The 57,671-nt window shown below is 60.7% G+C and carries 46 protein-coding genes, 1 tRNA gene and 3 pseudogenes (2 of these 50 cut by a window edge); 20 read left to right on the forward strand and 30 right to left on the reverse strand.

The window, feature by feature from the left end:
• From IPK59_22280 to IPK59_22310, 7 genes are all read right to left on the reverse strand, one after another.
• A protein-coding gene (locus IPK59_22280; protein ID MBK8161360.1) for a calcium-binding protein crosses the window boundary here: on the reverse strand, nt 1–21 show its 5' portion. 2,064 nt of this gene lie to the left of the window's left edge; 21 of the gene's 2,085 nt are visible here — the first part of the coding sequence; its start codon is at nt 19–21; its stop codon lies off the left edge, out of view.
• 303 nt (nt 22–324) lie between these two features.
• Nucleotides 325–1,035: a hypothetical protein gene (locus IPK59_22285; protein ID MBK8161361.1), complete on the reverse strand. Its 711-nt coding sequence runs from the start codon at nt 1,033–1,035 to the stop codon at nt 325–327.
• Nucleotides 1,036–1,044: 9 nt separating this feature from the next.
• A complete protein-coding gene (locus IPK59_22290; protein ID MBK8161362.1) occupies nt 1,045–1,491 on the reverse strand; it encodes a hypothetical protein in 447 nt (148 codons plus the stop codon).
• A gap of 16 nt (nt 1,492–1,507) precedes the next feature.
• The gene (locus IPK59_22295) at nt 1,508–1,999 is read right to left on the reverse strand and encodes a hypothetical protein (protein MBK8161363.1); all 492 of its coding nucleotides are present in this window, start codon (nt 1,997–1,999) and stop codon (nt 1,508–1,510) included.
• A 209-nt stretch (nt 2,000–2,208) separates the two neighbouring features.
• Entirely contained in the window at nt 2,209–2,508 is a 300-nt protein-coding gene (locus tag IPK59_22300; protein ID MBK8161364.1) for a hypothetical protein, read from the reverse strand.
• Nucleotides 2,509–2,788: 280 nt separating this feature from the next.
• Entirely contained in the window at nt 2,789–3,097 is a 309-nt protein-coding gene (locus IPK59_22305; GenBank protein MBK8161365.1) for a hypothetical protein, read from the reverse strand.
• A 249-nt stretch (nt 3,098–3,346) separates the two neighbouring features.
• Nucleotides 3,347–4,807: a S8 family serine peptidase gene (locus IPK59_22310; GenBank protein MBK8161366.1), complete on the reverse strand. Its 1,461-nt coding sequence runs from the start codon at nt 4,805–4,807 to the stop codon at nt 3,347–3,349.
• A 446-nt stretch (nt 4,808–5,253) separates the two neighbouring features.
• On the opposite strand from IPK59_22310, the gene IPK59_22315 reads away from it, so the two are divergent.
• Nucleotides 5,254–5,850, forward strand: a complete 597-nt coding sequence (locus tag IPK59_22315) for a sigma-70 family RNA polymerase sigma factor (protein MBK8161367.1) — start codon at nt 5,254–5,256, stop codon at nt 5,848–5,850.
• Nucleotides 5,847–6,548, forward strand: coding sequence for a hypothetical protein (locus IPK59_22320; GenBank protein ID MBK8161368.1), 702 nt, complete (start codon nt 5,847–5,849; stop codon nt 6,546–6,548). The genes IPK59_22315 and IPK59_22320 overlap by 4 nt, the downstream gene beginning before the upstream one ends.
• Nucleotides 6,549–6,631: 83 nt before the next feature.
• On the opposite strand, the gene IPK59_22325 is transcribed toward IPK59_22320, so the two are convergent.
• Together IPK59_22325 and IPK59_22330 are read right to left on the reverse strand one after the other, a co-directional pair.
• Nucleotides 6,632–7,447: a FecR domain-containing protein gene (locus IPK59_22325; GenBank protein ID MBK8161369.1), complete on the reverse strand. Its 816-nt coding sequence runs from the start codon at nt 7,445–7,447 to the stop codon at nt 6,632–6,634.
• 344 nt (nt 7,448–7,791) lie between these two features.
• Complete coding sequence (locus tag IPK59_22330) at nt 7,792–7,938, reverse strand: hypothetical protein (protein ID MBK8161370.1); 147 nt, start codon at nt 7,936–7,938, stop codon at nt 7,792–7,794.
• A 442-nt stretch (nt 7,939–8,380) separates the two neighbouring features.
• On the opposite strand from IPK59_22330, the gene IPK59_22335 reads away from it, so the two are divergent.
• Both IPK59_22335 and IPK59_22340 read left to right on the forward strand, forming a co-directional pair.
• Complete coding sequence (locus tag IPK59_22335; GenBank protein ID MBK8161371.1) at nt 8,381–8,551, forward strand: hypothetical protein; 171 nt, start codon at nt 8,381–8,383, stop codon at nt 8,549–8,551.
• 71 nt (nt 8,552–8,622) lie between these two features.
• Nucleotides 8,623–9,867, forward strand: a complete 1,245-nt coding sequence (locus IPK59_22340; protein MBK8161372.1) for a YcaO-like family protein — start codon at nt 8,623–8,625, stop codon at nt 9,865–9,867.
• A gap of 85 nt (nt 9,868–9,952) precedes the next feature.
• On the opposite strand, the gene IPK59_22345 is transcribed toward IPK59_22340, so the two are convergent.
• From IPK59_22345 to IPK59_22385, 9 genes are all read right to left on the reverse strand, one after another.
• Nucleotides 9,953–11,074: a porin gene (locus IPK59_22345; GenBank protein MBK8161373.1), complete on the reverse strand. Its 1,122-nt coding sequence runs from the start codon at nt 11,072–11,074 to the stop codon at nt 9,953–9,955.
• Between the two features lie 80 nt (nt 11,075–11,154).
• Nucleotides 11,155–11,988 (reverse strand): class I SAM-dependent methyltransferase, encoded by an 834-nt coding sequence (locus IPK59_22350; GenBank protein ID MBK8161374.1) that lies wholly within the window; start codon nt 11,986–11,988, stop codon nt 11,155–11,157.
• 66 nt (nt 11,989–12,054) lie between these two features.
• Nucleotides 12,055–12,246 carry a hypothetical protein gene (locus IPK59_22355; protein MBK8161375.1) on the reverse strand — a complete coding sequence of 64 codons (192 nt, stop codon included), beginning with the start codon at nt 12,244–12,246 and terminating at the stop codon, nt 12,055–12,057.
• A 78-nt stretch (nt 12,247–12,324) separates the two neighbouring features.
• Nucleotides 12,325–13,353 (reverse strand): histidinol-phosphate aminotransferase family protein, encoded by a 1,029-nt coding sequence (locus IPK59_22360; protein ID MBK8161376.1) that lies wholly within the window; start codon nt 13,351–13,353, stop codon nt 12,325–12,327.
• The gene (locus tag IPK59_22365; protein ID MBK8161377.1) at nt 13,350–14,651 is read right to left on the reverse strand and encodes a YcaO-like family protein; all 1,302 of its coding nucleotides are present in this window, start codon (nt 14,649–14,651) and stop codon (nt 13,350–13,352) included. Before IPK59_22365 ends, IPK59_22360 begins: the two co-directional genes overlap by 4 nt.
• A 354-nt stretch (nt 14,652–15,005) precedes the next feature.
• Nucleotides 15,006–15,449: a sel1 repeat family protein gene (locus tag IPK59_22370; protein ID MBK8161378.1), complete on the reverse strand. Its 444-nt coding sequence runs from the start codon at nt 15,447–15,449 to the stop codon at nt 15,006–15,008.
• A 295-nt stretch (nt 15,450–15,744) separates the two neighbouring features.
• On the reverse strand, nt 15,745–16,230 hold the full coding sequence (locus IPK59_22375) for a tetratricopeptide repeat protein (protein ID MBK8161379.1): 486 nt from the start codon (nt 16,228–16,230) through the stop codon (nt 15,745–15,747).
• Between the two features lie 216 nt (nt 16,231–16,446).
• Entirely contained in the window at nt 16,447–16,941 is a 495-nt protein-coding gene (locus IPK59_22380) for a thermonuclease family protein (GenBank protein ID MBK8161380.1), read from the reverse strand.
• Nucleotides 16,941–18,542, reverse strand: a complete 1,602-nt coding sequence (locus IPK59_22385) for a caspase family protein (GenBank protein MBK8161381.1) — start codon at nt 18,540–18,542, stop codon at nt 16,941–16,943. The genes IPK59_22380 and IPK59_22385 overlap by 1 nt, the downstream gene beginning before the upstream one ends.
• An 889-nt stretch (nt 18,543–19,431) precedes the next feature.
• Between IPK59_22385 and IPK59_22390 the strand changes: the two genes are divergently transcribed.
• Nucleotides 19,432–23,223 (forward strand): AAA family ATPase, encoded by a 3,792-nt coding sequence (locus IPK59_22390; protein MBK8161382.1) that lies wholly within the window; start codon nt 19,432–19,434, stop codon nt 23,221–23,223.
• A 330-nt stretch (nt 23,224–23,553) separates the two neighbouring features.
• Here IPK59_22390 and IPK59_22395 read toward each other — a convergent pair whose 3' ends face one another.
• Nucleotides 23,554–24,861: a hypothetical protein gene (locus tag IPK59_22395; protein ID MBK8161383.1), complete on the reverse strand. Its 1,308-nt coding sequence runs from the start codon at nt 24,859–24,861 to the stop codon at nt 23,554–23,556.
• A gap of 406 nt (nt 24,862–25,267) precedes the next feature.
• Between IPK59_22395 and IPK59_22400 the strand changes: the two genes are divergently transcribed.
• From IPK59_22400 to IPK59_22415, 4 genes are all read left to right on the forward strand, one after another.
• Complete coding sequence (locus IPK59_22400) at nt 25,268–26,731, forward strand: Fic family protein (protein ID MBK8161384.1); 1,464 nt, start codon at nt 25,268–25,270, stop codon at nt 26,729–26,731.
• Nucleotides 26,732–27,074: 343 nt separating this feature from the next.
• On the forward strand, nt 27,075–27,320 hold the full coding sequence (locus IPK59_22405) for a hypothetical protein (GenBank protein MBK8161385.1): 246 nt from the start codon (nt 27,075–27,077) through the stop codon (nt 27,318–27,320).
• Nucleotides 27,321–27,324: 4 nt separating this feature from the next.
• Nucleotides 27,325–28,188: a recombinase family protein gene (locus tag IPK59_22410; GenBank protein MBK8161386.1), complete on the forward strand. Its 864-nt coding sequence runs from the start codon at nt 27,325–27,327 to the stop codon at nt 28,186–28,188.
• A 68-nt stretch (nt 28,189–28,256) separates the two neighbouring features.
• On the forward strand, nt 28,257–28,970 hold the full coding sequence (locus IPK59_22415; GenBank protein MBK8161387.1) for a hypothetical protein: 714 nt from the start codon (nt 28,257–28,259) through the stop codon (nt 28,968–28,970).
• On the opposite strand, the gene IPK59_22420 is transcribed toward IPK59_22415, so the two are convergent.
• Nucleotides 28,930–29,005 (reverse strand) — tRNA-Glu (locus IPK59_22420). The two genes, IPK59_22415 and IPK59_22420, sit on opposite strands and share 41 nt — an antisense overlap.
• A gap of 205 nt (nt 29,006–29,210) precedes the next feature.
• On the opposite strand from IPK59_22420, the gene IPK59_22425 reads away from it, so the two are divergent.
• Nucleotides 29,211–29,561, forward strand: a complete 351-nt coding sequence (locus IPK59_22425; protein MBK8161388.1) for a RidA family protein — start codon at nt 29,211–29,213, stop codon at nt 29,559–29,561.
• Nucleotides 29,562–29,618: 57 nt separating this feature from the next.
• Here the strand turns inward: IPK59_22425 and IPK59_22430 are convergent, their stop codons facing one another.
• The 5 genes and pseudogenes from IPK59_22430 to IPK59_22450 form a co-directional block, all read right to left on the reverse strand.
• Nucleotides 29,619–30,896 (reverse strand): FAD-binding oxidoreductase, encoded by a 1,278-nt coding sequence (locus IPK59_22430; protein MBK8161389.1) that lies wholly within the window; start codon nt 30,894–30,896, stop codon nt 29,619–29,621.
• Nucleotides 30,893–32,712: pseudogene (locus IPK59_22435) on the reverse strand (ATP-binding cassette domain-containing protein). The gene IPK59_22430 and the pseudogene IPK59_22435 overlap by 4 nt, the downstream one beginning before the upstream one ends.
• 42 nt (nt 32,713–32,754) lie before the next feature.
• Nucleotides 32,755–33,513 (reverse strand): TerB family tellurite resistance protein, encoded by a 759-nt coding sequence (locus IPK59_22440; protein ID MBK8161390.1) that lies wholly within the window; start codon nt 33,511–33,513, stop codon nt 32,755–32,757.
• 119 nt (nt 33,514–33,632) lie between these two features.
• A pseudogene (locus IPK59_22445) lies at nt 33,633–35,266 on the reverse strand (GMC family oxidoreductase N-terminal domain-containing protein).
• Entirely contained in the window at nt 35,256–36,218 is a 963-nt protein-coding gene (locus IPK59_22450; protein MBK8161391.1) for a LysR family transcriptional regulator, read from the reverse strand. The pseudogene IPK59_22445 and the gene IPK59_22450 overlap by 11 nt, the downstream one beginning before the upstream one ends.
• A 175-nt stretch (nt 36,219–36,393) precedes the next feature.
• Between IPK59_22450 and IPK59_22455 the strand changes: the two genes are divergently transcribed.
• From IPK59_22455 to IPK59_22475, 5 genes are all read left to right on the forward strand, one after another.
• A complete protein-coding gene (locus IPK59_22455) occupies nt 36,394–37,962 on the forward strand; it encodes an ABC transporter substrate-binding protein (GenBank protein ID MBK8161392.1) in 1,569 nt (522 codons plus the stop codon).
• A gap of 76 nt (nt 37,963–38,038) precedes the next feature.
• On the forward strand, nt 38,039–39,232 hold the full coding sequence (locus IPK59_22460; protein ID MBK8161393.1) for a mandelate racemase/muconate lactonizing enzyme family protein: 1,194 nt from the start codon (nt 38,039–38,041) through the stop codon (nt 39,230–39,232).
• A gap of 145 nt (nt 39,233–39,377) precedes the next feature.
• Complete coding sequence (locus tag IPK59_22465) at nt 39,378–40,286, forward strand: NAD(P)-dependent oxidoreductase (GenBank protein MBK8161394.1); 909 nt, start codon at nt 39,378–39,380, stop codon at nt 40,284–40,286.
• A gap of 80 nt (nt 40,287–40,366) precedes the next feature.
• Nucleotides 40,367–41,212 carry a hypothetical protein gene (locus IPK59_22470; GenBank protein MBK8161395.1) on the forward strand — a complete coding sequence of 282 codons (846 nt, stop codon included), beginning with the start codon at nt 40,367–40,369 and terminating at the stop codon, nt 41,210–41,212.
• A 50-nt stretch (nt 41,213–41,262) separates the two neighbouring features.
• Nucleotides 41,263–42,324: an alcohol dehydrogenase family protein gene (locus tag IPK59_22475; GenBank protein ID MBK8161396.1), complete on the forward strand. Its 1,062-nt coding sequence runs from the start codon at nt 41,263–41,265 to the stop codon at nt 42,322–42,324.
• A 3-nt stretch (nt 42,325–42,327) separates the two neighbouring features.
• Here IPK59_22475 and IPK59_22480 read toward each other — a convergent pair whose 3' ends face one another.
• Nucleotides 42,328–43,029, reverse strand: coding sequence for an IclR family transcriptional regulator (locus tag IPK59_22480; GenBank protein ID MBK8161397.1), 702 nt, complete (start codon nt 43,027–43,029; stop codon nt 42,328–42,330).
• A 159-nt stretch (nt 43,030–43,188) separates the two neighbouring features.
• On the opposite strand from IPK59_22480, the gene IPK59_22485 reads away from it, so the two are divergent.
• The 3 genes and pseudogenes from IPK59_22485 to IPK59_22495 all read left to right on the forward strand — a co-directional run bounded on the left by IPK59_22485 (nt 43,189) and on the right by IPK59_22495 (nt 49,546).
• The gene (locus IPK59_22485) at nt 43,189–44,328 is read left to right on the forward strand and encodes an aminopeptidase P family protein (protein MBK8161398.1); all 1,140 of its coding nucleotides are present in this window, start codon (nt 43,189–43,191) and stop codon (nt 44,326–44,328) included.
• A gap of 18 nt (nt 44,329–44,346) precedes the next feature.
• Nucleotides 44,347–47,952 (forward strand): hydantoinase B/oxoprolinase family protein, encoded by a 3,606-nt coding sequence (locus tag IPK59_22490; protein ID MBK8161399.1) that lies wholly within the window; start codon nt 44,347–44,349, stop codon nt 47,950–47,952.
• 189 nt (nt 47,953–48,141) lie between these two features.
• A pseudogene (locus IPK59_22495) lies at nt 48,142–49,546 on the forward strand (FAD-binding protein).
• A gap of 299 nt (nt 49,547–49,845) precedes the next feature.
• On the opposite strand, the gene IPK59_22500 reads toward IPK59_22495, so the two are convergent.
• On the reverse strand, nt 49,846–51,876 hold the full coding sequence (locus IPK59_22500) for an aminopeptidase P family protein (GenBank protein MBK8161400.1): 2,031 nt from the start codon (nt 51,874–51,876) through the stop codon (nt 49,846–49,848).
• A 237-nt stretch (nt 51,877–52,113) separates the two neighbouring features.
• Here IPK59_22500 and IPK59_22505 point away from each other — a divergent pair, with 237 nt between their 5' ends.
• Nucleotides 52,114–52,782, forward strand: coding sequence for a DUF1127 domain-containing protein (locus IPK59_22505; GenBank protein ID MBK8161401.1), 669 nt, complete (start codon nt 52,114–52,116; stop codon nt 52,780–52,782).
• A gap of 73 nt (nt 52,783–52,855) precedes the next feature.
• Here the strand turns inward: IPK59_22505 and IPK59_22510 are convergent, their stop codons facing one another.
• Entirely contained in the window at nt 52,856–53,740 is an 885-nt protein-coding gene (locus tag IPK59_22510; protein MBK8161402.1) for a 50S ribosomal protein L11 methyltransferase, read from the reverse strand.
• Between the two features lie 11 nt (nt 53,741–53,751).
• A complete protein-coding gene (locus IPK59_22515) occupies nt 53,752–56,034 on the reverse strand; it encodes a UvrD-helicase domain-containing protein (protein ID MBK8161403.1) in 2,283 nt (760 codons plus the stop codon).
• A gap of 104 nt (nt 56,035–56,138) precedes the next feature.
• Here IPK59_22515 and IPK59_22520 point away from each other — a divergent pair, with 104 nt between their 5' ends.
• Nucleotides 56,139–57,284, forward strand: a complete 1,146-nt coding sequence (locus IPK59_22520; protein ID MBK8161404.1) for a succinylglutamate desuccinylase/aspartoacylase family protein — start codon at nt 56,139–56,141, stop codon at nt 57,282–57,284.
• 106 nt (nt 57,285–57,390) lie between these two features.
• On the opposite strand, the gene IPK59_22525 is transcribed toward IPK59_22520, so the two are convergent.
• Nucleotides 57,391–57,671 carry the 3' portion of a response regulator gene (locus IPK59_22525; protein MBK8161405.1) on the reverse strand. The gene runs 97 nt beyond the window's last position, so the window shows 281 of its 378 coding nt (coding positions 98–378); its start codon lies off the right edge, out of view; it ends in the stop codon at nt 57,391–57,393.

Genomic DNA, 57,671 nt, shown 5'->3' on the forward strand with positions numbered 1-57,671 from the left:
CTGCATCTGCATCTGCATCATGACAACATCTCCCAAAGGGGCCATTGAGGCTGCTGGCAGCGGCATATCGAGAGGCCGCACGTCGCCAAAGAGCCGGTTCGGGAGCATTGACGCTTCAGCACGCCATTCGGTTTCAAGAAGGCGCGGCCCAGCTGATGAGCAAAGGAGCCAGGATGATAGTGGCGGCACCCGGGGACACGAGTGCCGCCACGCCAGCGGTAAGGCCTCAGGGAGGGGTAGGGTACCTTACGCGCGGCAAGAATTTTGCTGCCCCGCTAAGCCAGCTTTGCGAGCCGACCGCGGTGGCCGGGTCCCGTCACGGTTCTAATGACTGGATCTGCCAGGAACTGGTTCGCTCGGCATGGCGCGCTTCCGGCCGGGATATCGCAGCACCATCGCGGCGCGAGTGCCGGCCAGGCCGGCCTTTTCAGCCAAACCGGTGGGGCAGTCGGCAGAATGTTGTCGGATATGGTTGAACAATTCTGCAAGGCCCAGCGCCATTTCATTGGCAGCCAGCGGATCGCGCACAGATCCGGTCCAGACGACTGCGTTTACCGCGCCTTGGCCGTACATCCAGCTGGAAGGCGTCCATTCGGCGGCGATCAGGACCAGTTGGCCGGTCCCGCCATTGCCCTCGTAATAGGGCCGCAATCCCCAGGATTGCAGCGCCTGTTGCGCAGCCAGGGCGCATGGAACCAGAAACCGGTCGACACCGCCGCCCTGATGGATGACGCCGGTCGTGCTTTCCGGCCAGAGCGCCTGTACCTGTGCCTGTGACCCAGTCGTCGCCGCCCGGCAGCATCGGATGATCGACATGGCCGAATCGGCATCGGCGCGGGCCTGAACCGGATCGTTGCATTCGCCCCAGGCGACCGGCTTGGCTGGCACCAAGGGCAGCGCATCTTCAGTCCGCAAGGGCTCGCCGAATACGATCCAGTTCGCGAGGTTGTGGCGCGCCACGACCGTCGTTTTCAAGGGCGGAAACGAGAGCTCGAAGCAGTCATAGTCGTCGGCTGTCCTCCGATCCCAGTTCATGGTGTTCCACTATGTGACAGGGTTTTCGAGCGGCGAAGCGCCGGTGCGATAAAAATCCAGTACAGCAAGGGCAATCTTCTTCCATGACTTGTCCTTGGTCATGCTCGGGCGCAACGGAATCCGCCGGCGACGCGCTACCCGCAACATATCGATCAGGATATTTGTGTGGAGGCCCGTCACGCCGGCCGCGCGGCACAGCAGGCGTATTTCGACACATTGAAAGTTCGCCACCTTGAAGGCGACCAGCTCGCGCGGCACCCCGGTCCGGGCAGCAAGCATTCGTGTCAGGCCATCGACATTGCCGCGGCTCAGCGCCAGGACCAGCAGACCGTCGCTGAATCCTTTATCCTCGTTGTGGAGTTGGCGCCACGCGGCGCTGCTGCTCTCCTGCCCATCGAGCAAGTCCAACTGCCGATCCGCAAAAGCAAGCCGCATGGCTTCCTTGACGACTTCCATCCCCACCCCCAACCAGCTACTCGGCGGCGAGGCGCCGATAAGCCGCCGCTTCAGCCGCGCGGCTACTATCCATGTCGAGCTGCACGGCCTGCGCGAGAGCCCAGGCGACATCCGACACCGGAAAGTCGAGTTCCGTCGAGAGCGCGTGAAAGAAGGCCTCAAAGGCCGACATCGGGACGCCGCAATAGGACGTGATCTTCGCCGTGAAGATGACCTCCGGTCCAGCCTCGGTGAGATCAAGGATAATGCGACCACCGCGGATCCGGGCGAAATCAATCACGATGCGATCATCGATCATGCGGATCGTCGCGTCTTCGAGCGAGACCTTGAGTGCGATGGTTGAGTCATGCCGCAGAGAGATGACAAAGGATTCATGGTGCTGCGGCAACCCAAGGACATGCGCTCGAACCGACCCGACACCCTGGCGGCCCGTGGCCGTGTTGCCTGGCAAGCCTTCCTGCCGATCGACAACCGTGTTGCGCCGCACATTTTCAAGCGAGATTGTCATTTCGTGGCTCTCTCTATTTGAGACGTTGGCATCCGCGACAGAAGCGCATTTCGCTGGAAGTAGAGCGCTTCCACACGACTTACGGAAGCTACGACGCCAATGCTGGGGACGTGGTTGCAAGAAGTCGGCATTGAAACAGGAAAGAGAGAGGCCGTGGCCTCTCTCTTTCTGCATAGCCTTTTTCATGGGGTAGTCAGGTAGCGGTAGGCTCAACCCTGGTTCGGGCCCTTCTTGTCCTTGGGCCCATTGTTGTTGAAGCCGCCACCGCCGCCGTTATTGTTCGGGTTGCCCCCGGCCGGGTTGCCGCCAGCGGGAGTTCCGTCCGCATTGTTGACGCCGCCGCCGCCATTGCTCTGCACATCTGCATCCACACCGCAGCTGCGGATCTTGATATCCAGTTTGCCGGCGTTCGAGGCGCAGAAGCTCTGCTTGTTTCCGGCTGCATTGGCGCCCTGGCTCGCCGCAAGGAGGATACCAAGGACGACAAGTCCACACATGGATTTCGTCATTACTCGTGACTCCTTTGTTGACCTGTGATGGCGACAGGCATGAATTGCATGCCGCCTGTTGTGATGAGTGAGGCGCACGGTCGACGCGTCAGGTTGCAAGGAATTGCGGGGATTTTCTCCGACACCAATGTGGCCGGGCGGAGGCACCCAGGTGGCAGGCCCCAATCAGCGTTCTGCAAAGAAAATGGCCGACAGCATGGTGGCTGTCGGCCATTTCCTGGCAATCGCCAGCGCGGATCCTGCAGGGAACCTCAGGATCCGGTAGCGGCCGCTCAATCAGTCAGCCCGGCTGTGGGCCACCACCGCCGCCCGGATTGTCGCCACCTTGCGGGCCGTCAAGCTTCCCGTCATGCGCGCCGGGAAACTTACCGCCATGACCGCCCGGAAAATCTTGAGGCTGTCCGGCGCCATTCTGCTGGCCACCGAAATGAAAGGTGCGACGGGGTAACGGATTGTAGCAAGTCTCCCCGAGCACGGCTTTCTGTTCCTTGAAGCAGAGACCACGGTCTGCGGCAACTGCCTGAGACACGGTGCCGATGGCCGGCATCGCGGTAAACAAAATCATTGCGGCAAGTGTCCTGCGCAACATGATGGAACCCTCCTCTAATAGTCGATGCTGGTGATTCCCAGCATCGAAAGGCAAAAGCGACTTGCCCAGGAAGACGTCACCATGGGTGATTAAGTTGCAGGACTTTTGTGATCACCGTCACGATCGTGCGACACACTTTCGTGAAGTAAAACATTCGTTCGGGCCAGCGCTCCGGCGAACAGACAGCAGCGCGCTACCGCAGCCACAGAGTGGCGACGGCGCGCGCGGCGTCGGCGCGACTTTGGTCGGTCAAGGCGCCTGGAAGGCCTCGTATGCTGCGAGGTCCTGATCGGACAGGATCATGGCTTCCAGTGCGGAAAGACGCCCTGCGCCAAAGTCAGCGTCGCGTCCCTCCAGCCCCATATCCTTCGCCGAATAGGTCAGGATTTTGACGATCGACTCGACGGTGAGATCGGGATGTCTGGAGCGCAGCAGGGCAACCATGCCAGTGACATGGGCCGCAGCAAATGAAGTGCCTGTCGCAAGGCCGAGCTTTCCCCGCGACGCGGCTGTGAGGATGTCGACGCCGGGAGCGGCCAACATGATGTAGTTGCCACGATTGGCCTGGGCGTAAAGCCGATCGTCTTGGTCGGTCGCAGTCACCGCGATCACACCATCATTGGCTGCCGGATAGCAGGCCCGTGACAGAGGACCACCATTGCCAGCCGCCGCAACGATGGCCACTTGTTTCTGCACCGCGGCGGTGATGACGCGACTGACAAGCCCGTCATATGGGCCGCAGAGGCTGATGTTCACGACATCGACATTGCGAAGGATGGCGTCGCTGAGCGATTTGGCGATATAGAAGCCCGATGCCGTGCCAGAACCGCCTTGGCCGGGTGCAAAGACATCGTACAGGAGCACGCGGGCATCGGGCGCAACGCCGCGGATCGGCCCGTTGGCGGCAAGAACGCCGGCCATGCGCGTGCCATGATCCTCATAAAGCGCTGCCGCCGCCTCTGCGTCACCGGCGGTGCCTTCCTCACCAATGCCAGATTTCGGTCCAGCATCGTCAATTCGCGACAGGGACGCAGCGGTGAATGCCGGATGCTTCTGGTCGACCCACGTATCAATCAAGGCAATTTCGGCGTCCGTTCCGGTGGACATGTTCTGGGCTAGGCCCAATCCGATCAGCCGGAAGACATATTGGGTGTTCATGTAGGAGTAGCTCTGAGCCTCGACGCCTGAATCCTGCGGCAGAAAGGTCGTATCCAACTGGGCACTCTGAACGTCACGATCCTTCGCCAGGGCCGAGATCGCCTGATAGGCGGCAAGATTGTGCGCGACGGAAGTTGTCGCAGCCAGCATTATAAGTGCGTCTGTATCTGGCGCCTGGAAGCTGTCGAGCGGCACAAAGCCGTATTGCTGTGCCAAGGCCCTCGCATTGGCTGGTTGCACCCCAGGTCGGAACTCGATTCGGATGCGCGAGGCATTCACGAGAAACAGAGGCAAACCCAAAGTCTCGGCTTCGGCGGCCGATTGGCTGTCCGTCGTTCTTTCAAAATATTCGGGATCGTGCTGATCAGCGTGCTTAAGCTGGAATCCGCCGCCTCCGCCCGGGCCGCCGGCTTGGGCATGTGCCAATTGGCTCATCCCTACCGACAGAGCAGCACAGAGGATCGACGCGATCGCAATATTGCTGAAGCTGAAGAGAAATGGGCCTTTCAAACTGTGCCGAAGCCGCTGCGATACTTTTGAGAAAACTTGCATAACTCGGTCCTGAAGTTAGGGATTCTAGCTTCCAGTTGGGCGGAATGTACAAAGAATTGGATCGCAAGCGGAACGTAGGCGGTGCATTGGCGTGACTCTAGCCTTGGCCCTTCCGACAATGCAAACCCAGGCCAGTCTATTTTTCCCATCAAATCTGGTGGCGTCGCCCTGTCCGGTGCTGGCGGCTCTCATTCAGCAATTCAAAGTCTCCCAAAGATGATTTCCGACCGATACCAGATACCGCGACCAGATAGCTGTACGTTCGACTCCTGGAATTGTTTGCCGCTATAGTCGTTCCAATCAAGCCCACGTTCCCTGTTGCTATGACGCTGCAAACGAAGGATTGGTTTCTACTATGCCCAAGGAAGAAGCCGTTGAGGACATGCCGCCACAGCATTCAGAAACTGCCCGGATTGCAGGCGAGATCGAAGTAGGATTTATTTGCCATGAACAGCCGTGAGGGCGATGGGGCGCTCCAGGAACCAGCCAGCATGGAGTTGCAGCTGCTGTTGCGCGTCGCGGAACGCGACGAAGCGGCCTTTTCGCTCCTCTATGAGCGAGTCCGAAAGCCGATTTTCTCCTTTATTTACCGAATGGTTACCAATCAGGCCCTAGCTGAGGATCTGCTTGCTGACGTCCTCTTCCAGGTCTGGGAGAACGCCAGCCAATTCCGCGGTGAGAGTAAGGCCATGACCTGGCTGTTCACGATCGCCCGGAACCGGGTCATCTCGCATTTGCGAAAGCGGAGCCACGACCAGCTTGACGAAGACAAGATGGGCGAGGTGGTCGATCCTGCCCCCTCTCCCTCCGCCGTCCTCGGCGATTTGGAGCGGCAGAAGATAATGTTGGGACTAATTGAGCGGCTCAACGTCGAACATCGCGAGGTCCTGCTGCTGGCATATTATCAAGGTATGTCACTGAAGGAGATGAGCGAGGTACTTGACTGTTCGGAAACGACTATCAAGTCCCGCATGTTCCACGCTCGAACCAAGCTGCGCTGGCACATGGAGCGCCTTGGTATAGCAAAGGATAGCCTGCTATGACGACGAAACCGCGACCTGACACCGCCGATGAGGCGACGTTGTTGATGCCCTGGCTGGCAAACAAGACCCTGCCGCCGGACGAGACTGCGCGGCTGACATCGGCACTGGCGCAGCGGCCGGAGCTGGATGACGAGAATCAGCTAAATCTCACAATCGCGAAATCAGTGAGCAATTGGGCTGACGCCAGCCCGGAGCCAGCCTCGGACATCTTGGGACGCGTAACCAGCCGCATCCGCCAGTCCAGCCAGGCGACCGCGGGGCTGCAGACGCCAATGCCGTCCGCCCCGGTTCCGTCCGCCATCGACCGGATCCTGTCGCATGTCTCCGCCGAACTGCGGCGCTTCTATGCCGGCATCGCACTGGGCACCCTGGCTGGCGCAACCGCAGCCTCTTTGCTGCTGCTGCTGTTCGTCTATGACGGCGCCGGACTGCGCCAGGACGGCTATCTTCCCGCCAGCGGCCCGGATGCCGCGATTGCCGGCGACTGCCTGCTGCTGGTGACCTTCCCCGCCGATCAGAGCGTCAAGGAAACGGCTGACGTCCTGCGTGATGTCGGCGCCGAAATCGTCAAGGGTCCCCTGCCCTCCAATCTCTTCGTTTTGCGCCTAAACGCGGCCAACGATGCCGAGTTCAATGCCGCCAAGGAGCGCCTCTCGCAGATGCCCGATGCCGTGCAGGTGCTGGGTCCGTACGAGTAGGCTTAATCGGCGGTCAGGGCGCGGCAGAGCAGCACGTCGTCCTCGCACCGGTCAATCTACGCCTTGGTTCAAGTTGGGCAACACTATTGTGGTATCGGGTCTGGAGCCTTTTCGCCGGCACCACCACCGCTGGTTTCTCTGCTGCCTCTGCCACTCGTGTCGCGGGATCTCAATTGAAGGTCGTCGAATTGACCGTCATTGCGGCGACAAGTCGCAAATTTGTAATTCGCGATAGCTCCGACGCCTTCAGGTTCCTCGGCAGGACGGATTGGCACTTGCAACGCTATTTCTCCCAACGGCGGAAATTGCGATGCCGTATCCTCTGTCCAACGCTCTTTCGTACTCAGCGTATTTTTCGTTGCAGTAGCCTGGTCTCCCGCGCTGAGAACCAGGGTGGCGTTTTGAAGAAAGAACTTGCGGCATACCAGCACGTTTCCTTCAAACACCAGCACTTTGGTTGCCGACGCATCGACGGACAGACCGAATTCCGTCCCTCGGATAGCAGTCACAGCATGACGGGTTGTCACGTCAAACCGTGACCTGTTTCCACTCTTTGAAGCGAAGATCCTCAGAAACCCTACAATCATGTCCAACCCGACATATCGCGCCGGGGGGTCATTCACTATGTGGACTTCGCTGACGCGGAGAAGTGAATTTGGGCCAAGGGACAGTACCGAACCATCCTCGAGAACAATCTTCAATCTACCATTGTCACTGGAGCGCACCAGATCGCCATTTTCAACCAAGTCGCCGTCTAGCAATGACCTGGTGACGTCGTCTCGTGTAATGACTGCATCGCCGCTCGTGAGGATTGCCTTGCCAACCACCTTCGCGGCTGCAGGTGCGGCGTAGACAAGCCCAATCACCAGAAGCGCCATCGATCTTAGGATCAAATTCATTTCATTACTTTTCTATTTAGCGACCGAAGCTCACCAACTGCCTCTCTTCCGCGCGGTGCTGCATGACCTAACCAGGCAGTTCACAAGGAGTTTTGAGATATGACACTGACGTTCGCTAAACATGCATTGCTCCGTTTACCGTTTCTGCTCGCCCAACATCGTGTCACTATTTCCAGCGCCCGAGGTTTCGGACGTTTGATTGACTGCATCTATGGCAACTAGGCGTTGCCGACAGAACGAAGAGCGATCCCTCGCCTGCCTCCCTCAATCAATTCTTACGCAATCCAATACACTCGGCACCCTCTCCGGGTAGTCCAATGGGCAGCTGCGCGACCCATTAACAATCAAGAGGCGGGACTTAAAGCCTGTGCCTGAGCCGTTAAAGCGTTGGCCGGCTGGTGTTCCAGGCACAAAATGTGGGACAGCCGGATCGTCATCGAACCCAGGTTGGGCAAATCTGTTCCGATCTGCACCAGCATCTCCATCGTCATCGACCGCTCCAGCCACCGTTGCAGTGGTGGCTGCCTGTGCAATGGCGTGCTCGGGAAACAGTGCGATCGCCGCAAGTCCCGCCGATACGACAACTGCGACGCTGAAAAGCATTTTATGCATTTTTTCATCTCCACAACTGTTTAGTAAGGAAGAGTAGATCTGAGTTTATTAAATTTCGGTAAATATTTCCTGATCCTCAGCACCAGTTAAGTCGCCTCACCCTTGGTGCCCACACAAAGAGCCTTTCGGTTCAATATCGACTCTACCTATCAAGGTTGCGGTCATACTCCTTGAAAAGGGAGTTATCGGCCTTCGACCAGCCCATAGTTGCTGCAACCAACTTTCTTTATGCGGCGTCACACTGTTGCGTATTTGTGGTGCGAATATTTCACAACTTGCGCACCACATCCGCATGGTTGAAACAATATGATGGAGGTTGTTATGGGTGCGGCTCGTTGGCCAAATTACGAAATGGGCTGGGGCGGCGGTGGCGTTGACCGCGACGTGGTGAAAATGGATGGGAGCAAGGGACCGGCGCTGAAGCCGGCCCTGTCCTGCATGACGCCCAATGAAAGGCAGATCATGCGCCAGGTCGAGATTTCGAAGTCGTAGACTTCTCCCCGGTCATGAAATGGGGGGGGCAACGCAGATTGGCCCCCCCATTTTTTCGCGAGGGTCATCACGTGAATTCAGCTTTTCGAAGCCAGCCAGGTGAAGTTGCGCTGCACAAGGTTCTCCGCGCCATTTCGACCCTGGAGCTTGAATCAAGAGTCGAGACCGTAGCGGCAACGCCGGGCGCTGCCTTTGTGTCGTTGCTGCACCAGGGTGAGCCGGTTGCCCACGGCATCGGCAAAGGACAATGCTGCGATGCTCTGACTGGCGCCTATTTTGAAGCGCTCGAGCACTATGCACTCGACCTCGCTGCAGCTGATGCCACGGCGCCTAAAACATTCAAGAGCAGCATGGCACTTACCCGTGATCCGGCGCTCACGGGCGATCGCGCCATCAGCTTGTTTGCGGAAAGTGAAGATATAGACCTTGCCGTCCGGAGGTTCACAGCGATAGCCGGTACCGATAACATCCTCTATCCGGAATTTCTTATCAATCCTCGCTGCATGACAGGCGGCACTTCCTTTCACGGTGTCGAGCGTTATTCGAGCAACAGCGGCACAGCCATCGGTCTGGGCAACGACGAGGCCGTACTTCACGGCATCAACGAAGTAATCGAGAGGGACCTGCTGTCGCGTATGCTGGCCTCCGGCACGTTTCTGGAACGCATACCTGTTGGCCTGATCGATCCGGCCACACTACCATTGGACATGCAGCGCGCTTTTGAGGCGACCTGCAAGATCGTTGACAGTGAACTCGCATTGCTGCTGATCAGTCAACCAGATGAACTCCCGACTTTTGTTGCCCTTGTCATGTCGGAGGATGACCATCCCGTCTGGGGTGCTGGCACAGCCCTATGTGGACTCCGTGCCGCCCAACGGGCAATTGATGAATGCGCCCAAAGCGCCCATGCCCTTGCCATGCGGCATGATATGCGAGAAGCCCAGACCGGCCACCGGCAGCGAGTCGCCGGCCTCCCGGCGCTCTCACGTATCTCCAGCTTGCACTGGAGTACTTTTACAGCGCATGTCGATCTATCGCCGATGACCTTTGCGGCGGCGGCCCAAAATATCTTTCCGGAGGAGTCCGGCAAGCCTCTCTGGTCCCTTGCTTCTACCCTAGCATCAACGCTCGCTGTCGCCAGGCGATCCTACAGTGGGATCTTCGGTGCCACGATTGCACGTTTTCCGGAAGAGATCGTCGTCGTCCAGATCGTCATTCCTGAGGCCGACAGTTTTTTTCTAGCGCTATCTGGCGTTCCGGTTGTTCCATCGATCCGCCATTGTCGTAAGACCTTAGATCTGGTCAACACGGAATGATCTCCTGGAAGGCGCACCAGCCGCAAAAAAAAGGAGAGGTAAGGCATTCCTGCCTTGCCTCTCCGAGGTTACACGCAGGTGCTGTTTAAAACTTGATCGACGAACCGACGGACACTTCAAACGCGTCGTAGTCGTCGGCTCCATCACTTTCATCGGCGGACTCGACCCGTGTATAGGCGAGGGCCGCATCGATATCGATACCTGGTCCCATGGCGTAGGAACCCGTCAAGGCATAGCGGTCGAGTTTGTTGTCGTCATCGTCGACCGCAGCGTTTTCCGAGTTCACATGCGCCCAACCCAACCCAAAGGTCCAGGCATCAATCTCATACGCGCCCCCGACGCCGACCATCCAGACATCGTCGCCCTTGGTGCCGGCCCCGTCGTCCAAGAAAGTGAACGCTGTGCCGAAGCTGAGATTGCCGAAAGAGAGGTTGACGCCAGCATTGTAACCGGCTTGTTCGTCGGCATCGCCGCCATTCTGCCCTGCATCTTCGACATCGCCTTCCCAATAGGCAGCACCGCCAAGGGCCAGGCCCCAGCCATCGCCCTGATAATCATAGTGGAGGCCGAGGCCGACATTGTGATTGGCACTATCCGACTCGCGGAAGGGATGAAACGTTCCGTCGGCATCGTCGTCGCCGGAATAGCCCTCCTCGTCATCGTTAGGCGTGTAGGACAGGCCGAAGCTGAACCCGGACCAGATCGGCGAATAGTAGGCAACCTTCTGCGACTTGTCCTGCCTGGTCAGGGTGCCCTCGGGATCAAAGGCCGGCAAGATGACAGCGCCGCTGGTGTTCGGCGAATACGGACCGAAATTGGCGGTCGACCCGGGTGGCAGCATATACATGTTTCCGGCAGCACCCGCCTGCGAACCGATACGGATGTCACCGAAACCGCCCTTGAAGAAGGCGTAAGCGGCGTCGATCTGATCGGCTTCGTTCTCGGCTTCGAGCTCTATGCGCGCACCGACCGTCACGCCGTTGTCGAGCGTGACCGAACCCAGGAAGTAGATCTCGGCATCAGTGCCAACGCCGTCAAGGTTGTGGTCATCACCGATTTCATTGGCTCCATCGTCATCGACGGTGATGCCATAGTATGACCGCATGAAGCCACCAAGACTCAATTTAACGCCGTCATAGGCCACAGCGGTACCGGCCAAAAAGCTGACGCTGAGCAGCGCCGAAGTTCCCAGGAGAACTTTTTTCATGTTTTTCCTTTTGATTTTTCGAGGTCGAGAAGAGGAGACGTTGGTGAAGCGGCGGCTGTCGCAGGACTACGAACAGCCATTCATCTTTTGCGAAGCACGTAGAACTGGAAGATCATGCCTTGCCAACCGCCGATGCTCCGGATGACGGAGAGACCGTGTTGGCTGGCAAGGTAGGGAATGCTGATGGCAATCGGCGTATAACCCATGATCAGCATGTAGCTCTTGCTAGGCAGCCGATCAGCAAATCCCGCAAAATATGATGCGGCCTCCTCGCTGCGCATCACCTCTGCATTGAGAAATCGCAATACGAGCAATTCACTGCCGGCGATTGTCGAGCTGAACTGCCCGATCGTCGCCACTTCGACCTGCTGTAATCTTGTTCTCGCGAGCTCAACCATCCGCGGGCTGATATCGGCACCGTAGAGCTGAAACTCCGGGAACGCTTCGCCGATCGAGACTAGGAAGGTGCCGGTCGAACAGGCCGGGTCGAAGACGATAGCATTGCGGGAAAGCTTCAGGGTTGGAATGATCTGGCGAGTAAAGTCGCGTAGATGACGTTCACCGGCATCCAGAAGCTCAGCTAGGTCACTCCCTTGCGTCCAGAATTCCGGCGGTGAAACCAACTCCCGCCTGTCCGGCCCCAGCAGGGCAAAGGGAAACTCAAGTTCACTGGTTTCGAACGCGAGCGCTGCCTCGAATGCCACGTTGCGTTCCGTCGTCGACAGAGGCATGAGCTGGATCTTGATGCAACTCTCCTCGCCCCGCACAGTGTGCAGTTCGCCCAGCAACATGCTCGGATCGACTATGCCGAACGATTCGATCGGCAGATCGACCGGCTTCTGCCCGACATAGATCCGCCGCCGCACGCGGAGAAAGAAAATGCGGTGCCGCGCTGCGGCTTCGATCTCAGCCAATTCTATCAGTGGTTTCACGATTCACATTCAGCAGCGATGGAGACGTCGCCTAGCTGATCCCGACCATCAGGCGCATCGATCGAATGGTGCCACGCCATTCTGGTCCGGCGCATCCACGCTTTGACTGGTGGCGGCCGAAACATCCAGTTCACGCATCTCGGTACCGGTCAGAGTCTGCAGCGCCATCCGATTACCGAGATAGGCAGAATCGCCGTTCACGGTAATGCATGAGTGAATTTTTGTATGATAATAGCCCATGGCCTACCCCACCCGTTGATCGTTGCTGTACCCTTTTAAGACGCGGCAGCGCCGAGGGCGGTTGCAAACTATTCCGCATCAAAGGGCAACCATCACCTCGTGCAGGCGACGCATTGCTTCCTCCTGGATCTGCGGCAGCCGCGCGGTCAGGCGGATACAATCAGGCGGCATGCCTAGGATAAAAGACTTGCCGGGAAACATCGTAACGACGCCCCGCGCCAGCAACGCGCGGCCGATGGCGGGGGCCTGCGGATGCTGCCAGCAGGCAAACAGGGTGGTGCTTGGCGAGTATGTGCCGCCAACCTTCAACAAGGCTGCCTCCAGCTCGCCGCGATTGCGCAGAACCTTGGACCAGATCTCCTTGATTTCACCAAGATGACCGAGGACGGCAATCCCTGCGAGCTCAGCCTGAACGCTAACGTCAAACGGCGGCACGAAGGCATGCAGCCGCGAAATCAATCTGTCCGACCCGACTACATAACCAAGACGGGCGCCTGGAATGAGGAACGCCTTGAAGCCGCGTAGGATAATGAGATTGTTCGGCATCGTCCCTGAGGCATACGTCTCACCAACAAGATCAGCATAGCTTTCGTCAACGATCACCAGTCTTTTTTCGGCAACGGCGAGCAACGATGCCACGGTATCCTGCGGCAGCTTCGTGCCCAACGGATTGTTGGGGTGTGACAGGATGATCGCGTCACACGCACTGAACCGCGCGATCATCTGTGCGGCGTCTTTAAGCGGACAGGTGACAATGGTTGCGCCATACCGCTCAGGCGCAAGCGCCAGCTGCCAGAAGGCCGGCACCGGGACAAGGACCTTCTTGCCGGCGAGCAAGGCACGCGCGACCAGATCCAGCCCGCCATTGACACCCGCGGTGGGCATGATCTGACTCGGGGCGACAGTCAGGTAGTCGGCAAGCGCTGACTTGAGATCCGTCGATTGATGAGGATAGCGTGTGATGAGCTCTACATTCGCAACAAGAGCCTGACGTATCGTATCGGGCAGGCCGAAATCGAGGACGATCGGGTAGACCATGTCGATCGCGCCTTTGCCGTCAACTTTCTCGGCGGACGAGTTGAATGTGCCGTCGAAGCCCAGGGTCATTTTGCAGCCTGACCGATCTCTGGTGCCATCAGCAGACGGCGCGATGGCAGCACGATCAGGCCGGAGGCAACCAGAAAGAACCGATCGCAACCCGGGATCAGGGCTGTTGCCACGGTGATGCCGTTTTCCGTCATATGCCGGATCGCAAAATAGGCCCGACTGCCGGCAAGCTCGATCCGCCGCGCGATCTCGAATTTGTGGTCGGTCGCGCAACGGCCAGACCAGAATTGCGCATCCGCTCCGCCAACTGGCACGTGCACTCTTCCTACCGCCTTGATACGTGCTCCAATATCCATTTCGAGACAGCGCCGCAGCGCTGGATACGCTTCCAATTGGCCTGCCCAGGCCAGCACATCTGACGCGGCCGCCGGCAAGTAGGTTCGGACATGATGATACTGGATGAGCTCGGTCACGCTGCGTTGGATGGCATGGCCGGCATCAAGGGATGTCCCGCAACCATGTGACGGGATACCGCCTGTACTTGCACTGGCCGCCGCTAGATAGGTGGGGACCCCGAATCGACTCGTCATATCGATGAGATAGATTTCGGCGCCCAGTTCGCGCCGCGCTTGGCTGAGGGTAGTCTCTATGGCAGATGGCAACGACTCTTCGGATACCAATCGAACAGGTTCGCCGGTCGGGGCATAGAACTGGCTGACCAGAAACTCCGAAAAGGCGTCCCGCTCAATCACTTCGTTGAGCGCGTGAGTCAGCGCTTCGGCACCATTCGACCCGATCGCCGTGCCGCTATTGCTGGAGTAGCGCAGGAGCCGAGCATAGCCAAAATCATCGCCCGGCAGACGATCCTGGCGCCAATAGGCAGGGTCGGTGAGAAATAAAGGATAAGTGATCTGCTCTTGGCCGACGAGCGGCGCATAGCGGCGTACGGCGAGCCTGGTGCCGGTCTCACCTCGCAAGAGATCAATGATACGTTCGTCGGCACAATGACCGGCGTTCAGCAGATCCGCGATCGGCACCACCGCGCTGTTGGGGTGGTCGACCAGGCCCATCGTGCAATGATGCTCGACAGCTTCGAACAAGGCGCCGACGATAGCTTGGGCAAGATCACCCTTACCGACCCCTTGACTGACGACAGTACCATCCGCCCCCAGCAGCTTGGCCACAACCGTCCTGTGACGTACGCCCAAGAGCTGGAGGTCGTATTTGAGGCCGAAGCCAAAAATGGCTTCCTGAATTCTGGCCAGCGCTGCATAGACAGGAAGGTCGCGCTCGCAGGGAAGCGGGGGAGGCTCCAGGCAGAGCGGAATTCTGCCTGTGCTGGCTGCGTCATCCAACATCGAGCCTCCCCAACGCCGGTGTTCGATCTATGGTCGTTCTGCAGACAAGTCCGGCGTCAAGCCGCGGGCGCGAGGGCAACTCGCACACCGTCAGTCGGCATGATGCCCTGCAGCGAACCAATGCGCTGGAGCTGGTCAATTTCAGATGCGGTCACGATCTGGACTGTACGATCGTTCATCGCGGTGGCTTCCCGATCGTCTTCGGAGCCGATCCGATCAAAGGGACTGAGGCCGGCAAATGCATAACTTATGACAAACTCCATCGAGTGATGTTGGTTGAAACAGAGTGACTGCGAGAAGACGCCGTGGCCATCGATCCGGTTGCAAGATTTGCCGCAAATGGCCCTGGCCCGATCAGTTCCTTGAGGATATGGCAACGACGCCGGGCGCATCACCAAGCAGCCGGTCAAGGCTCGCCTGCGCCTTGTGATGCCCCTGAGCTGCCGCCAGGCGCAACCATTTCGCTGCCTTTTCGAGATCTCGTGGTACGCCCTGGCCGGTCAGGAACAGCTGCCCGATATTGAACTGGCCTTCCGCATTGCCCTGTTCGGCCGCCTTGCGCAACCAGGTCACCGCCGCGAGATAATCCTGCGGCACACCGTTACCCCAGTAATACAAAAGCCCCAGCTTGTATTGGCCGATGGCTTCACCCCTGTTGGCGGCAAAGCGATACAATTCACGTGCCGTCGCATAGTCCTGGCGGCCGTAGGCGGCATCGGCTTCGGCGTACAGATCGCCGGCCGCCACTGTTTCGGTCTTCGGCGCCTGGTCACAACCGGCCAGGAGAGCGGCGGACATACATATTGTGGCAATGAACATTCGAACGCTTCGCGACATAACCTTCTCTCTGATCCAAGCCATGGTTGCTGGCGACCGCGCGACCACCGGACGGCACGAACCGGCGAGCCCGCGGCAAGTTTCAAAAAAGCGGCGGCCCAGGCTGCCGGGCCGCCGCTCGCTATGTGACATCGGTTTTCATGAGACGCTGACGGGGGGTCGCAATCCCAACGATGCTCACAGGAAGCCCGAATAGGACGCAGCGGCTCAACTTTTGTTGCAGGGAATCTTGTACATCGAGAACAATAGCTTGAGATCAGTCAATGTTCTTGTCGTCTTTGTAGTCCTCGATGGCCTCGGCCAACTCTTCATATTCGTCGCATGTGCCGCACGCCTTCTGGAGCGTCACCAACTGCTTCTCCGCGTTGGGGAGATCATCTTCCTCCAAATAGAGCTCGCCAAGATACTCATTGGCACCGAGATGGTTGGGTTCGAGTGCCAGGGCCTTCAGATAGTATTCCATCCCGACCTTCCAGTTGCCGGACTTCCGGTAGGCAAAGCCAAGCTGGTTGAGGGCATCGGCATAGTCGCCCTTTTCGCGGATCGACTTCTTCAGCAGTGGAATGGCCTTGCTGTACTCCTCATCATCGATCAGTTCGACAGCCTTGGCATAATCGGTGATCCGTGCGGACCCCGTTGAGGAGTCCGACCCCATGGCGTGGGCCTGTACGGCGGCAAGTGTCACGCCGAGGCACATCGTTATGATGGTGACCCGCGAACGGCTGAAGAGATTGGTCGTCATTCCTGAAATCCTTCCGTTTGATCAAGAAACCTGGCTCAGCCAGGAGGGCTCGGCAAATGTTCTGATGCCGCCTGGGCACATGAGAGAGCGCCGCCAAACCAGGGTGATGTTTCCTCGAGTAAGAAGCCGCTCACCCATGAACCATAGGACGCATGGCAGGCGTTCCGGATGCAGTCGGTGTGACCGCGTTCACATGGTGTTGATCAGCGCCGACGGCTAGCGTAATACGCGCCAGTCCCAGGGCAACTGGAACGCACTGCCCCAGATACCGTGTCCGCCAGCCTCAGCGAGACGCGCCAGATCGCGCGCAACTTCGCATTTGCAGTTCCGCGCTGGCACTGCCCAGCCCGCGGCCAACAGCCAGTTGGCAAGATCGACTCCCTCTGCCGCGCAGCGCGCCAGTTGCAACCCGCGGCTGGGTTTGCCGACCGTTCCACAGGATACCTGCTTGCCGTGCATCACCGTTGCCAGAGCATCCGCCGCCGCATCACCGCAGGGCCAAAGTGATCTGTCGGCGGCCGTGCAGTGCTGCCCCCGTTCCGGTGCATCGACATCCATGATCCTGATGCGCTGCCCCGCAATTTCGATCGTGTCACCATCAATCACGCTGGCGGCTCCGGCCAGAACCGGCTCATCCGCAACCACTGAATGTGCCGACCACGACATGCAAAAAGCCAGCAGGCACGCGGTCGCCTCTTTGAGGTACGCCATCAGGGCAGTCGCTCGATCGACACCAGCTCCACGCGACCCTCGGCCACGCCGTGCGATCCGAACTCGCCAAAGGGAATGAAGGCGGCTAGGTCTTCGACAAAGACGAGGTTGCGATAGCTCGTTTCGGTACCGAGGACCAGCCGCGTTGTTATCTCCAGAATGAAGCAGCGGCCGCTGAGCGTCGTATGGACTTTCTCGCATGACAGGCTTCCGGTGACCTCGGCGAACAGGTTCACGTCGCGCGGCTGCCCGCCCGGTTCCTCGAAGGCATAAGTGAGATCGGTCCAGGCACCATTCTTCATGGGAAAAAGATAGCCGTCCGTCGCGCGCAGCGCCGAGATACGCCCACCAGCGCTCAAATTTTCGACGCCCCCGGGATTCTTCATTGTGCCGTTACTGAGCTGGGTAAGGGCAAGTGGCCCGATCGCCACCTCTTCCTCCGCGTTTTCCAGGCGATACGCGCCCGGCACGTTGTTCCAGGACTTCACTTCGACCGTCTCGCGGCGCACCGCAGCAAGATTGTCGGACAGCGCCTTCACCTCGAGGGTTTCGGATATGGCGCGACCTGGTTCGACGAATTGATAGCGAATATCAGCGCGGTAATTGCCAGATCTCGGAAAGCCCTGGAACAGGGGCGTGGCGCCGACGGCATCGAGGATGTCTGCGCGGGGTCGCAATTGGCGTCCCAACGCAGCTAACTGCACCGCATCGGCACTAGCCTTCTCGGCACTCTCGGAATCCGAAACGTGTTTTTCGCCGTTGCGCTCGATTCCGGACTTGCCCACCTGCAACTCGGCGGTCGTCCAGTGCGGCGCGGCCGCAGCCGACGCATCGGCATCTGCAAGCCCCGTGGGATTGAACGCAAACGACCTGGTGAGAGATGACGAATCCCAGGGCACCTGTCGATCCTCCGTCTCGCTCTTTACCTTGACACGTACGCGGCGGAACACTTCTTCAATGGCGAGATTGGGCACCTGGATCTCTGTCGACAAGGCTTGGGCGAACGGGCTGTTCGACCCAGCGCCGTCCACGGCAAGGTCGCCCGGTGCCGTGGAATAGGCGACAAAACTGCCCGTCGGAGCGTCCATGCGTGCTAGGCCATCACCGGCCGAGGCCGCGCCGCGCGCCAGAGGATTATTGCGGCAGGCGTCGAGAATGACGATGTTGACGCTGGTTCCCGCAAACTCCATTTGGTGGAGAACCGTTTCGGCCTGGACGGCTTCGAGATCTGCATCTTCTTCCCGTTCAATCGCGGCGCCCACCGGGACAAGATAATTCATGCCGCCCACCTGCATGCCGTGTCCGGCGTAGTAGAACAGCCCGACAGCGCCTTCGCCGGCGGCCTCGAGCGTTTTACCGAATCCCTTGATGGCCTTTTTCATTTCGGCTTGGTCCGCGTCGGTCAACAGCGTGACGGAAAAGCCAACCCGCTCCAGCGCCGCGGCAACGACTTTGCCGTCATTCACGGGATTCGGCAGGGCCGCCAGGTCGCCGCTGTAGGACCCATTGGCGATGACCAGCGCAGCACGCGTTTCGGCCCGGGCGGAACCGGCGGTCCACAGGGCAAGGGCAACCAGACAAACCGCAAGAGATTTCAACATTCAGTCTCCATCCAGTCGTGACGAGAGTCGCCTCAGGGCGGACATCGTTGAACTCGGACGTTGGCTGAGTGGATCTGGTTAGAAAATTCGGGTGATGCAGATCACTATCGGTGTCGGTAAGGCATACCGGCAGGCCTAAATGGTGTCTGCTTTGATTCGTCCCTAGATTTTATCGGCTCAACGATGACTTACGGATTGCTTGCCGAGTGGAAGAGACTCTCAGCCAGTATGTTGCCGTAGTCTTTCGATGCCCCGGATTGGATTCGTCGACTTGCCAGATCAGCACAGCACCAGCTCGGATGAAGCCGGTTGCGGTGGCTAAGCCAATTTTGGGGATATCGCCCTAGTTTTCACGCCTGAAAGCGCAGGAGAAATGGGTCGCGGTAAAACAAGACCCAGAAATGGCCAAAATCGTGCTGCTAGCGGTTTCCCGCATAACGTGATGGTCAGCATCCATCTCTTCGGCGCCACCGACATACTTACGGTAAGCGTTCACAGGTTCAACCTCTGTTGCTGGCGTCCCCAACGGGAATTGGGCGATACAGCGCATTTCCGAAGAAGCGGTTCAGGATCAGAATTTAGCCTTCGTCACAAGGCAATAGCCGGGGCTCTTCACCACTTGTCGTGTCGAAGGAGGACCATTGAAGCGCCAGGCACTGTCACCAACGGACAGCATTATGCAATCCAACACTATTGGAAGGTCTCTTGGCCTGAAGGCGCAAACTCAGCCGACCTTTCCAGCTCCGCCATCGCAACAGGAAATTCCTACCTTCCGCCGCTAAGATCCTAGGGAGTAGGCCATAATCTCAAAATTCTCGTGTTGATTGAACGACGGCGGCATTATACCCTTTACCTGATCGGACAAGGAAGACATGCAAAGGGGAAAGGGATGGCAGAGCCGGAGCGCAACGCAAGAATTCCTCTTCGTCACCTCTCTGTTCGCGTGCCGTGGCATGATGCCGGTTGGGACGGCACTGTCTGTAAGGCGCCGCGCCTGAACTCGAGTTGCCTGGCGCTGAATCGTATCGGTTCGACAAAAGAAGAAGTTGCCGAGGAACGCTATGCCGGTCAGCCCTTCAGCGACATTCCCGACCAAGATGTGCCGCCCTGCTTCTCGGAACGGGTTAACTTCATGTCACCAAAGCCCCAATGCCGGCTGGCACGCCACGCCTATTCCAAGACAAGCGATCACCACAAACACATCTGTGACACGCGGTTCACGCATCCCGCCTATTCCGCAGCGGCGACGCCGTTCGGTTGGCTGTTGAAGGACAGGGCATGGGGAGAGGAATGGCGGAAGGGCAAAATCGACACTCAAGCTCTCGTGGAACGATACGGCATCGACTCAAGCCCGAAATACGAACCGGACGAACCCGAATGGTTGAATGACAGGCCGTGGGTACAGGGCCACGCCAACCAGAAGGCATTGCTGGACGGCTTCTTTGGGGCGCTAAAACCGAAGCGAAGCCTGATATTCGTTTATGCGAAACGCACACCGCTTATTGATGACGACCAATGGATGATCGTCGGCGTCGGAAGAATTACTTCGATGGGCGACCTTCAGGAATGGGACTATGATTCGCCCAAGGATGCCCCCATCCGCTCTTATCTATGGGAGCGATCGGTCTGCCACAGCATCCGGCCCGACAGTAGCGACGGCATCCTGCTCCCCTATCATGATCTCCTGAGCCGGTGCGAAAAGGATGCTGATCTCGACCCGCGCGATTGCATCGCCTTTGTGCCGGGGGAGTACCGAAACGAATTTTCCTACGCGAGCGAACACGTCACGTCGACCGGCGCGATAGCTGCGCTGCTCGCGGCGAAGGAAGCGCTCACTGCCTACAATGAGCGGTTCGGTGGCCATTGGACGACACAGCTAAAATGGATCGATCAGCGCCTTGGCGAATTGTGGGATCTGCGCGGTCCCTATCCGGGACTGGGCTCCGTCCTCTGCGCGATGGGCGTCGAGTACGGCTACCAACTCGCCTATCATTGCTGGGAGGCGGCGGGAGAGAACGGTGACCCTTGGCCTGTGCTTGCCGCCCTCGTGAAAGATCCGAAGACCCTGCCGGGTGATTTGAAGGCACAAGTCACGGGCTTCGCCGACACTTGGACATTTCTCGGCAGCGAACGCGGCGCGAAGCGGCTTTCCATAGCAAAACTACTGGCACGGTTTGACCTGACCTTCGATCAAACGGCGCGCTGGTGGGACCCCGCCACACGCAATAACGTCGGGCTTCGGCAGGGCGGCGAAGAAATCACTGACGCGGCAATTCTGAAGAATCCATACGCGCTCTACGAATGTGACCGCTTGCAGCCGGGGCCGATCGCCTTCCGCACGGTCGATCAGGGGGCGTTTCCCGAAAAGGCGATCGCGAACGGCCATCCGATTCCTTCACCGTCCGTGATGACGGGCCCGGTCGATGGACGGCGTCTGCGTGCGGCGACGGCTGCTATCCTCGAAGAGGCAGCGGTGGACGGTCATACATTGCTCTCGCGGCAAGAGATTATTGCCCGGCTCAAGAAATTCAATTTGAGCCCGGCTCTGCCCGCGACGGAAGACCAATACGAGATTCACGGCGAAAGGCTTGCGCCGGTCATCGCACCGTGCGCGCTGGAGAATGGCAAGCCGGCCTACCAGCTCGACCGCCTCGTCATTACGCGCGACGTGATCGCATCGTCGGTTCAAAAGCGCGTCAAGATGGGCAAACGCATCACAGTCAGTATCGACTGGCGCGCGGAACTGGACCTCGAATTCAAGGCCACACCGGCGCCAAATGGTTCGCTGGAAGATCGGGGTCGCCGCGAGAAAGCGGCAGCGCTGACCGAACTTGCCGCGTCCCGTTTTTCGGTGCTGATTGGAGCCGCCGGTACGGGCAAAACCACGCTGTTGAAGTTTCTCTGCCGCGCGGCACCAATCCGGCAACGTGGCGTTCTCCTGCTCGCGCCAACCGGAAAAGCGCGCGTGCGCCTCCAACAAGCGACCGGCGTCGAGGCGCGAACGCTCGCACAGTTCCTGCGGCCGAACCGTTATATTGAGGCCACGCAAAGTTACCGGGTCATCGGCGATATCGAGCGGTATTCAAGCTGTAAGACGGTGATCGTCGATGAATCGTCAATGCTGACCGAAGAACAGCTCGCTGCCTTGTTCGATGCGCTCAGCGGTGTAGATCGCGTTATCCTCGTCGGCGACCCCAGCCAGCTACCGCCAATCGGGGCGGGACGGCCCTTCGTCGATATCGTCAAACTCCTAACACCCGAGAATTTTGCGGTGAACCAGCCGCACATTGCAGCAGGTTATGGAGAACTCACGATTGGCAGCCGTCAGAAGGGCGCGCTGCGGCAGGACCTGGAACTTGCCGAACTGTTTAGTGGTCGGCCCACCGGTCCCGGCGGTGACGAAATCATCTCCCAATTGGCCGAAGGGAACTGCGGCCCGCACCTGCGCATCTGTCCTTGGACCTCGCCTTCACAGTTGGATTCGCTCCTGCCGAAGGTCATCGGCGAGGAGCTGGGCATCGACCAGAACGATTTGGAAAAGTCGTTCGCGCTGAAGGCGCTCGGCGGAAACGAGAGTAACGGCAGCGTCTATTTCCATTTCTGGTCCTCCGGGCCGGCCGCCGACAAATGGCAGGTCCTCTCGCCCGTCAAGGGCGAAGCGGCAGGGACAATGATCCTGAATCGCCTCATTCAAAGCGGCTTCAGGGCGGAGACACGCAAACGCGCGCAGCGCGAAGACCGACGGTTCGCCAAGGTCGCGGCACCAATGGGAAGCGATGGGATCATATACGGCGACAAGGTTATCAACCTCGGCAATCACCGTCGCCATTACGTCTACCCGAAGGCGAACAAGGAGGGGAACGAGGCGCTGAAATACGTGGCGAACGGCGAGATCGGTATCGTTACCGGTCCGTTCAAAAAGAAGGGCAGCAACGTAAACCTTAATAATCTCAAGGTGACGCTGTCGTCGCAACCCGGCTTTGAATACACGTATTGGGGCAGCGATCTCGATGAGGACGGCAAGCTTCTGGAGCTTGCTTACGCGCTCACTGTCCACAAGGCGCAGGGCAGCGAATTCGATACGGTGTTCGTCGTTCTGCCCAACCCCTCCCGGATATTATCGCGGGAGCTTTTGTACACCGCGCTTACACGCCAGAACTCACGGCTGGTGATCTTTTGTCAGGGTGAACCCCACAAGCTGCTGGATTATCGCTATCTCTCCGACGCGGCTCGAAGGCTAACCAATCTCTTCGAGACACCGGAACCCGTTCAGGTCGATCAGCGCGTCTACGACAACAAGCACATTCACCGGTCAAAGCGCGGTGAACTGATGATCTCGAAGTCGGAAGTTATTATCGCCAACGAACTGGCCTCGGCGGGCATCGAATACGAGTATGAGCGGCCATATGTCGGAAAGGACAAGACATGGCGCTACCCGGATTTCACGATCGAGGATGCCGACACCGGCATGACGTGGCTCTGGGAGCATCTCGGAATGCTCGGCGGCCAAGAGTACGAACGGAAATGGAAGCTGAAGCTCGCCTGGTATCGCGAAAACGGCATCAAGTTGGATGAGGAAGGTGGCGGGCCGGACGGAACGCTGCTTACATCAACCGAGCTGGATGGCATCGATCACACTCAGATTGCCCAGCACATAAAGAAGATTAAGAGCGGCGGTTAGGCTGCCGATTTTTGTGAACCCATCAGAGAGACGATATTTACCGTCTTACCAAGGGTGCGCTGTGCGATGTCCACCAGATGCTGGTGGTGCAAATAAACAGGATTTGAGCTTTGCTGGCCAAATGACCCAGAATCTCAAACCCCGGCGCGGCGCGAGCGTCATCGAAGCTGATAGAAAGTTCATGTCCGTCGGCAGAGTATTTGAGACACGCGAGGCCGTTTGTGAATAGGCGCCGAAGTATGCCTTCTCAGGTGTCAATCGATCCAGGGCATTACCATGATGATCGGCGCCGAAAACTCACGCCGAATCAAAATCATAACTCTCACGGCATTATGTTGGTTCGTCACACCCATTTTCTGGAGGCAACTTTCTCTCAGCTGCTAAGATAGCTTTGATGTCAAAGAGGTGAACGGAACTGAGGTAGATCACCGTGTCTTGTTGAGCAAGCGTAACCTCAAGGTCGTTGCCGATCAGATTTTCGACCATTCCTCGGATAACTTCTTTTGACCCATGTGCATATCGGTACATTGCAGAGTGATTAGGACAAAGTGCCAGGTAGTTCTGAGGATGGCGCTTCCTGAGTTCTGGCAGGAATTCAACGGTCTCAAAATAGTCGCTACCATCATCTAACTTGAAAGGCAGAGGGCCTTTACAAATCTGGCACGTCATCTCTCCGTCAACGTTTCGATAGTGCTGTCGTAAATACTGTTCTGACTCTGCCTTCACTTCGTCCCGGCCGATAGACACCGCCCGGCTGCGGACTTCACTCTCCTTGTCTGGAGCATTTTCCGCCTGCTCAGCAACATTCTGCGCACGACGCTGCGGACTTGCTGGCTCTCGATCTGGAATGGCCGATTTCGCGGCAGCTTCCCTTTCCGCAAAAAACCTCTCTTGTTCTTCCTTAGGCAATGCAGCAAACCGTTGGGCGCGTTCTAAAGCAGTCGCGTCAGCGAAACCAGCAATCTTCGCAACGTCGTCCTTTTCACGCTTCTGTGCCGATTGGCGTTCAGCATCACTGCCGAATTCGATCACCTTCAAGCCCCTGGACCCCGAGTCGAACGGAAATCCTTCCGGCAACTCCCCTCTTGATGCCTCTGCTGGACGAACAAAGATTCCATCACTCTGCGGAACCCATGCAGAATTTCGCAGTACAGATATCAGTGTAGAATCCGCATAGCGTGGACCCCAACTCTGATTGCGCTGATATGTTGCCTGAAACATGTTCGGATTGGGCGGCAAGGTCGTTAGCGTTCGCCAAATCAACCGCGACAATTCCAGGCTAGGAGTCTTTAACAACTCGCCCAGTTTCGGAATGTAAAAATCACGATCAATGGGCGACGTATATCTGTCTCCACCCACATTGCGAAGGTAGTCCCACTTCGGGTTATGCCGACAGTCACAGCCTTCGACTTTTAGATTTGTCCGCGCTCCCACTGCTTGGGCGAACGCTCCGATCTGCTCCAACTTAATACCTTTATCCGCATAGGATGCATGTAATCCGGCACATTCCGCTGCTTCTCCTACATTGCGGTAATAGGCGGAGAGATCAGTTTGCTTGTATGGATGGTCAAGATAGATTCCATCTGGCGTTCGCCAAAGATTGTCGTCACCCAGAAAGATGTAGTAGGGCGCAAACATTTTAGCCTTCTCTGGCTGCTGCCTGACGAGCACAACAAACCGCTTCAGATCTCGCAGGTACGTTTTGTCACTGGGAAGATCAGCTTCCTCTGTATAGCGGGACTTCAGAATAAGTTCGACTTCCTCAGCCTCTCCTAGTTCGCGCACACCAAGGTCAGAAAGAAACTTCTTTGCCTTCTCCTGTTGAGGCTTCGACTTGCCGGACGAATATATACGCGCATCTAACCGCCCATTCGGCTTCAGCCAACTTGTTCACTTGTGAACTTGCCCACAAGCCGGGCAGCGCCCATCGCCGCACCATCGAACGCAACGGGCATTCAGCCCTTTTCTGCACCCGGCGCCAGGCGATACCGCCCTGGCGTCGGGCAGCATCTGTTTCAGTTCAGTCCTTTCCAGGAGTTGTCCAATGGCCAACCAGATTATTGCCTGTCCCCATAGCCTGCTCGCGGCTTTGCGCGCCAATATGCGCTATCAGAAGGTAGAGGGAACAGGCATTCTACGCTTCAATCCCTTTGGCCCATATCAATCCGCCCGAGCTTACGCGATCCAGGTCGAGGATCCGCGGTTGTGGATGTCCGAGACACGCAGCGGCAACTGGGAATCTTTCGTTCTGCTGTTGACCGCCGAAGAGCAGCTGGATCCCGCTTGCCAGCCAATCCCGTTACCGGAAGATCTCGTGCTCGAGTTCTTGGACCGTGTTGTGCCGGAACTCGCCACTATCGCTGACCTTCAAGGGCACGACCTGCTGGCCTTGGCCGCGGCCGTCGACGAGGCAAGGAAGGCAGCAAACCAGGTGCCGCTATCCCGGCTGGAGCGGCCAGCGTCAAATTCCTACGAAGAGAATCTCTGCGCCGTGGCCGCGCTCGCGCAGGCGCAGCTTGGAGCTCGTCTCGCGCGCTTTGATGGAGCCTATACCAACTTGCGCGATGACGCAGTCAGGCAGGGGATGATGCCCATACTGCGCATCCTTGGCACGCAAGGCGCTGTTGCCGATTCACTTGATCTCGAAGCCAGTGGACGCACGGCAGAATATGCTATGCGTGACGATCTCGATCTCCTCAGGCTTTTCCGACACCGACGGATCGCTGCGGGCGATTGCCGTGCACTCGATATCGTACTGAGCGGCGGCTGGGACCACGAAGTTCCGGCCTCCAGGATGGCGAAGCCGGACTGGCTGCGCTGGTTGTTTCGGTTGGCCGAACAGCGCTCGGGTCGAGATCTGTCAGAGTTCTACTGGCGGAACACCCAAGATGCGATCGGTTCCGATATTCCGCCGGCTGTGAAAGTAGATGAGATCAGCGCGGCTGTCGGTGATTTTTGTACGGCCTTCGATCGCCGGCTCATGGGGGCGTGCCATCCAGTAATCCGTGCCGCTCTTGGTCTCTTTGAGGTCACCCGCATTCAACCCTTTCCGAAGGACAATGCGCGGATGGCTAGGCTCGTCTTCATTGCACTGCTTGACAGCATGGGATTCTGGGCACTCCCACTGCCTCTGGCCTTGCACCGTCAGCGCCACGCCCTTGCATCGATGCTCGAGGGATCAGCCGAGATCGGCACACCGGACCATCTCATCGCGTTTATGATGACAGTCTGCGAGGAGGCGCTTGCAGCCGGAAAACTCATGCTCCACGAAGCTATGCAGGAGCGTCAGAAGCTGCATGACGCTCTCACGCGGGCTGGCGTGCCGAGCGATCGAGCGGTTTGTACGACGCTTGAGCTGTTGGCCAACGCCTTTGTGAACACCCGACACGATACTGACTTTTGGAACGCGGCGTTTCAGGGAGGATGCAGCCGAGTTGCATCGCCTCGGTCTCATCGATCAGCTTCGTCTCGGATGGAAAACTTATTGGTCGTCCCCAGTCGCGCGTGAATTGGCGGCGTACCGGCCGTGGCTGATAAGAAGGACCACGTCGCCACGGCGAACGGCCAGAAATCAGGAATAGCGGCAGATTTGAACGCAAGCCGGGGAGCTAGAGGCGCGGGCACCGTAGGGGCGGGGCGTGCCGGTGGATTCGTCTCAATATAAGTTGCCTGCCGATTTCACTCCTGCGCGATTTGGCCCAGGAAGGATTTTTGGCGTTGTGAGGACACAGAGGCCCGAAAAGAGGTGACATAGCCTCAATAGAATAGACAATTTTAGATAAATCAAACAGATCGACCCGTCGAACTCAGTTGACCCAATATCGGCTGCCGGACCCAATTGTGAGCGACCGATGGCCGGGAAGACGCGTAACAAAATTGAACTGATCTTCCGCAATACTGAGCCTTCCGAGACTGGAGGCGAGGTGACGGACAACTTCGTTCAAAATCGGATTGTCAAAGCTATTGTCCTCGATCTGGCTCGAATGCTGGCTCGCCAGACCGTGGCTTTGGAGTTCGTGTCACCGCCCTCGGCATCAAATGACGAACCGGGGCCCGTCGACGCACAGGCGGGTGAGATCCGTCGGAAAGCAGGATAGAGGCATGAAGCGCGCCGCCATTTACGCGAGGTACAGTAGCAATCTGCAACTTGAGAGCTCCATTGACGACCAGATCAGGCTGTGTCGAAAACGCGCTGCCGACATCGGAGCTACAGTTGTGGAGATCTATAAGGATCCAGCTCTGTCAGGAACCCTATTTGAGTCCCGACCTGGTATCCAACGGATGCTCGCGGATGCGAAGAAGCGTCGCATCGATATCGTCATCGCCGAAGGGCTCGACCGCCTTAGCCGCGATCAAGAGGATATTGCTAAGATCTACAAGCGATTGCGGCATGTCGACGTTAAGATTCTAACGCTCGCCGATGGCGCTGTAGGAGAGATGGAAGTTGGGCTGAAGGGTACGATGAATGCACTCTTCATCACGGAGATGGGCAACAAAGTTCGGCGCGGTCAAAGCGGTCGCGTTCTCGCCGGTCGGGCGGCGGGAGGCTTGGCGTACGGTTATCGGGTGGTAAAGAAGTACGATGAGAAAGGCGAACCCATCCGGGGCTTTCGCGAGGTCCGTCCAGATCAAGCAGCCGTAGTGTGCCGCATCTACCAGATGTTCGCTAAAGGCGTTTCCACTAGAGCGATTGCCAAGGTTTTGAATGCAGAGGGAGTGCCGACCGCGCGCGGCGGGGAGTGGAACTCATCAACGATCGCAGGGCAGAAGAAGCGCCTCAATGGCATCCTCCAGAACCCAATTTATATTGGACGCATTGTTTACAATCGCGTATCGCAGCGCCAAGATCCCGAAACTGCGAAGTATGTCAGCATTGTCAATCTGGAAAGCGACCGTGTGAGTCAAGATGTTCCTGCGCTTCGGATTGTCAGTGATGCGCTCTGGAAGGTCACGCAACAAAGCTAAAGCAGAACCAAGCCGGGAGCAAAAACCCCGTCACGAAACGGCGTCCCAAAAGACTGCTCTCCGGCTTGATGGAATGCGGATGTTGTGGATCGCAGTACACTGTTTGCGATCGCGTCTACATTGCCTGCGGAGCTCAAAGGTCGGGGAAATCATGTGACAATGGGCGGCGGGCCAATTTGGATCATCTTGAAGAACAGGTTCTCGCGGGACTTCGCCATCACCTAACGCAACCGGACGCCATCGACGCATTTGACAAGGAGTACCGTGCAGCCAAGAAAATGATGCGGGAAGCTCGCGGTCGGACACTAAAGAATTCGGACAAGAAAATTCGCGAACTTCAATCCAAGATCGACCGTATTGTCGATGCAATCGCAAACGGAACGGATACGCCCGCCATGCGTAAGGCAGTCGTCGAGCACGAGTCCATGCTCGCTGAACTTAGGGACCAAGCCGATGCAGCCCGCGAGGAGCCCGACGTTGAGTTGCACTCCAACCTTGCCGAACTCTACCGCGCTCGGTTGGATGGCATCCAGGTTGCCCTCAACGATCCTTCATGCCGGCACGATGCGACCCAACTGATTCGGCACCTTATTGACCGTATCATATTGAGGCCCACGGACGAGGAGCGCGGATTGGAAGCGGAAGTAGTCGGGCTGATGGCCGGCCTCGCGGACATCGCGGGGAAAGAGTCCTATTTTGGATCGACCAATAATGCCCGGGCACCCGAACGTACTGTATCGCTGGCGTCCCCAACGGGAGTCGAACCCGTGTCTTCACCGTGAAAGGGTGGTGTCCTAGGCCTCTAGACGATGGGGACGTAAGGAGGCGGCTGCGGGGGCCTTTTAGCCGGGGTGGGCGCGGAATGCAACAGTCGGCATGCGGCCCCCGCACATTATCTGACGACCCCTTTGCGCCAGGCCCCGGCATCTGCATAATGCGCCGCCCGGCCACCCAAGCCAAATCGCGGCGGACCGGCCGCCGGGCCAGATTTCTCCATCTTTTCCAATATATTAGAGGTCAACATGTCATTGAAGCGCCTGGGCGATCCGTCGGTCATCTCTGATGCCGTCATCCACAACAACATCGTCTACCTCGCCGGCCAGGTGGCGGAAGACCCGGTGTCGGCCTCGGTCTATGAGCAGACCAAGAACATCCTCGGCCAGATCGATGCCCTCCTGAAGCAGGCCGGCACCGACAAGACCAAGATCATCAAGACCAATATCTGGCTGTCCGACATCTCGACCTTCCAGGACATGAACAAGGCCTGGAAGGAATGGGTCGTGAAGGGCGAAGCCCCGGCCCGCGCCACCGTCGAAGCCAAGCTCGCCGACCCCAAGTGGAAGGTCGAGATCATGATGACGGCCGCGATCTAAGCCATCTTCTGTTGAGCAAGGCCCGGACCGGCACAAGCTGGTCCGGGCCTTGTGCTTTCAGCGCTCGCGCCAGGCATCCATCGCCTGATAGGCCCAATAGGTGAGCTGCACGGCGGCGCGGCCGAACGGCCCGCCATTCCAATCGAGCCCGAAGGGCGCATAGAGCCGGTAGCGATCGCTCGTTCCCGTGATCGCTTCCGCCACCACCTTGCCGCCGATGGCCGTCGTGTTCATGCCATGGCCGCCGAACGCGGTGCAGTACCAGAGTCCTTCCTCCAGCCGCCCGATCTGCGGCATCAGATGCCGCGCATAGGACATGAGGCCGGACCACGCCGCCTCGATCTTCACTTGCCCGAGCTGCGGATAGGTGCCGACCATCTGCCGCCGCAATTGCTGGGCGAGATTGGCGGGATCCTGCGTTCGCGTCGTGATGCGCCCGCCCCAGAGGATCCGGTCACCCTCGACCAGGCGGTAGTAATCGCCGGCGCGCCGATCATCGCCGATCGCGGCCCTGGTGTGGATTGTCTGCTGGACCAGACCGCCGAGCTTCTCGGTGAGAAGCACATAGGTGGCGATCGGCAGATAGGCCCGCCGCAGCTCCTTCGAGACCGCATCGGTATAACCGCCGCCGGCAAAGACCACGTGCTGCGCCGTGACCTTGCCACCCGCCGTGCCGATGACATGCGCGGCGCCTGCGCGCACAACCGACATGGCCGTTGTGTCCTCGAACACCGCACCACCCAGGCGCACGATCTCGGCCGCGAGCGCGCGCGCATAGTTCAGCGGATGAAAATGAAATCCATCCGGATCATAGAGGCCTTGATGATAGACATCGGAGACAAGCTCCGCCTGCACCGCCGCTCGGTCACGGAACGCCAGCTTCTCGCCAAAGCGGCCGTTCATCTCCGCCTGATAGGCCTTGAGGCCATCGGCGCCGTCATAACGGATCACGCGCAGGATACCCGGCGTCACATCGGCGCCGGCGATATTGAGGGCTGCGATGTTCGCGCGCACGATCTCGACCCCCTCGATCGACAGGCGATAGAGGCTGTCGGCATCATCCGCGTTGGTGCGCTGGCGGATATTGTCGAGGCCCGTCGCATAACCGGAGGTCACGAACCCGCCATTGCGCCCCGAGGCACCCCAGGCGACACGGTGTTGCTCAATCACCGCGACCTTGCGCCCGCGCCGCGCCAGCTCCAGCGCGGTCGTCAGGCCGGCAAGTCCGCCGCCGATGATGCAGGCATCGACGGCAAGATCACCCGAGAGCGCCGGATAGCGCCGATCATCGGCCAGCGTGCGCCGGTAGAAGCTATCGATATAGGCCGACATCACGCCCCCAATTCGCTGCGCCGTTCCTCAAGCTCCAGCCATTTCAACTCGGCCGTTTCGAGATCGCCCTGTTTCGCGGCCAACAAGGCGCTGGCCTTCTCGAACTTGGCGGGGTCCTTGGCATAGAGATTGGGATCGGCCAGGGCCGCCTCGATCGTCTTGATCTCGGCTTCCAGCGTGGTCATCCGGTCCGCCACCTGGTCAAGCGCCCGCTGATCCTTCGACGACCAGCGCGGCGTCTCGGCGGTCACCGCTGCGCGTGGCACGCTTTTGCTGGCAGGCTTCACCAGCACCGCATGGTGCTCGGCGAGGCGGCGCTGGTCGAGATAGTCGGAATAGCCGCCGGGATATTCCTCAACCACCCCATCGCCTTCGACCGCGATGATCGAGGTCGCCAGCCGATCGAGGAAGTCGCGGTCGTGGGAGACCACGATGACCGTGCCGTCGAACTCGCCCAGCACTTCCTGCAGCAAATCCAGCGTATCCATGTCGAGATCGTTGGTGGGCTCGTCGAGAATGATGAGATTGGCGGGCTGGGCGAACAGTTTCGCCAGCAGCAGCCGCGCCCGCTCGCCGCCCGAAAGTGCCCGCACCGGCATGGTCGCCTGCTTCTCGTCGAACAGGAAATCGCGCAAGTAAGCCACCACATGGCGCGAACGGCCCTGGGCGATGATTGAATCGCCGCCCCCGGATGCAAGCGTCTGCCACAGCGTCTTGTCGAGATCGAAGCTCTCGCGCCGCTGGTCGAGGTAAAGCGGCGTCACATTGGTGCCGAGTTTCAGCTTGCCGCCATCGGGCTTGATATGCCCGGTCAAAATCTTGATGAGCGTGGTCTTGCCGGCGCCGTTGGGGCCGATGACGCCGATCCGGTCGCCGCGCTGGACGCGCGTCGAAAAGCTGTTGACGATGGGTCGCAGGGTGCCGTCCGGCCGCGTGAAGGTCTTCGAGATCTTCTCCGCCTCGATCACGACCTGCCCGCCCTGCACCGCTTCGCCGAGTTCGAGCTTCGCGCGGCCGATCGCCCGCAGCGCCTCGGCGCGTTCCTTGCGCAGCGCCATCAGGCCACGGCGACGCCCTTCATTGCGCGACCGCCTTGCGGTCACACCGCGCGCCATCCAGTATTCTTCCTGCTCGATCTTCTTCTCCAGCCGGCGCGCCTCGGCCGCTTCCTGCGCCTGGATATTGCCGGACCATTCCTCGAAGCCCGCGAAATTGCCGTCCATCTCGAACAGGCGGCCGCGATCCAGCCACAGCACGCGCTTGGAGAGGGCCGTGAGGAAGGTGCGGTCATGGCTGATCATCAGGATGCCGCCGGAGAACGCCGCCAACTCCTGTTCCAGCCATTCGATGGTGGGGAGGTCGAGATGGTTGGTAGGCTCATCGAGCAGCAGGATCTCCGGCTCCGCGACCAGCGCCCGCGCCATGGCGGCGCGCCGGCCCTCGCCCCCGAAAGGGTCGCAATATCGCGCTGGGGATCGAGGTCGAGATGATCGAGCACCCGGGCGATGCGGTAGTCATCCTCCTCCGCCCCAGGCAGGGCCGCGGTCACGAATTTCGCGACCGATCCGCCGGCGGCGAGGTCCGGGCTCTGGGAGAGATAGCCGATACGCGTCCCCGGCTGCAGGAAACGAGTCCCGCCATCGAGCTCGATCTGCCCGGCCAAGGCCTTGAGAATGGTCGATTTTCCGGAACCATTGGCACCCACCAGCGCGACCCGCTCGCCCTTCCCCAGGGTGAGCGTGATGCCGGCAAAGAGCGGCTTGCCGCCGAAGGTGATCTTGGCGTCGCGGAGTGCGACCAGGGGTGGTGCGGGGGGCATGGGAGCAGCAGCCAGTTCAATCGGTCATAACCAGGGGCTGACCTACTTGATGCCGCGTTCCTTGGCAATCCTGTCATAGGCGGCGTTGAGGGTCGCGACCTTCTCATTGGCCAGCGCCACGAACTCCGCCGGCAGGCCCTGGGCCATCAGTTTGTCGGGGTGATTTTCGCGCATCAGGCGCCGCCAGCTCGCGCGGATCTCGTCATCCGATTGCTCGCGCCGGACACCCAATACCGTATAGGGATCGGCATGGTCGGCGCCGACATTGACCTCGCGCAGCCGCGCGAAATCCGCATCCGAGAAGCCGAAGATTCGCGCCACGTCATGGATGAAGTCGATCTCAGCCTCATGCACGCCGCCATCGGCAAGCGCGATGTGGAACAGGCCGTCGATCAGTTCTTCCAGCACCGGATGGCGCTCGTCGAACATGCCCGCCAATTGCCGCGCATAGGCATCGAAGCCCGCGACATCGCGCTTGGCGAGGTCGAACACGCGCGCCACATTGTTGATCTCGTCGGGCGGGATCTTGAACACCTGCTTGAAGGCGGCGACTTCGGCGCGGCTCACCGTGCCGTCGGCCTTGGCCATCTTGGCGCCCAGCGCGATGACGGCGATGGTGAAAGCGATCTCGCGCGTCGCCCGCCGGTCATCAGGCTGCCCAGGCGGCTGCCCGGGCGGCAGATCGGGTTCCATCTGCTTGTCGATGGCATGGCCGGCCAGCGCCCCCAGCAATGCGCCCAAGGGCCCACCCAGTGCAAAGAAGCCGGCAGCACCACCGATGATCTTGCCCCAAATGCTCATGATGTCCGGAATTCGCCCGCTGGTAGAATGTCGGCCCCAACCATAGCCAGCGTGGGCGCGGATTGCCAGCGCTGGCACACCGACCACCGCGACGGATCAGCGCAGAAGGCGGGGGAATTCTACCCTGCCGAACCTGCCCCCAGGATCACCGCCGCGCCCTTCTCCGCCACCATCATGGTGGGCGCGTTGGTGTTGGCGGACGGGATGCTGGGGAAGATCGAGGCATCGATCACCCGCAGCCCACCCATTCCATAAACCCGCAGCTCCGCATCGACCACGGCTTCCCCGGCACCGGCCCCATGCGGCAGGTGCCCGAGGGGTGGAAGATCGAATAGCTCGATTCCCGCACATAGGCCGCGAATTCGGCATCGGATTGCGCGCGTGCGCCTGGTTTTGTTTCGCTGCGGATGATGGCGCCAAGGGCCTTGGTCGCGGCATAGCGGCGCATCAACTGTGCCGCCTCGACGATTTCCGCCATGTCCTCGGGTGCCGCCAGCAGGTTCGGCTGGATCTCGGGTGCGACACCGGCATCCGCCGCGCGCAGCTTGAGATAGCCGCGGCTCAACGGCCGACAGGGCGAGGCGCTGAGCGAGAAAGCCGGGTCCGCCTTCACCTTGATCAGCTCGCGGCTGTCCGGCGTCGCCTTCTCGTAATAAAGCGGGCAGAAATAGAGCTGGATGTTGGGTCGTGCCCGGTCCGGCGACGAGCGCACGAAACCGCCCGCCTGGTTGAGGCTCATCGACAAGGGTCCCCGCCGCAGCAGCGCATATTGCATGCCGGCCTTGATGCGCCTGAGCCAATTGCCGAGGTCGCTGTTGAGCGTACGCACCCGCGCATCGAAATAGTGATCGTAGCAGATATGATCCTGCAGATTCCGGCCGACCGCAGGCGCATCGAGCTTCACCTCGATACCGAGTGCCCGCAATTCATCCGCCGGCCCGATGCCGGAGAGGAGCAGCAGTTGCGGCGAACCGATGGCGCCGGCGGCAAGGATGACCTCGCGCTTGGCGCGGATCTCGGTCTCCACTCCATCGCGCCGGTAGCGCAAGCCCACCACGCGGTTGCCATCGAGGATCAGTTTCTGCACATGGGCCTGGATCAGCACCTGGAGGTTGGGGCGCGTCATCGCCGGGCGCAGATAGGCCTTGGCCGAGGAATGGCGCTGCCCCTTCTTGGTGTTGATCTGGTAATGGCCGACACCTTCCGTCTCTGGCCCATTGAGGTCGGCCAGATGCTTGTAGCCCAGTTCCTCGGACGCCTTAAAAAAGACGTCGCAGATCGGATGCGCATCGCGTCCGATCTGCGTCACATGAATGGGCCCGTCGCCGCCATGGAACTCGCTTGCGCCGAAATCATGTTCTTCCATCGCGCGGTAGAAGGGCAGCACGTCGCGCCAGCCCCAGCCCTTGTTGCCGGCCGCTTCCCACCCGTCATAATCCGCCGCCTGGCCGCGCGCATAGACCATGGCGTTGATCGAGCTCGACCCGCCCAGCACCTTGCCGCGCGGATAATAGATCACCCGGTTGCCGAGCGAGGGGACCGGCGCGCTGTCGAACATCCAATTGACCCTGGGATCGAAATAGGTGCGCGCATAGCCCACCGGCACATCGATGTCGAAGCGCCGGTCGCTGGGTCCGGCTTCGACCAGCAGCACCTTGTGGCGGCCATCGGCGCTGAGGCGATTGGCCAGCACGCAGCCGGCGGAACCGCCCCCGATGATGATGTAATCGGCGGCATTGGCATTATGGTCCATGGGAACTCCGTCGGTGACCGGCCAGCTTCTTCGCGCCCGGCCCTGGTGAAATGGAAATCGGCGATCTGGTGGCGGCCTCTTCCAGCAATTGCTGGCGCAGCCAATCGGCAAAGAGCGCTGCCTCGGCGCGCGGCGCATCGAGGCTGTTGGGCGTCAGCAGGTAATGCGACTGGTCCTGCGGCAGTTCGATGCCAGGCACCCGGCGCACCCGGCCGGCCTTCTCATAGGCGGCGGCAAAGCGCGCCAGCACCAGCGCGGCACCATGGCCGGCAGCCACCAGTTCCAGGGCGGCAAGGCTGGTATCGACCGTGATGCCGGCGCCGGCCGGCGGCAGGCGGAGCCCGGCCGCTTCATAGAGATGCAGCCAATCGCTCTCGACACCCATGATCTGGATGAGCTCGGCGCTGGCGATGTCGCGGGCGCTCGTGATCGTCGAATGCGGCGCCGTCACCAGCACGATGGGATCGTTGACCAGCAATTGCGCGGCACTGCCCGGCCAATTGCCATGGCCGAACCGGATATCGACATCGGTCTTGTCGGCCGGCAGCGCATCCGCCCAGATCGCCGAGAAGAGGCGGATGCGGATGCCGGGATGCGCCCGCGCGAACCCGCTCAGGCGCGGCGTCAGCCACAGCACCGCAAAGGAGACCGGTACGCGGATATTGAGGATCGTCTCACCCACCGGCCCGAAGATGGAGAGCGTCGAAATCGAGAGTTCGCTGAAGGCCTGGCGCACCGGCACCAGATAGGCCTTGCCCATGTCGGTCACGCGCAGCCCCCGCGGCAGCCGCTCGAACAGCGGATAGCCCAATTGGCTCTCCAGCGCCCGTACCTGATAGCTCACCGCCGCCGAGGTCAGCGCCAACTCCCCCGCCGCCGCCGCGAAGGAGCCACGGCGCGCCGCCGCCTCGAAGGCGCGCAACCAGGGCAAAGGCGGCAGGTGGTAGGACATGGGGTGGATTGACCGACAAATGGATTTAGGCCTTAGGCCAATAATACATCGTTTTACTTTCCGCCCTGTCAAGCGCGGAATGGGCGCCGTTCACCGTCTTAAGCCACCGGCCGGGCGGCGTGCCAATTCAGAAACCGCAATCTCAGGGGAGAAAAGCTCCATGGATATCAAGTCGATGACCAAGTTGGCGGCGAAGGGAAAAATGTCGCGCCGCGATTTCGTGCAGCTGGCCATGGGTGCCGGCATCAGCGCCGCCATGGCACAGACCATGTTCGTGAAGGCGGCGCGCGCCGAACCCAAGAAGGGCGGCAAGTTCCGCATGGCCCTGGGGTCCGGCTCAACCACCGACACGCTCGACCCCGCGACCTTCCCCGACACCTTCAACGGCGTCTTCGGCTGGGGCTCGACCCGCTCCAGCCTCACCGAGGTGACGCCCAAGGGCGAGATCATCTCCGACGTCGCCGAAAGCTTCGAAGCCTCGCCCGATGCCAAGACCTGGGTCTTCACCTTGCGCAAGGGCGTCGAATTCCATTCCGGCAAATCGTTCGATTCCGAGGATGTCGTGGTCTCGCTCAACCATCACCGCAGCGAGGACTCGAAATCGGCCGCGAAATCCCTGCTGGCCACCGTCAAGGACATCAAGGCCGACGGCAAGGACAAGGTGGTCGTGACCCTGAGCGACGGCAATGCCGATTTCCCCTTCGTCGTCTCCGACTATCATCTCGCGATGATGCCGGCCAAGGACGGCAAGGCGGACTGGCAATCGGGCATCGGCACCGGCCCCTATGCCATGACCGGGTTTGACCCCGGCGTGCGGGCGACCGGCAAGCGCTTTGCCAACTACCACCGCGAAACCTATTTCGACGAGATCGAAATCCAGTCGATTTCCGACGTGGTGGCGCGCAGCAATGCGCTCACCTCAGGCGATGTCGATTATATCGACCGCGTCGATCTCAAGACCGTCGACCGCATGGCCGGCGGCGGCAATGTCGACATTTCCGAAGTCAGCGGCTTTGCCCATTACGTGGCGCCGATGAACTGCACCATGGCGCCGTTCGACAACAAGGATGTCCGCCTCGCCCTCAAATACGCGATCGACCGCGAGGAGATCGTGAAGAAGGTTTTGCGCGGCCATGGCTCGGCCGGCAACGACAACCCGATCGCCGCGGGCCTGCCCTTCGCCAAGGACCCGGCGGTGAAGCACAGCTTCGATCCCGACAAGGCTAAGTTCCACCTGAAGCAGGCCGGACTCGACACGCTCAAGGTCGATCTCTCGGCCTCGGACGCGGCCTTTGCCGGCGCCATGGACGCCGCCCAGCTGATGAAGGAATCGGCCGCCAGATGCGGCATCGACATCAACGTCATCCGCGAGGCCGAGGACGCCTATTGGGACAGTGTCTGGATGAAGAAGGCCTGGTGCCTCTCCTACTGGTCGGGCCGCCCGACCCCGGACCTCATGTTCACGACGGCCTATGCGGCCGACGCTGCCTGGAACGACAGCTTCTGGAAGAACGACCGCTTCAACGAGCTGCTGGTGGCGGCCCGGGCCGAACTGGACCAGGCCAAGCGCGCCACCATGTATGCCGAAATGCAGGATCTGGTCGCCGAGGATGGCGGCGTCATGGTCCTGATGTTCTATAATTACATGAATGCATGCGCTAAAACCGTTGCACATGCCGATTTGGTCGCGCCAAACTGGGATGTCGACGGCATGAAGATCACCCAGCGCTGGTGGTTTGCCTAGACCCAGATGACCGGTTGCGGGCCGATCTGTCATCCGGCCCGCAACCGCCCTTCACTGCAGCAGCAAGACTGATCCCATGAAAATCGCCGGTCTCAAAACCTTCGTCGTCGGCAATCCGCCGCCCTCTTTCGGCGGCCAGTACTTCATCTTCGTGAAGCTCGTCACCGCTGACGGCATCGCGGGGGTGGGTGAAGTCTATGGCACCGCCTTCGGCCCCAAGGTCATGGTGGCGGCGATCGAGGATGTCTATCAGCGCTATGTCGAGGGCATGGACCCCTTTCATATCGAGAAGCTCTGGCGCCTCGTCTATGGCTCGGGCTACACGCTGCGTCCCGATGTAACGGCGATGAGCGTCCTCTCCGCGATCGAGATCGCGCTCTGGGACATCAAGGGCAAGGCCACCGGCAAGCCGGTCTATGAACTCTTGGGCGGCAAGGTGCACGATCGCCTGCGCTCCTACACCTATATCTATCCCGACACGGCAAAGGGCCAGGACAGTTCCATCTACTGGAATGCCGAGGCCTCCGCCGAGCGCGCCGCCCATTATGTCAAGATGGGCTTCACCGGCATCAAATTCGATCCGGCGGCACCCTATTCGCCCTTCGATCCCAGGCAGCCCTCGCTGGAATCGATGGATCTCTGCGAGAAGTTCTGCAAGCTCATCCGCGAGGCGGTGGGCTCCAAGGCCGATCTCCTTTTCGGCACGCATGGCCAGTTCACCACGGCCGGCGCCATCCGCTTTGCCCAGCGGCTGGAGAAGTATCAGCCGCTCTGGTTCGAGGAACCCACCCCGCCGGAAAAGCCCGAAGACATGGCCCTGGTCGCCCGCGGCACCAGCATCCCCATCGCCACCGGCGAACGCCTCGTCACCAAATACGAATTCGCCCGCGTGCTGGAAAACCGCGCTGCCTCGATCCTGCAGATGCAGGTCGGCCGCGTCGGCGGCCTGCTGGAAGCCAAGAAGATCACCACCATGGCGGAAAGCTATTACGCCCAGATCGCGCCGCATCTTTACGCGGGCCCGGTCATCGGCATGGCCAACGTCCATCTCGCCGCCTGCAGCCCCAATTTCCTGATTCTGGAAAGCATCGAGACCTGGGGCGGCTTCCACGGCAAGATCATCAAGAAGCCGGTGCAATGGGAAGCGGGCTACGTCATCCCGCCGACCGAGCCTGGCCTGGGGATCGAACTCGACGAAGACGTCGCCCGCGCACACCCCTATACGGGTAGCAATCTGCACCTGGAGATGACCAACCGGGTGATTCAATAAGGTTCATTTTAACCGTCATGGTCGGCCCAATTTTGAAGCATGAGGGCCGACCATCCACGAGTTTGTCGGCAACTAAAGAAGAGTAATTCGTGGATGGTTGGCCTTCGCCGACCATGACGAATGGGATAGATCGGGGAGAACAAAAATGCGTTACGGATTCATCGGTCTTGGGAATATCGGTCGATATCTCGCCGCAAGCCTGCAGCGTGGCGGCTTCTCCCTGACCGTCCATGATCTGAATGAGGCCGCTGCCAAGCCGCTGCTCGATCTCGGGGCCGTCTGGGCCAGCAGCCCGCGCGCCGTCGCGGAAGCCTGCGATACCGTCATCACTTGCCTGCCCAGCCCCAGTGCCACGCAACATGTCCTTGCCGACAAGGACGGAGTCCTGGCCGGCCTTGAAGAGGGCGGGCATTGGATCGAGATGGGGACCCTGGGGCGCGAAGAAATCCTGCGCTTTGCCGAAATGGCCCAACAGCACGGTGTCCGCACGATGGAATCGCCGGTGACAGGCGGCGTGCATCTGGCAGCCCAAGGCGCCATGACCATCCTCGCCGGCGGCGACAAGGACATGTTCGATACTCATTTGCCGGCCTTCAAGGCGATGGGCGACAAGATTTTCCATATGGGGCCATTGGGATCGGCGGCCGTGATCAAAGTGATCACCAATATGCTCGCCTTCATCCATCTCAAAGCCGTCGGCGAAGCGCTGATGCTGGCCAAGCGTGGTGGCCTTGACCTCGCCCAGGCCTATCACGCCATCGCGGCGAGCTCCGGCAACTCCTTCGTCCATGAAACCGAGGGTCAGCTTGTCCTCAGCGGCAGCTACGACATCGATTTCAGCGTCGATCTGGCTCTCAAGGATCTTGGCTTCGCCATGGGCTTCGGGCGCGAATTCGGTGTGCCGCTCGATCTTGCCGCACATACCATGCAGACCTACATCCAGGCGCGCGAAGTCTATGGCGGCAAGGCGCAATCACCGATGATCATCAAGTTGCTGGAAGACGCGCTCAAGACCGACCTGCGCGCGCCAGGTTTCCCGGCCAAGCTTTACTGACGAGTGTCGCGGATCCTGGCATGTTCCGGCAAGCTGGGGACGTCGCATCTGGGCTCTTCTTTCTCGAGGACTCCGACCGCATGAGGAAAGACGCCAGTCATTTTATCGACACCGACCGCTATCCAATCGGCGAAGCCGGTTCGGCGCGCGACGCCCTCATCGCCGATCTGCGTGCCGCGATCGAGAGGGAGGGCTGCGCGGTCCTGAAGGGCTTCGTGCGGGCCGAACGCCTGGGCGAACTGGTCGCCGAGAGCGACCGCGTCGCTATCCACGGGCATCGCAACTTCAACCGCACCAACCCCTACTTCACCAAAGACCGCCCGGATCTTCCTGCAAGCCACCCGCTGCGACGGTTCTACGATCGGTCAAACGCCTTTGTGCCGGCCGACAATTTCGGTCCCGAGAGCATCCTTCGGGCAATCTATGAATGGCCGGCCTTCGCGCCCTTCATTCAGGCGGCGCTGGGCGAGGCCAGGTTCTATCGCTACGCAGATCCATTGGCCGATGTGATCGTCAATCTGGCCGAAGCCGGCAACGGCTTTCCCTGGCACTTCGATACCAACAACTACACTGTGACACTGGCAATCCAGAACGCCGAAACGGGTGGGGATTTCGAATACAGTCCGCATCTGCGCTCGCCCACCGACGAGAATTATGCCGGCGTCGAGGCCGTATTGGATGGCGACAGCCGCCTGATCCGAACCTTGCACCTTGAACCGGGCGATCTTCAGATATTCAAGGGGCGCTATTCACTGCATCGCGTGACGCCGCTGGTGGGCGCAAGACCGCGCTATGTCGCGATCTTCAGTTTCACCGAGGAGCCGGGCATGGTCGGCAGTCCGGAGCGCACCCGCCAGCTTTACCGCCGCGTCCTCCCCGTCCATATCGAGCGCGCCGGCTTGCGCCGTGACACGCTGGTCGACTGATTGCCATGGCCACAAGGGATCGCTTTGAGCTGAAACCCGGTGGCAGGACGATGATGGCGGTCGTCACCACCGGCAATGGTGGTTACGACAAGCTCGTCTATCGCGAGGTGCCCGTTCCGGAACCGGCCGCGGGTGAGGTGCTGATCAAGGTGCTGGCCGCTGGTGTCAACAACACCGAGATCAACACGCGCCTGGGTTGGTACTCCTCCAGCGTCACCGACGGCACAGCAGCGACGGCAGCAGCAACAACGACGGATATCGCACGATCGGATGGTGGCTGGAACAAGGCAACACCTTTCCCCTTTATCCAGGGGACGGATTGTTGCGGCATTGTCGCCGCCATTGGTCCCGGCGGCGATCCGGCCCTGATCGGCCGGCGCATCCTGGTCCGGGCCTGCATGCGCACCCATGGCTTTGCCTCCATGGAAACCATTTGGATGGCCTCCGATTTCGACGGCGCATTCGCCCAATTCGTGAAAGTGCCGCAAGCGGAAATCTTCCCCGTCGATTGCGCCTGGAGCGATGCGGAACTGGCGACCATTCCTTGCGCCTATGGTACGGCCGAGAACATGCTGCACCGGGCCGGCGTCGCGAAAGGTGACCGACTCCTCGTCATGGGTGCCTCTGGCGGCGTTGGCTCCGCGGCCGTGCAATTGGCCAAGCGACGCGGCGCCTGGGTCGCAGCCATGACCACCGCCGAGAAAGCCGGGGCGCTCCGCGACCTCGGCGCCGATCAGGTTCTCGACCGCGCGACGGGCATCCCTCTGGACCTCGCCGGGACCCTCGACATCGCCATCGACAATGTCGCCGGCCCCGGCTTCGGTGCCGTGCTGAAGGCCCTGCGGCCGGGCGGTCGCTATGTCACCTCAGGCGCCATCGCCGGACCGATCGTGGCGCTCGACATGCGCGATCTCTATCTGAAGGACCTGACCCTCATCGGCTGCACGGCCTGGGACGAGCCGGTCTTTCCCAATCTCATCGGCTATATCGAGCGTGGCGAAATCAGGCCGCTCGTCGCCGCGACCTATCCACTGCCGGCGATCGCCGACGCGCAGCGCGCCTTCCTGGAAAAGCGCCATGTCGGCAATATTGTGCTGATCCCGCCGGCCTGACGCCTATAGCAGCAGTGCCTCGATCCGCCGTGCCTCGCTGCGCAACGCTTCCAGCAAAGCCGGCTTGCGCGCCGCGCTGATCCGCGCCGATGAACCATGGATGCTGAGCGTTGCCTGGATGCGGCCCAGCGAATCAATGAGCGGCAAGGCGATCGCCACCGTGTCCGGCGTGAACTCATCCTCCTCGGTTGCATAGCCCTGGCGGCGGATCTCCCTGAGCTCCTTCTCCAGCCGCTTCAGATCGCTGATCGTGCGCGACGTCATCTTGGTGAGGTTGAGCGTCTCGAAAATGGCCGCCCGCACATCGATCGTCGAAAAGGCGAGGAAGCATTTCCCCGATGCCGTGCCATGCATGGGCAGGTCGCGGCCTTTGAGCGCCGTCGTCTTCAGCACGACATTGCCCTTGAGACTCTCGGCCACGATCATCGAGGTGACGGAGGGGACCAGCAGATTGACCATCTCCCCGGTCTGCTGGCAGAGGCGGATGAGCGAGGGGCGCGCCAGCATGATGATGTCGAGCCTTGCCTCGACCTTGCGCCCGAGTTGCAGCAGCCGGACCCCCAGCCGGTAGCGGCGCTCGCCCCGGATCTTCTCCACCAGCCGGAGGTCGGCGAGGCTTTCGAGGAGGGTGAAGGCGGTGGTGGGCGCCAGATTCACCGCCCGGGCGATGTCGCGCAGCGGCAATCCCTCGAAGGGTCCCGCCAAAAGGACCCCCAGGATGTCATTTGAGCGTTTTAGGGCCTGGATTCGGACCGGTTTCACCACCCCATTATTCGACAATGTCGAATAAATGTCACTTCCCTCTTTGGCCGCCGGCGGTGGCGTGGTCCGGTGGGACGACCCTGTTCTTGCCGGAGTTGACCCATGCCGCTCCATTTCGACCGATCCGAACTCGCTGCCCGCCGCGCCATCCTGCGCCGCCGATTGGCCGCCGAAAATCTCGACGGCCTGCTGATCTTCCGCCAGGAAAGCATGTACTACCTCACCGGCTACGACACGTTCGGCTACGTCTTTTTTCAATGTCTCTACATCGGCGCCGACGGTGAAATGTTCCTCCTCACCCGGAAGCCCGACCTGCTGCAGGCGCAGCTCACCTCCGACATCGAGACCATTCACATCTGGAAGGATGAAGCGGGCGCCGATCCGGCAAGTGACCTGAAACGCCTGCTGCGCAAGGGCAAACATCTCGGCATCGAACTCGATGCCTACGGCCTCACCGCGCAGAACGGATTCCGGTTGAAGGAGGTCCTCGATGGATTCTGCACCCTCACCGATGCGTCGCGCCTGGTGACGGAACAACGGTTGATCAAGAGTCCGGCGGAGATTGCCTATGTTCGCCGCGCCGCCGAGCTCGCCGACGATGCGCTCGATGAAGCGCATCGCCTGACGAAACCCGGCGCCGACGAAGGTGATATCCTGGCGGCGATGCAGGGTGCTGTGTTCAAGGGCGGCGGTGATTACCCCGGCAATGAGTTCATCATCGGTTCAGGCCCGCAGGCACTGCTCGTGCGCTACGCGTCTGGCCGGCGCAAGCTCGACGCCCAGGATCAACTGACCCTCGAATTCGCCGGCGTCTACCGCCACTATCACGCCTGCCTGATGCGCACGATCCTGTTGGGCGAGGTCAGCCAGCGGCAGCGCGACATGCACTTGGCGGCGGTGGAGGCGATGGCGGCCTGCATCGAGGCGATCAAACCTCGCCGCACCTTCGGCGATGTCTTCGCCGCCCATGTGAGGAGTGTGGACAAATCGGGCTTCGCCGATTGCAGGCTCAATGCTTGCGGCTACAGCCTGGGTACGACATTCTCCCCCAATTGGATGGACTGGCCGATGCTCTATGCCAACAACCCGGTGGAACTCCAACCGGGCATCGTGCTCTTCCTCCATATGATCCTGGTCGACGGCGCGCGCGGTCTTGCCATGAATCCGGGCCAGACCGTGCTGGTGACGGAAGATGGTTGCGAGATTCTGTCGCGCCACGGCCTGGATCTGGTGGTGAAATAAGCGAGTGATGAGTGTGTGATGAGCAACTGGCAGTTCTGGATCGATCGCGGCGGGACCTTCACCGACATCGTGGCGAAGGCGCCGGATGGCAAGCTGATCACGCATAAGCTGCTGTCCGAGAATCCGGAACGCTACCGCGATGCCGCCATGGCGGGTATTCGCGCCATATTGAGCCTCGGTGCTGACGACGCGCTGCCGGCGAGCGTCGGCGCCATCAAGATGGGGACGACGGTTGCCACCAACGCGCTTCTAGAACGCAAGGGCGAAGCCGTGGTGCTGGCGGTGACCCGGGGCTTCAAGGACGCGCTCCGCATCGCCTATCAGAACCGGCCGAAGATCTTCGCGCGCAAGATCGAGCTGCCTGAACTGCTGCACCGGGATGTGATCGAGATCGAAGAACGAGTCGATACCCATGGCAAGGTGCTGACGCCGCTCGACATCTCCAAGGCGCGCGTGGATTTCCAGGCCTCTTATGACAAGGGCTACCGAACTATCGCGATCCTGCTGATGCATGGATTTCGCTATCACACCCATGAGGCGGCGCTGAAAGAATTGGCGCAGGAGATCGGCTTCACGCAGATATCGGTCAGCCACGAGGTATCGCCGCTGATGAAGCTGGTGAGCCGCGGCGATACCACGGTGGTCGATGCCTATCTGTCGCCGATCCTGCGGCGCTATGTCGACCAGGTGGCGCGCGAGATCGGCAACAAGACCACGCGGCTCATGTTTATGCAGTCGAATGGCGGCCTGACCGATGCTGGCAATTTCCAGGGCAAGGACAGCATCCTTTCCGGCCCCGCCGGCGGCATCGTCGGTGCGGTGGAAACAGCGCGCCAGGCCGGCTTCGACAAGATTATCGGCTTCGACATGGGCGGCACCTCGACCGATGTCTCGCATTACAACGGCCAGTTCGAACGCACCTATGAGGCGCAGGTGGCTGGTGTCCGCATGCGGGCACCGATGATGCTGATCCACACCGTCGCGGCCGGTGGTGGCTCGATCCTGCATTTCGATGGCAGCCGCTTCCGCGTCGGCCCCGATTCCGCCGGTGCCAATCCTGGCCCGGCGAGCTATCGCCGCAACGGACCGCTTGCCGTCACCGATTGCAATGTGATGATGGGCCGGCTCAACCCGGATTTCTTTCCGAAAGTCTTCGGCCCCAATGGTGATCAGCCACTCGACCGCAACGTGGTGGTCGAGAAGTTCACCAAGCTCGCCGCCGAGATTTCCAAGGCCATCGGCCAAGAGCGGCGCGCCGAAGACGTGGCGGAGGGCTTCCTCGACATCGCCATCGCCAATATGGCCAATGCGATCAAGGAAATTTCGATCCAGCGCGGTTATGACGTTTCCAAATATGCGCTGGCCTGTTTCGGCGGCGCCGGTGGTCAGCATGCCTGCCGGGTTGCCGACGCATTGGGCATGACGCGGATCTTCCTGCATCCCCTGGCCGGCGTACTCTCGGCCTATGGCATGGGCCTCGCCGACATGCGCGCCATCCGCCATAAGACCATTGAGGCCGCCCTCGACCAGCATCTGGTGACGGCGCTGGCCGTCGAACTGGATGCGATGGCGGAGGCGGCGCGCAGCGACATCGCCGCACAAGGCATCGATCCGGAGAACATCCACACTCTCCTCCAGGTGCATCTCAAATATGCCGGGACGGATTCCGCGCTCATCACCAATTTCGGCACGGCCTTGGAAATCCAGGCCGGCTTCGAGGAATCGCATCGCCAGCGTTACGGTTTCATCGTGCCGCACAAGAAGCTGATCGTGGATTCCATCTCGGTCGAGGCGATCGGCAAGACCGAGCAGGTCGAGGACGCTTTGCTCCCCGCCGGCACCAGGGACGCAGCGCCGCTGGCCAGCGTTCCGTTCTGGGCACAGGGCAAGCCGCTCACAGCACCCGTCTATGACCGCGCCAGTCTTCGTCCCGGCCAGCAGATCGATGGCCCGGCCATTATCCTCGAGCCGATCTCGACCAATATTGTGGAACCCGGCTGGCGCGCTGTGCTCAACGACCGCGGCCATCTCGTCATGGAGCGCTATATCGTCGCCGTGCGGACCCATGCCATCGGTACCTCGGTCGATCCGGTGATGCTGGAGATCTTCAACAATTTGTTCATGTCGATTGCCGAACAGATGGGCTCGACCCTGGAGAAGACCAGCCATTCGGTGAACATCAAGGAACGGCTCGACTTCTCCTGCGCCTTGTTCGACGGGCAAGGCCACCTCATCGCCAACGCGCCGCACATGCCGGTGCATCTGGGTTCGATGGGCGAGAGCGTCGAGAGCGTCATCCGCGCGCACAGGACGCCAACCGGCACCGATATGCAGCCCGGCGATGTCTATGTCTTGAACGCGCCCTATAACGGCGGCACGCATCTGCCCGACATCACGGTGGTGACGCCGGTTTTCGACGAGGCCGCGAAAGACATCCTCTTTTATGTGGCATCACGCGGCCATCACGCCGATATCGGCGGGCTGACGCCGGGCTCGATGCCGCCCTATAGCCGCACGGTCGAGGAGGAAGGCGTCCTCATCGACAATGTGAAACTGGTCGATCGCGGCATCCTGCTGGAAGCGGAGATGCGCCAGCTGCTGGGCTCCGGCAAATATCCGGCGCGCAATATCGACCAGAACATCGCCGATCTGGGCGCGCAGGTCGCTGCCAATGAAAAGGGTGTGCAGGAACTCCATCGCATGGTGGGGCAGTTCACCCTGCCGGTCGTGCAGGCCTATATGGGGCATGTAAAGGACAATGCCGCAGAACAGGTGCGCCGCGTCCTCGACCGCCTGACCGATGGCAGCTTCGCCTATGACATGGATGATGGGGCGGTGATCAAGGTCAGTGTCACCGTCGATCGCAAGGCGCGGCGGGCGAAGATCGACTTCACCGGTACCTCGGACCAGCTCGGCACCAATTTCAATGCGCCGGCGGCGGTGGCGAAGGCTGCCGTGCTCTATGTCTTCCGCACCCTCATCGACGACGACATCCCGATGAACCAGGGCTGCCTGGAACCGCTCGACATCGTCATTCCGGATGGCTCGATGCTGAAGCCGAAATATCCGGCGGCTGTCGTGGCCGGCAATGTCGAGACCTCGCAATGCATCACCGATGCGCTTTATGGGGCGATGGGGGTGATGGCGGCGGCCCAGGGCACGATGAACAACTTCACCTTCGGCAATGCGCGCCATCAATATTACGAGACGATCTCCGGCGGGTCGGGCGCCGGGCCGGATTTCAACGGCACCGATGCCGTGCAGACCCATATGACCAATTCGCGTCTGACCGACCCGGAGGTGCTGGAATTCCGCTTCCCCGTGCTGCTGGAGGATTTCCATATCCGGCGCGGCAGCGGCGGCAGGGGGCAGTTTCGCGGCGGCGACGGTGTGGTGCGCCGGGTCCGCTTCCTGGAACAGATGACCGCCGGCATGCTGTCCGGCCACCGCGTGGTGGCGCCCTATGGCCTAAAAGGCGGCGGCGAGGGTCAGCTGGGGCGGAATTCCGTCATTCGGACGGATGGGCGGGTGGAGGTGCTGAAAGGCACCGACGGCGCCGAAATGTCGCCAGGCGATGTCTTTCTTGTCGAGACGCCGGGCGGCGGGGGGTATGGTAAGGGTTAATAGGTCGGTTCGGGATCTGAGCTCAAGCACCCCTCACCCCAACCCTCTCCCCGCTATCGCGGGGCGAGGGGGTTCTGCCAAGCGTGTTGCGAGCCCCTCGCCCCTCTGGGGAGAGGGGTTGGGGTGAGGGGTCTTCGGAGAGCTCAGCAAACCTGAAACGATGCCTGAGCAATTTCTAAGGATAAACCCATGACGGCCGCACCCGTGCTGAAACAACGCAACCTCAATGTCCCCGATCTTGTCCTCGCCCTGCAGCGCGTGCTGCAGCCGGATCAGGTCAGCACCAATGCCGGCATCCGCGAACGCCACGGCCATGACGAATCCTATCACGAGGCCCATGCGCCCGATGTCGTCGTGTTCCCGCATACGACCGAGGAAGTGGCCGCCATCGCCAAGATCTCGGCCGAATACGGTGCGCCGATGATTCCGTTCGGTGTCGGTACCGGGCTGGAAGGCCATGTGGCGGCACTTGAGGGCGGCATCTGCATCGACATGGGCCGCATGAACAAGGTGCTGGAGGTCAATGCCGACGATCTCGACGTGAAGGTGCAGGCCGGTGTCACGCGCAAGGCCCTCAACGCCTATATCAAGGACCAGGGTCTGTTCTTCCCGATCGATCCCGGTGCCGACGCCACCATCGGCGGCATGACGGCGACGCGGGCCTCGGGCACCAATGCTGTCCGCTACGGCACCATGCGCGAGAACGTATTGGGTCTCACCGTGGTGATGGCCGATGGCCGCATCATCCAGACCGGCGGCCGCTCGCGGAAATCGGCGGCGGGCTATGACCTCACCCGGTTGTTCGTGGGATCGGAAGGCACGCTCGGCATCATCACCGAAATCCGCCTGCGCCTTTACGGCGTGCCGGAGGCGATGGCGTCCGCGGTGGCGAACTTCCCTGATATCGGGTCGGCGGTGAACACGGTCATCCGCATCATCCAGAGCGGCATTCCGGTGGCGCGCATCGAGCTTATCGACGAGGTGCAGATCGATGCCATCAACAAATATTCGAAGCTGAGCTTCCCGGTGCGCCCGACTTTGTTCTTCGAATTCCACGGCACCGAGGCCGGTGTTGCCGAGCAATCGGAGATGGCCAAGGAGATCGGCGCCGATTTCGGGATGAGCGATTTCACCTGGACCATCAAGGCCGAGGAGCGCAGCAAGATGTGGCAGGCACGCCACGACGCCTTCTATGCCGGCCTCGCCCTGCGCCCCGGCGCCAAGGGCTGGCCCACCGATGTCTGCGTACCGATCTCGCGCCTCGCCGATTGCATCCTGGAGACCAAGGCTGATGTCGCGGCATCTGGATTGCTGACACCCTTGGTCGGCCATGTCGGCGACGGCAATTTCCACCTCTGCATTATCCTCGATCCGGAAGACAAGGAAGAAGCCGCGCGCTCAGGCGTTGACCGACCGCCTGGCCCACCGTGCGATTGCCATGGGCGGCACCTGCACCGGCGAACACGGCATCGGCTTCGGCAAGATCGCATTCCTCGAAGCGGAGCACGGCTCGGCGGTGGCGGTGATGCGGCAGCTGAAGACGACGCTCGATCCGGACAACCGGATGAACCCGGGCAAGATTTTCCGGGCGTAGGCTACTTTCCTTAAGATAGCTTGCCCGCAAAGTGGGCATCCACGACTTTCCATCAACACCGCAAAATCAGGATACCCGCACCAAGTGCGGGCATGAGGGTGTCTTACCTGCTAACCTCCCCTCAGGGGAGAGAATGCGAGGTTGTGCCAAGGGGATCTCATCTCCCTCTCCCCCTCGGGGAGAGGGACGGAGTGAGGGCCTGGGAACGGACTCGTTGAAGGATCCCCCTCACCCGCTCGCTTTGCTCGCCACCCTCTCCCGCGAGGGGAGAGGGTTCACATAGCGCGGTGAGAGTTGAGCTAGATCGCGCGCGTTGCCTGCTGCAGCCAGGCGAGATCATCGCCTGAGAGCTGCGGCGCCAGCGCCTCACGCACGCGGACGTGATAGGCGTTCAGCCAGGTGATTTCGCTTTCCGTCAGCAGCGATTTCTCGATCGCATTGAGATCGATCGGCGCCAACGTCAGCGTTTCGAACTCCAGCATATCCGGGAAGGCTTTGCTTTCCTGCACCACGACGAGGTTCTCGATGCGGATGCCGAATTCGCCTTCCTTGTAATAGCCGGGCTCGTTCGAGATGATCATGCCGGGTTCCAAGGCCGTGCGGTTTGGCACCTTTGAGATGCGCTGCGGGCCTTCATGGACCGAGAGGTATGAGCCGACGCCGTGGCCGGTGCCGTGGTCGTAATCAAGGCCCACTTCCCACAAGGGACGACGCGCCAACGCGTCCAAGGCTGAGCCGGTCGTGCCGCGCGGGAAGCGCGCGGTGCCCAAAGCGATATGGCCCTTCAGCACGCGGGTGAAGCAATCCTTCATCTCCTGCGTGGGCGTGCCCACCGCAACCGTGCGCGTGATGTCCGTCGTGCCGTCGAGATACTGCCCGCCGGAATCGATGAGGTAGAGCGAGTTGACCGGGATCTCGCGCTGGGTTTCCGGCATCGCATGATAGTGGCAGATGGCGCCGTTGGGGCCGGCGGCGGAGATGGAATCGAAGGAGAGGTTGCGGAAATATTCGTTGGGGTGGCGGAACGAGGCCAGCTTGTCCGAGGCCTCGATCTCCTTGAGGCCGCCCTTGGGCGCGGCATGGCTGAGCCAGGCGAGATAGCGCGCGACCGCGGCGCCGTCGCGGGTATGGGCGTTGCGCGAGCCCTGTACCTCGACCGCGTTCTTCGCGGCCTTGGGCAAGGCACAGATGCATTCAGCGACGGTTACGCGGGCACCTGATTTGGCGAGCTTGTCATGGACCCATTCGGAGGCCGTGGCGGCGTCGATGGCGACCACGCTCTTGCCAGCACCCAGCGTGGTGAGGCCATCGGCGAAAGAATCCGGTGATGCCACTGCGACCTCGTTGCCGAGATGGGCGAGGGTCTGCGGTGTCAACTTGCGGCGGTCCATGAAGAGATCGACGCGGGCATCGTCATGGAGGATGGCAAAGCCCAGGGCAAACGGTGTGCGCGGGACATCGGCGCCGCGGATGTTGAGGAGCCAGCAGAGAGAATCCGGGCCTGAGATGATGGCCGCTGCCTTGCCCTCCGCCTTCAGCTTGGCAGCGAGCGTCCGGCGTTTCTCGGCCGTCCCTTGGCCCGCAAATTTGAGATCGTGGGGCAGCACGGCGGAAATCGGGTCGGCCGGGCGGCCGGCCCAGATCTCATCGACGGGGTTGCTGTCGACGGCCACCAGTTCCGCGCCGACCTTGTTGGCGGCGGCCCGGAAGCGCTGCGCCTGGTCCGGGGTGAACAGCCTGGGGTCGAAACCGATCTTGTCGCCCTTCTTCGCTTCGGCGGCGATATAGCCATCGGCCGGCTCGGTCACGAGGTGCCTATATATATAGAGCGAGGGGTCGACCTGCTCCTTCACCTGGATGGTGTAGCGCCCGTCGACGAAGATCGCCGCCTTGTCGGCCAGGACAACCGCCATGCCGGCCGAGCCGGTAAAGCCGCTCACATAGTTGAGACGCTCGGCGTTCTTAGGAACATATTCCCCTTGATGCTCATCGGCCCGGCCGATGATGAAGCCGGCGAGGCCTCGGCGGGCAAGAGCCGCCCGGAGCAGAGCGAGACGCGCGGCAATCGGTGGGGTCTGGGTGACCGGCTCGCGGGATTCGCGGTCGCGGCGGAAGGCCTGCAGCTGGGCAACCAGGGCCGGGCTGGGGTTTTCCACCACCAGGTCGATCCAGGCGTCGGGCCGCTCACCCGCCGGCGCGGCGCCGATCCCCGGCAAAAGTTCAGTAAGAGCGTTAATATTCACATGGGCTTGGTGTTTTTTAAGCAGTCCAGAGAGAGCCTCATCCCCTTGATAGGTCTCGCGGCAGGCTGAATCCGGGGAGGTTACCATCTCGATCTCCAAATTAACCATAATTAGTGTGACAGCTAAGTCACTATTCCGTCTTAATTACTTCTTAGTGATATGCGTCACACTGCCATCTTTACCATTTTGCATGCGCTGAACGCATTGCTGCGATGCGGCGAAACCACTACTAAACGAGTCGGGTTAAAGCTACATTCCGGCTGTCCGCAAAACAAGTGATGGCAACGGTGCCATCTGAATTTAGAGCCGGATTGGAAGGTTACTATGAATCGGATCGTGATCAATCAGAACGTGACGTCGCATGGGCTGCAAACGCCCGCCGTCGCTTCCCGTGAAATTGGTTTTGCCGCGTTTGCACGCTTCGGCAAGGCCCTCACCGACACGGCGCGCCGCATCTATGCGCGTACCCAGTTGGAAAACGAACTTTACGGCCTCGATGACCGTTCGCTGAACGACATCGGTGTTGCCCGTGGCGCCATCCCGGCCCTGGTCCGTGATGCCCTGCCGCATGGTGAAGAAGGCAATCTGTTCGCCGAATTCAGCCGCCTGGTCGTCAACGGCGTCATGCGCCCGGCGATCGACTGGAACCGCCGCCGCAAGGCGCGCGCGACCTTGGCTGCTCTCGACGACCGTTTGCTGGCTGATATCGGTCTCGCCCGCCATGAGATCGATGCCCATGTGGCCCGTCTCTCCGGCGCCATCAACGGCCCGCTCCCCGCGGCTGTCGCGGCGATGGAAGAAGACGTCACCGCCCCGCTGAAGGCCTGGTCGGCCGCGCGCGCGACGGTGAAGGAATTGTCGCGCCTGACCGATCGCCAGTTGATGGATATCGGCGTCATCCGCGGCGACATCAGCGACCTCGCCGGCGACCTCGCCGAACGTGGCCTCGCTGCGAACACCAATATGCAGGCTTCTGCCCCGAAGGCTGCCTAAGACTACTCAGTTTTCCCTAAGTAGTGCGCCGAAACGGCGGTCCGGGTCACCGGGCCGCCGTTTTGCGTTTGGGCTACTTCTTGGCCTTCCGCTTCAACACCAGCACGGACCAGTCGTTCTGGCGGAGGCGGAAGTCGAGCTCGAGCCCAACGGCCGCATGGGCCGCCAGCACGTCCTTTTCCTGAGTCTTCAGGAGCCCTGAGAGAATGGCCCTGCCATTCCTGGCGAGGTTCTTCGCAAGATCCGGCGCGAGCGAGATCAGCGGATTGGCGAGGATGTTCGCCGTCACGAGATCATAGGGCCCGCCGTTGCGGATCGCCGCCGCCCGGTAGCCGTCCGACGTCACGATGCGGATCGATTTCTTCAAACCGTTAATGGCGGCGTTCTCACGCGCGACGCGGACCGCGTCCTTGTCATTGTCCCCGGCCAGGACGGGCAGGTGGAAGAGATGATGAGTCGCGAAGGCGAGGATGCCGGTGCCGGTGCCGATATCGAGGGCCTTCTTTACCTTCATTGATTTCGAGAGTCGCAGCAGGGCCTTGACGCAGCCGCTGGTCGTCTCGTGACGGCCGGTGCCAAACGCCATGCCGGCATCGATCTCGAGCGGGATGGTGCCCTTGGGTGCCCGGCCGCGATCATGTTCGCCGTGGATATAGAAGGGCCCCATGCGCAAGGGGGCGAGGCCCTTGCGGCTTTCAGCCAGCCAATCCTTGTCCGGCACCAGGCCGATCGTTGTCGCAAGCTTGCCGAAGGGCTTGAGCGCAGCCTTGACCGCCACCGCCGCCGGTTTCTCTTGCCCGATCACCTCGATATGCCAGCCCTTGCCGCCATCGGTCTCGAAGCTGACCAGGGCTTCGCCGAAGGGTTCCAGCGCCTCCTCGAGAGCGAGGCGCCAGGCGGGTTCCGGCTTGAAGTCGAAATCGACATTGACGGCGTAGAGCTTCACGTTGGTTTTCATAGCATCCTCTTTTACCCGGCCTTCTCGGCCGGGACCACGAAGCCGGCCATGACCTTCTTGACGCCCGCCTTGTCGAAGGAGATTTCGAGCTTGTCGCCTTCCGCGGTCAAGACCTTGCCGTAGCCGAATTTCTGATGAAACACCCGCTTGCCGGAGGGGTAGCTGCCACTTGAAGACGGCAGCACCTCGGCATCGAGATCGATGGTGGGCGGCTTCGGCCGCGCGGTGAACGAACGACCATTGCCGGTCCAGCCGCCTCTACTGGAGTCACTGGCATTCCCACCGAAGGTCATGCTGCCGAAATTGCCGCTCTGCCTGGGGGCGGCGAAGCCGGCGTGATCCTGCCGCTCGACATGTTCCTTGGGCAATTCGGCGAGGAAGCGCGAGGGCAGCGAGTTCTGCCACTGGTTATGGATGCGCCGACTGCCGGCATAGGCGACGATGGCGCGTTTCCTGGCGCGCGTCAGGCCGACATAAGCGAGGCGCCGTTCTTCTTCCAACCCCTTGATGCCGTTCTCGTCGAGGGCGCGGGGATGCGGAAACAACCCCTCCTCCCAGCCCGGCAGGAAGACGGTATCGAATTCCAATCCCTTGGCGCCATGCAGCGTCATGATCGAGAGCTGGTCGCGCGGACTGCCTTCAGTGTTTTCCATCACCAGCGAGACGTGATCGAGGAAGCCTTCGAGGCTTTCGAAATCCTCCAGCGCCCGCACCAGTTCCTTCAGATTCTCCAGCCGCCCCGGCGCCTCGATTGATTTGTCTTGGCTCCACATGGCGGTATAGCCGCTCTCGTCCAAGACGATCTGCGCCAGTTCCGCATGCGGTGTCACCTCGGCCATCTGCCGCCAGCGACCAAGATCGTTCATGAAGCTGGTGAGCGCGCGCCGCGCGGCCGGTTTCAGTTCATCGGTCGAGATGATCTGCCGCGCCACTTCCGGGACCGAGAGCGACTGCACCCGCGAAATCTCGTTCAATTGCTTCAGCGTCGTATCACCAAGCCCGCGGCGCGGCGTGTTGACGATGCGCTCGAAGGCCAGGCCATCGTCAGGCTGATGGATGAGGCGGAGATAGGCCAGCGCATCGCGGATCTCAAGGCGCTCATAAAAACGCGGCCCGCCGATCACGCGGTAGGGGATGCCCAGCGTGATGAAGCGCTCTTCGAATTCGCGGGTCTGGAAACCGGCGCGCACCAGGATCGCGATGTCCTTCAACTCGGTACCATGGCGCTGCTGGGTCTCGATCTCCTCGCCGATCATGCGCGCTTCCTCGGTGCCGTCCCAGGCGCCGAGAATGCGTACCTTCTCGCCCTCGCTCTCCTCGGTCCACAAGGTCTTGCCCAGGCGCCCTTCATTGTGCGCGATGAGGCCGGAGGCCGCCGCCAGGATATGCGGTGTCGAGCGGTAATTCTGCTCCAGGCGAATGACCTTGGCGCCGGGGAAATCCTTTTCGAATTTCAGGATGTTCTCGACCTCGGCGCCGCGCCAGCCATAGACCGATTGATCGTCATCGCCCACACAGCAGATGTTCTTATGCGATTGGGCGAGCGCCCGCAGCCACAGATACTGCGCCACGTTCGTGTCCTGGTACTCGTCGACCAGGATGTAGCGGAACTGTTGCTGGTAACGCTCCAGTTGTTCGGGCGCGGTCCTGAAGATGGTGAGGTTATGGAGCAGCAGATCGCCGAAGTCGCAGGCGTTGAGCGTCAACAGGCGCTGCTGATAGGCGTGATAGAGATCGAGGATGCGCCCGGACGCCACTTCAGCCAGTTCCGCGCGGCTGACCTTGTCGGGGGTGAGGCCGCGATCCTTCCAGCGTTCGATGAGGCCGAGCACCACGCGCGACGGCCAGCGTTGGGAATCGAGACCTTCCGCCTCGATGAGCTGTTTCACCAGGCGCAATTGGTCATCGGTGCTGACGATGGTGAAGTTGGGCTTGAGGCCGACGAGTTCCGCCTGGCTACGCAGGATGCGTGCAGCCAGCGAATGGAAAGTGCCGAGCCACCAGCCCTCGACCGGCCGGCCGATGAGATGGCCGATGCGCTCCTTCATCTCATTGGCGGCCTTGTTGGTGAAGGTCACCGCCAGCAGCTGCGAGGGCCAGGCCAGGCCGGTGGTCAGGATATGCGCGAGGCGCGTGGTCAGAACGCGGGTCTTGCCTGTGCCGGCGCCCGCCAACACGAGGACGGGACCATCCAGCGCCAGCACGGCCTCGGTCTGCCGGTCGTTGAGACCGGCGAGATACGGTGCCTGCAAACTGCCGGTTTCGGGGGCGGTGATTTCGATCGAATCAGTCATGCGCCCTTATAGCATTCCGGCACGAATGTAAGAGCCCCCGCGATCTTGACAGGGCGAGGTCTGATCGGCCCAATGCGGCCGCAAGATTGGGAGAATTTGCGATCATGACCAAGACGATCGAACGGATCTCGCTGGGCTCGATGAGCCCCGGGACGGAGCGTTTCCTGGGTGTCCACCGCTATGGCCAAAAGGGCGCCCGGCCAAAGGCTTATGTCCAGGCATCGCTGCATTCGGACGAAATTCCCGGCATGCTGGCCGCACACCACCTGCTGCGCCTGCTCGATGCCGCCGATGCGCGCGGTGAGATCAAGGGCGAGATCGTCGTGGTGCCCGTGGCGAACCCGATCGGCCTGGGCCAGATCGTCAATGGCAGCCATAGCGGCCGCTATGAATTGCGCGGCGGTGGCAATTTCAACCGGCAATGGCCGGATCTGTGCGATGGGCTGCTCGATGCCGTGCGCCCGAAGCTGGGGCCGGATGAGGCCGCCAATGTGAAGGCGGTGCGGGCCGCCCTTGCCGCCAAGATCAACCAGATGAAGCCCGACACGGAACTGGCCCAGCTGAAGGTGGAACTGGCGCGCCTTGCCTATGATGCCGACATGGTGCTCGATCTCCATTGCGACGATGAAGCCCTGATGCATGTCTACATGCAGCCGGTGCATTGGCCCGACTTCCAGGATCTCGCCGCCGAGCTTGGCGCGGTTGCGAGCCTGCTCTGTGCCGATTCCAAGGCCTGCAGCTTCGACGAGACTTTCTCCTTGCCCTGGACCAAGCTTGCCGAGGCGATCGGCGACAAGTTCCCGATTCCAGCGGCATGCTTTGCGACAACGGTCGAGTTCCGCGGCCAGGCCGATGTGTTCGACGAGATGGCGAGTGCCGATGCCGCCGGCCTCTATCGCTTCCTGCAGCGCCACGGCGCGCTGGCGGGCGATCCCGGTGCAGCGCCGGCACTGCTTTGCGCGGGTACCGATCTCGAAGCCACCGACATCGCACGGGCGACCAAGGCCGGCATCATCGCCTACAAGGCGGCGTTGGGCGCCACGGTGAAGAAGGGCGATCTCATCGGCGAACTGGTCGACCCTTTGGCCGACGATCCCGCCAAAGCCCGCACCGAGATTCGCGCCGGCACCGACGGTCTGATCCTGTCGCGCTGCCTCAAGAAACTGGTCTCCCCCGGCGATGGTGTCGCCATGATCGTGGGGACAAGCAAGCTTGCCCATCGCAAGCCGGGTGCATTGCTGGGGGATTGAGTGTTCCTGGTTCCTGACGTTCGAAAACTCACCCGTTCCTCACCGTGGCGTGGCGCCGGTTCGGACGTGAGGTGTCGCGTTGGCTTGCCTGCCGAGCGGTCCGCGCCTATCCAGCGATGGCCGCTACCAGTGTAGCGAGGCGGACCGGCTTGGTGAGCATCTGCACCTGATTCAATCCCATGGCGCCACCCAGTTTCTCGGCGGCGTTGGCATAGTCCGGATTGTAGCCAGTCAGAACAATGAACTTGGCGACGGCACCCGACTGGGCGAACCAGCGGAGGACCTCAAATCCGTCCATCTCAGGCATCACGATGTCGAGCACGACGACGTCCGGCTTGAACCGGGTAAAGGCCGTGCAGCCACCCTGACCATTGGCGGCCGTTTCCA

Source organism: Rhodospirillaceae bacterium, assembly GCA_016712715.1.
Classification (GTDB): Bacteria; Pseudomonadota; Alphaproteobacteria; order Dongiales; family Dongiaceae; genus Dongia.

Excerpts from the sequence above, each read along its gene's own strand:
- IPK59_22425 (MBK8161388.1), top strand. The coding sequence starts at position 29,211 with ATGTCATTGAAGCGCCTGGGCGATCCGTCGGTCATCTCTGATGCCGTC.
- IPK59_22300 (MBK8161364.1), bottom strand. The coding sequence starts at position 2,508 with ATGACGAAATCCATGTGTGGACTTGTCGTCCTTGGTATCCTCCTTGCG.
- IPK59_22315 (MBK8161367.1), top strand. The coding sequence starts at position 5,254 with ATGAACAGCCGTGAGGGCGATGGGGCGCTCCAGGAACCAGCCAGCATG.
- IPK59_22400 (MBK8161384.1), top strand. The coding sequence starts at position 25,268 with ATGGCCAACCAGATTATTGCCTGTCCCCATAGCCTGCTCGCGGCTTTG.
- IPK59_22305 (MBK8161365.1), bottom strand. The coding sequence starts at position 3,097 with ATGTTGCGCAGGACACTTGCCGCAATGATTTTGTTTACCGCGATGCCG.
- IPK59_22370 (MBK8161378.1), bottom strand. The coding sequence starts at position 15,449 with ATGTCCGCCGCTCTCCTGGCCGGTTGTGACCAGGCGCCGAAGACCGAA.
- IPK59_22405 (MBK8161385.1), top strand. The coding sequence starts at position 27,075 with ATGGCCGGGAAGACGCGTAACAAAATTGAACTGATCTTCCGCAATACT.
- IPK59_22335 (MBK8161371.1), top strand. The coding sequence starts at position 8,381 with ATGGGTGCGGCTCGTTGGCCAAATTACGAAATGGGCTGGGGCGGCGGT.
- IPK59_22505 (MBK8161401.1), top strand. The coding sequence starts at position 52,114 with ATGAATCGGATCGTGATCAATCAGAACGTGACGTCGCATGGGCTGCAA.
- IPK59_22290 (MBK8161362.1), bottom strand. The coding sequence starts at position 1,491 with ATGGAAGTCGTCAAGGAAGCCATGCGGCTTGCTTTTGCGGATCGGCAG.
- IPK59_22330 (MBK8161370.1), bottom strand. The coding sequence starts at position 7,938 with ATGACGATGGAGATGCTGGTGCAGATCGGAACAGATTTGCCCAACCTG.
- IPK59_22475 (MBK8161396.1), top strand. The coding sequence starts at position 41,263 with ATGATGGCGGTCGTCACCACCGGCAATGGTGGTTACGACAAGCTCGTC.
- IPK59_22285 (MBK8161361.1), bottom strand. The coding sequence starts at position 1,035 with ATGAACTGGGATCGGAGGACAGCCGACGACTATGACTGCTTCGAGCTC.
- IPK59_22295 (MBK8161363.1), bottom strand. The coding sequence starts at position 1,999 with ATGACAATCTCGCTTGAAAATGTGCGGCGCAACACGGTTGTCGATCGG.
- IPK59_22360 (MBK8161376.1), bottom strand. The coding sequence starts at position 13,353 with ATGACCCTGGGCTTCGACGGCACATTCAACTCGTCCGCCGAGAAAGTT.
- IPK59_22485 (MBK8161398.1), top strand. The coding sequence starts at position 43,189 with ATGCCGCTCCATTTCGACCGATCCGAACTCGCTGCCCGCCGCGCCATC.
- IPK59_22355 (MBK8161375.1), bottom strand. The coding sequence starts at position 12,246 with ATGGGCTATTATCATACAAAAATTCACTCATGCATTACCGTGAACGGC.
- IPK59_22325 (MBK8161369.1), bottom strand. The coding sequence starts at position 7,447 with ATGAATTTGATCCTAAGATCGATGGCGCTTCTGGTGATTGGGCTTGTC.
- IPK59_22390 (MBK8161382.1), top strand. The coding sequence starts at position 19,432 with ATGGCAGAGCCGGAGCGCAACGCAAGAATTCCTCTTCGTCACCTCTCT.
- IPK59_22380 (MBK8161380.1), bottom strand. The coding sequence starts at position 16,941 with ATGGCGTACCTCAAAGAGGCGACCGCGTGCCTGCTGGCTTTTTGCATG.
- IPK59_22365 (MBK8161377.1), bottom strand. The coding sequence starts at position 14,651 with ATGTTGGATGACGCAGCCAGCACAGGCAGAATTCCGCTCTGCCTGGAG.
- IPK59_22455 (MBK8161392.1), top strand. The coding sequence starts at position 36,394 with ATGACCAAGTTGGCGGCGAAGGGAAAAATGTCGCGCCGCGATTTCGTG.
- IPK59_22450 (MBK8161391.1), bottom strand. The coding sequence starts at position 36,218 with ATGTCCTACCACCTGCCGCCTTTGCCCTGGTTGCGCGCCTTCGAGGCG.
- IPK59_22320 (MBK8161368.1), top strand. The coding sequence starts at position 5,847 with ATGACGACGAAACCGCGACCTGACACCGCCGATGAGGCGACGTTGTTG.
- IPK59_22500 (MBK8161400.1), bottom strand. The coding sequence starts at position 51,876 with ATGGTAACCTCCCCGGATTCAGCCTGCCGCGAGACCTATCAAGGGGAT.
- IPK59_22375 (MBK8161379.1), bottom strand. The coding sequence starts at position 16,230 with ATGACGACCAATCTCTTCAGCCGTTCGCGGGTCACCATCATAACGATG.
- IPK59_22520 (MBK8161404.1), top strand. The coding sequence starts at position 56,139 with ATGACCAAGACGATCGAACGGATCTCGCTGGGCTCGATGAGCCCCGGG.
- IPK59_22440 (MBK8161390.1), bottom strand. The coding sequence starts at position 33,513 with ATGAGCATTTGGGGCAAGATCATCGGTGGTGCTGCCGGCTTCTTTGCA.
- IPK59_22385 (MBK8161381.1), bottom strand. The coding sequence starts at position 18,542 with ATGTTGAAATCTCTTGCGGTTTGTCTGGTTGCCCTTGCCCTGTGGACC.
- IPK59_22465 (MBK8161394.1), top strand. The coding sequence starts at position 39,378 with ATGCGTTACGGATTCATCGGTCTTGGGAATATCGGTCGATATCTCGCC.
- IPK59_22460 (MBK8161393.1), top strand. The coding sequence starts at position 38,039 with ATGAAAATCGCCGGTCTCAAAACCTTCGTCGTCGGCAATCCGCCGCCC.
- IPK59_22490 (MBK8161399.1), top strand. The coding sequence starts at position 44,347 with ATGAGCAACTGGCAGTTCTGGATCGATCGCGGCGGGACCTTCACCGAC.
- IPK59_22310 (MBK8161366.1), bottom strand. The coding sequence starts at position 4,807 with ATGCAAGTTTTCTCAAAAGTATCGCAGCGGCTTCGGCACAGTTTGAAA.
- IPK59_22410 (MBK8161386.1), top strand. The coding sequence starts at position 27,325 with ATGAAGCGCGCCGCCATTTACGCGAGGTACAGTAGCAATCTGCAACTT.
- IPK59_22515 (MBK8161403.1), bottom strand. The coding sequence starts at position 56,034 with ATGACTGATTCGATCGAAATCACCGCCCCCGAAACCGGCAGTTTGCAG.
- IPK59_22415 (MBK8161387.1), top strand. The coding sequence starts at position 28,257 with ATGGAATGCGGATGTTGTGGATCGCAGTACACTGTTTGCGATCGCGTC.
- IPK59_22510 (MBK8161402.1), bottom strand. The coding sequence starts at position 53,740 with ATGAAAACCAACGTGAAGCTCTACGCCGTCAATGTCGATTTCGACTTC.
- IPK59_22345 (MBK8161373.1), bottom strand. The coding sequence starts at position 11,074 with ATGAAAAAAGTTCTCCTGGGAACTTCGGCGCTGCTCAGCGTCAGCTTT.
- IPK59_22470 (MBK8161395.1), top strand. The coding sequence starts at position 40,367 with ATGAGGAAAGACGCCAGTCATTTTATCGACACCGACCGCTATCCAATC.
- IPK59_22395 (MBK8161383.1), bottom strand. The coding sequence starts at position 24,861 with ATGTTTGCGCCCTACTACATCTTTCTGGGTGACGACAATCTTTGGCGA.